The organism is Mycobacterium sp. PSTR-4-N (genome assembly GCF_022348085.1).
Taxonomy (GTDB): domain Bacteria; phylum Actinomycetota; class Actinomycetes; order Mycobacteriales; family Mycobacteriaceae; genus Mycobacterium.
Genome location: NZ_JAKRFN010000006.1, coordinates 1 through 57,671, shown reverse-complemented (window position 1 = coordinate 57,671; position 57,671 = coordinate 1). Strand labels below are relative to the sequence as shown.

52 protein-coding genes and 1 tRNA gene (1 of these 53 running past the window's edge) are annotated in these 57,671 nt (G+C 70.0%); 33 read left to right on the top strand and 20 right to left on the bottom strand.

Going from position 1 to position 57,671, the window contains the following annotated elements; genetic code table 11:
* The 3 genes in view from MHN84_RS10685 to marP are tightly spaced (each overlapping or abutting the next) and all read left to right on the top strand, a layout consistent with a single transcriptional unit that may run on beyond the window.
* Window positions 1-491 carry the 3' portion of a TlpA disulfide reductase family protein gene (locus tag MHN84_RS10685; protein WP_241204621.1) on the top strand. The gene continues 163 nt to the left of window position 1, outside the view, so only the last 491 of its 654 coding nucleotides appear in the window; its start codon lies beyond the left edge, outside the window; the stop codon is at window positions 489-491.
* Window positions 488-1,270: a CoA pyrophosphatase gene (locus tag MHN84_RS10680; protein WP_241204620.1), complete on the top strand. Its 783-nt coding sequence runs from the start codon at window positions 488-490 to the stop codon at window positions 1,268-1,270. Before MHN84_RS10685 ends, MHN84_RS10680 begins: the two co-directional genes overlap by 4 nt.
* Window positions 1,267-2,457 (top strand): acid resistance serine protease MarP, encoded by a 1,191-nt coding sequence (gene marP, locus MHN84_RS10675; protein WP_241204619.1) that lies wholly within the window; start codon window positions 1,267-1,269, stop codon window positions 2,455-2,457. The genes MHN84_RS10680 and marP overlap by 4 nt, the downstream gene beginning before the upstream one ends.
* Here the strand turns inward: marP and MHN84_RS10670 are convergent, their stop codons facing one another.
* Window positions 2,458-3,417: an alpha/beta fold hydrolase gene (locus MHN84_RS10670; RefSeq protein WP_241204618.1), complete on the bottom strand. Its 960-nt coding sequence runs from the start codon at window positions 3,415-3,417 to the stop codon at window positions 2,458-2,460.
* Window positions 3,417-3,926 (bottom strand): phage holin family protein, encoded by a 510-nt coding sequence (locus MHN84_RS10665; RefSeq protein WP_241204617.1) that lies wholly within the window; start codon window positions 3,924-3,926, stop codon window positions 3,417-3,419. Before MHN84_RS10665 ends, MHN84_RS10670 begins: the two co-directional genes overlap by 1 nt.
* A 203-nt stretch (window positions 3,927-4,129) precedes the next feature.
* Between MHN84_RS10665 and MHN84_RS10660 the strand changes: the two genes are divergently transcribed.
* Entirely contained in the window at window positions 4,130-4,789 is a 660-nt protein-coding gene (locus tag MHN84_RS10660; RefSeq protein WP_374238358.1) for a S1 family peptidase, read from the top strand.
* A gap of 17 nt (window positions 4,790-4,806) precedes the next feature.
* On the opposite strand, the gene MHN84_RS10655 is transcribed toward MHN84_RS10660, so the two are convergent.
* Complete coding sequence (locus MHN84_RS10655; protein ID WP_241204616.1) at window positions 4,807-5,067, bottom strand: lipopolysaccharide assembly LapA domain-containing protein; 261 nt, start codon at window positions 5,065-5,067, stop codon at window positions 4,807-4,809.
* Between the two features lie 106 nt (window positions 5,068-5,173).
* Window positions 5,174-7,135 (bottom strand): acetate--CoA ligase, encoded by a 1,962-nt coding sequence (gene acs, locus MHN84_RS10650; RefSeq protein WP_241204615.1) that lies wholly within the window; start codon window positions 7,133-7,135, stop codon window positions 5,174-5,176.
* Between the two features lie 137 nt (window positions 7,136-7,272).
* Here acs and MHN84_RS10645 point away from each other — a divergent pair, with 137 nt between their 5' ends.
* Window positions 7,273-8,043 carry an oxidoreductase gene (locus MHN84_RS10645; protein WP_241204614.1) on the top strand — a complete coding sequence of 257 codons (771 nt, stop codon included), beginning with the start codon at window positions 7,273-7,275 and terminating at the stop codon, window positions 8,041-8,043.
* 425 nt (window positions 8,044-8,468) lie between these two features.
* Here the strand turns inward: MHN84_RS10645 and MHN84_RS10640 are convergent, their stop codons facing one another.
* A complete protein-coding gene (locus tag MHN84_RS10640; protein ID WP_241204847.1) occupies window positions 8,469-9,257 on the bottom strand; it encodes an HAD-IB family hydrolase in 789 nt (262 codons plus the stop codon).
* 496 nt (window positions 9,258-9,753) lie between these two features.
* Between MHN84_RS10640 and ssd the strand changes: the two genes are divergently transcribed.
* The 8 genes from ssd to MHN84_RS10600 are packed head-to-tail and all read left to right on the top strand — an operon-like array spanning window position 9,754 to window position 15,520.
* A complete protein-coding gene (gene ssd, locus MHN84_RS10635; protein WP_241204613.1) occupies window positions 9,754-10,842 on the top strand; it encodes a septum site-determining protein Ssd in 1,089 nt (362 codons plus the stop codon).
* A complete protein-coding gene (locus MHN84_RS10630; RefSeq protein ID WP_241204612.1) occupies window positions 10,839-12,014 on the top strand; it encodes a TadA family conjugal transfer-associated ATPase in 1,176 nt (391 codons plus the stop codon). The genes ssd and MHN84_RS10630 overlap by 4 nt, the downstream gene beginning before the upstream one ends.
* Window positions 12,011-12,790 carry a type II secretion system F family protein gene (locus MHN84_RS10625; protein ID WP_241204611.1) on the top strand — a complete coding sequence of 260 codons (780 nt, stop codon included), beginning with the start codon at window positions 12,011-12,013 and terminating at the stop codon, window positions 12,788-12,790. Before MHN84_RS10630 ends, MHN84_RS10625 begins: the two co-directional genes overlap by 4 nt.
* On the top strand, window positions 12,787-13,359 hold the full coding sequence (locus MHN84_RS10620; protein ID WP_241204610.1) for a type II secretion system F family protein: 573 nt from the start codon (window positions 12,787-12,789) through the stop codon (window positions 13,357-13,359). The genes MHN84_RS10625 and MHN84_RS10620 overlap by 4 nt, the downstream gene beginning before the upstream one ends.
* A 21-nt stretch (window positions 13,360-13,380) precedes the next feature.
* Window positions 13,381-13,584, top strand: coding sequence for a DUF4244 domain-containing protein (locus tag MHN84_RS10615; protein WP_241204609.1), 204 nt, complete (start codon window positions 13,381-13,383; stop codon window positions 13,582-13,584).
* Window positions 13,585-13,601: 17 nt separating this feature from the next.
* The gene (locus MHN84_RS10610) at window positions 13,602-13,904 is read left to right on the top strand and encodes a TadE family type IV pilus minor pilin (RefSeq protein ID WP_241204608.1); all 303 of its coding nucleotides are present in this window, start codon (window positions 13,602-13,604) and stop codon (window positions 13,902-13,904) included.
* The gene (locus tag MHN84_RS10605) at window positions 13,873-14,262 is read left to right on the top strand and encodes an Rv3654c family TadE-like protein (protein WP_241204607.1); all 390 of its coding nucleotides are present in this window, start codon (window positions 13,873-13,875) and stop codon (window positions 14,260-14,262) included. The genes MHN84_RS10610 and MHN84_RS10605 overlap by 32 nt, the downstream gene beginning before the upstream one ends.
* A gap of 19 nt (window positions 14,263-14,281) precedes the next feature.
* The gene (locus MHN84_RS10600) at window positions 14,282-15,520 is read left to right on the top strand and encodes a serine/threonine-protein kinase (protein WP_241204606.1); all 1,239 of its coding nucleotides are present in this window, start codon (window positions 14,282-14,284) and stop codon (window positions 15,518-15,520) included.
* Window positions 15,521-15,537: 17 nt separating this feature from the next.
* Here MHN84_RS10600 and MHN84_RS10595 read toward each other — a convergent pair whose 3' ends face one another.
* Together MHN84_RS10595 and MHN84_RS10590 are read right to left on the bottom strand one after the other, a co-directional pair.
* The gene (locus MHN84_RS10595; protein WP_241204605.1) at window positions 15,538-16,572 is read right to left on the bottom strand and encodes a PAS domain-containing protein; all 1,035 of its coding nucleotides are present in this window, start codon (window positions 16,570-16,572) and stop codon (window positions 15,538-15,540) included.
* A gap of 192 nt (window positions 16,573-16,764) precedes the next feature.
* Window positions 16,765-19,104, bottom strand: a complete 2,340-nt coding sequence (locus MHN84_RS10590; protein WP_241204846.1) for a DEAD/DEAH box helicase — start codon at window positions 19,102-19,104, stop codon at window positions 16,765-16,767.
* Window positions 19,105-19,406: 302 nt separating this feature from the next.
* Here MHN84_RS10590 and MHN84_RS10585 point away from each other — a divergent pair, with 302 nt between their 5' ends.
* The 3 genes from MHN84_RS10585 to topA all read left to right on the top strand — a co-directional run bounded on the left by MHN84_RS10585 (window position 19,407) and on the right by topA (window position 23,307).
* Entirely contained in the window at window positions 19,407-19,610 is a 204-nt protein-coding gene (locus tag MHN84_RS10585) for a cold-shock protein (protein ID WP_006243848.1), read from the top strand.
* A 137-nt stretch (window positions 19,611-19,747) separates the two neighbouring features.
* The gene (locus MHN84_RS10580; RefSeq protein WP_241204604.1) at window positions 19,748-20,341 is read left to right on the top strand and encodes a hypothetical protein; all 594 of its coding nucleotides are present in this window, start codon (window positions 19,748-19,750) and stop codon (window positions 20,339-20,341) included.
* Window positions 20,342-20,496: 155 nt separating this feature from the next.
* On the top strand, window positions 20,497-23,307 hold the full coding sequence (topA, locus tag MHN84_RS10575) for a type I DNA topoisomerase (protein WP_241204603.1): 2,811 nt from the start codon (window positions 20,497-20,499) through the stop codon (window positions 23,305-23,307).
* A gap of 123 nt (window positions 23,308-23,430) precedes the next feature.
* On the opposite strand, the gene MHN84_RS10570 is transcribed toward topA, so the two are convergent.
* Window positions 23,431-25,068 (bottom strand): adenylate/guanylate cyclase domain-containing protein, encoded by a 1,638-nt coding sequence (locus MHN84_RS10570; RefSeq protein ID WP_241204602.1) that lies wholly within the window; start codon window positions 25,066-25,068, stop codon window positions 23,431-23,433.
* A 49-nt stretch (window positions 25,069-25,117) separates the two neighbouring features.
* Here MHN84_RS10570 and MHN84_RS10565 point away from each other — a divergent pair, with 49 nt between their 5' ends.
* Both MHN84_RS10565 and MHN84_RS10560 read left to right on the top strand, forming a co-directional pair.
* Window positions 25,118-26,329: a DNA polymerase III subunit delta' gene (locus MHN84_RS10565; protein WP_241204601.1), complete on the top strand. Its 1,212-nt coding sequence runs from the start codon at window positions 25,118-25,120 to the stop codon at window positions 26,327-26,329.
* Between the two features lie 61 nt (window positions 26,330-26,390).
* Window positions 26,391-26,466, top strand: a tRNA-Thr gene (locus tag MHN84_RS10560).
* Between the two features lie 36 nt (window positions 26,467-26,502).
* Here MHN84_RS10560 and MHN84_RS10555 read toward each other — a convergent pair.
* The gene (locus tag MHN84_RS10555; protein ID WP_241204845.1) at window positions 26,503-27,156 is read right to left on the bottom strand and encodes a GntR family transcriptional regulator; all 654 of its coding nucleotides are present in this window, start codon (window positions 27,154-27,156) and stop codon (window positions 26,503-26,505) included.
* Between the two features lie 69 nt (window positions 27,157-27,225).
* Here MHN84_RS10555 and MHN84_RS10550 point away from each other — a divergent pair, with 69 nt between their 5' ends.
* The 3 genes from MHN84_RS10550 to MHN84_RS10540 are packed head-to-tail and all read left to right on the top strand — an operon-like array spanning window position 27,226 to window position 30,187.
* A complete protein-coding gene (locus tag MHN84_RS10550; RefSeq protein WP_308192931.1) occupies window positions 27,226-28,056 on the top strand; it encodes an aldolase/citrate lyase family protein in 831 nt (276 codons plus the stop codon).
* A complete protein-coding gene (locus MHN84_RS10545) occupies window positions 28,053-29,393 on the top strand; it encodes an MFS transporter (protein WP_241204599.1) in 1,341 nt (446 codons plus the stop codon). The genes MHN84_RS10550 and MHN84_RS10545 overlap by 4 nt, the downstream gene beginning before the upstream one ends.
* Complete coding sequence (locus MHN84_RS10540) at window positions 29,390-30,187, top strand: carbon-nitrogen hydrolase family protein (RefSeq protein WP_241204598.1); 798 nt, start codon at window positions 29,390-29,392, stop codon at window positions 30,185-30,187. The genes MHN84_RS10545 and MHN84_RS10540 overlap by 4 nt, the downstream gene beginning before the upstream one ends.
* A 3-nt stretch (window positions 30,188-30,190) precedes the next feature.
* Here the strand turns inward: MHN84_RS10540 and MHN84_RS10535 are convergent, their stop codons facing one another.
* Complete coding sequence (locus MHN84_RS10535; protein ID WP_241204597.1) at window positions 30,191-32,032, bottom strand: hypothetical protein; 1,842 nt, start codon at window positions 32,030-32,032, stop codon at window positions 30,191-30,193.
* On the opposite strand from MHN84_RS10535, the gene MHN84_RS10530 reads away from it, so the two are divergent.
* The gene (locus MHN84_RS10530; protein WP_241204596.1) at window positions 31,998-32,936 is read left to right on the top strand and encodes an NAD-dependent epimerase/dehydratase family protein; all 939 of its coding nucleotides are present in this window, start codon (window positions 31,998-32,000) and stop codon (window positions 32,934-32,936) included. The two genes, MHN84_RS10535 and MHN84_RS10530, sit on opposite strands and share 35 nt — an antisense overlap.
* Before the next feature lie 3 nt (window positions 32,937-32,939).
* Here the strand turns inward: MHN84_RS10530 and MHN84_RS10525 are convergent, their stop codons facing one another.
* From MHN84_RS10525 to MHN84_RS10505, 5 genes are read right to left on the bottom strand one after another with little or no spacing between them, the layout of a single operon-like run.
* Window positions 32,940-33,275, bottom strand: a complete 336-nt coding sequence (locus tag MHN84_RS10525) for a DUF2304 domain-containing protein (protein ID WP_241204595.1) — start codon at window positions 33,273-33,275, stop codon at window positions 32,940-32,942.
* Window positions 33,272-33,994, bottom strand: coding sequence for a glycosyltransferase family 2 protein (locus MHN84_RS10520; RefSeq protein ID WP_241204844.1), 723 nt, complete (start codon window positions 33,992-33,994; stop codon window positions 33,272-33,274). The genes MHN84_RS10525 and MHN84_RS10520 overlap by 4 nt, the downstream gene beginning before the upstream one ends.
* Before the next feature lie 19 nt (window positions 33,995-34,013).
* A complete protein-coding gene (locus MHN84_RS10515; protein ID WP_241204594.1) occupies window positions 34,014-35,255 on the bottom strand; it encodes a hypothetical protein in 1,242 nt (413 codons plus the stop codon).
* Complete coding sequence (locus MHN84_RS10510) at window positions 35,252-36,592, bottom strand: M1 family metallopeptidase (RefSeq protein WP_241204593.1); 1,341 nt, start codon at window positions 36,590-36,592, stop codon at window positions 35,252-35,254. Before MHN84_RS10510 ends, MHN84_RS10515 begins: the two co-directional genes overlap by 4 nt.
* On the bottom strand, window positions 36,589-40,518 hold the full coding sequence (locus tag MHN84_RS10505; protein ID WP_241204592.1) for a Pls/PosA family non-ribosomal peptide synthetase: 3,930 nt from the start codon (window positions 40,516-40,518) through the stop codon (window positions 36,589-36,591). The genes MHN84_RS10510 and MHN84_RS10505 overlap by 4 nt, the downstream gene beginning before the upstream one ends.
* A 226-nt stretch (window positions 40,519-40,744) precedes the next feature.
* On the opposite strand from MHN84_RS10505, the gene MHN84_RS10500 reads away from it, so the two are divergent.
* On the top strand, window positions 40,745-41,782 hold the full coding sequence (locus MHN84_RS10500; RefSeq protein WP_241204591.1) for a TerC family protein: 1,038 nt from the start codon (window positions 40,745-40,747) through the stop codon (window positions 41,780-41,782).
* Between the two features lie 64 nt (window positions 41,783-41,846).
* Window positions 41,847-42,242 carry a hypothetical protein gene (locus tag MHN84_RS10495; protein WP_241204590.1) on the top strand — a complete coding sequence of 132 codons (396 nt, stop codon included), beginning with the start codon at window positions 41,847-41,849 and terminating at the stop codon, window positions 42,240-42,242.
* On the opposite strand, the gene MHN84_RS10490 is transcribed toward MHN84_RS10495, so the two are convergent.
* The 3 genes from MHN84_RS10490 to MHN84_RS10480 form a co-directional block, all read right to left on the bottom strand.
* On the bottom strand, window positions 42,224-43,387 hold the full coding sequence (locus MHN84_RS10490) for a beta-lactamase family protein (protein WP_241204589.1): 1,164 nt from the start codon (window positions 43,385-43,387) through the stop codon (window positions 42,224-42,226). The genes MHN84_RS10495 and MHN84_RS10490 overlap by 19 nt on opposite strands.
* A 27-nt stretch (window positions 43,388-43,414) precedes the next feature.
* The gene (locus MHN84_RS10485) at window positions 43,415-43,936 is read right to left on the bottom strand and encodes a 2-oxo-4-hydroxy-4-carboxy-5-ureidoimidazoline decarboxylase (protein WP_241204588.1); all 522 of its coding nucleotides are present in this window, start codon (window positions 43,934-43,936) and stop codon (window positions 43,415-43,417) included.
* 133 nt (window positions 43,937-44,069) lie between these two features.
* Window positions 44,070-44,555 (bottom strand): inorganic diphosphatase, encoded by a 486-nt coding sequence (locus MHN84_RS10480; protein WP_241204587.1) that lies wholly within the window; start codon window positions 44,553-44,555, stop codon window positions 44,070-44,072.
* A 112-nt stretch (window positions 44,556-44,667) separates the two neighbouring features.
* Here MHN84_RS10480 and dacB point away from each other — a divergent pair, with 112 nt between their 5' ends.
* The 5 genes from dacB to MHN84_RS10455 all read left to right on the top strand — a co-directional run bounded on the left by dacB (window position 44,668) and on the right by MHN84_RS10455 (window position 50,913).
* A complete protein-coding gene (dacB, locus tag MHN84_RS10475; RefSeq protein ID WP_241204586.1) occupies window positions 44,668-46,041 on the top strand; it encodes a D-alanyl-D-alanine carboxypeptidase/D-alanyl-D-alanine-endopeptidase in 1,374 nt (457 codons plus the stop codon).
* Window positions 46,038-47,081, top strand: a complete 1,044-nt coding sequence (locus MHN84_RS10470; protein ID WP_241204843.1) for a zinc-dependent metalloprotease — start codon at window positions 46,038-46,040, stop codon at window positions 47,079-47,081. Before dacB ends, MHN84_RS10470 begins: the two co-directional genes overlap by 4 nt.
* Window positions 47,060-48,013 (top strand): tRNA lysidine(34) synthetase TilS, encoded by a 954-nt coding sequence (gene tilS / locus MHN84_RS10465; protein WP_241204585.1) that lies wholly within the window; start codon window positions 47,060-47,062, stop codon window positions 48,011-48,013. Before MHN84_RS10470 ends, tilS begins: the two co-directional genes overlap by 22 nt.
* 19 nt (window positions 48,014-48,032) lie before the next feature.
* Window positions 48,033-48,608, top strand: coding sequence for a hypoxanthine phosphoribosyltransferase (gene hpt, locus MHN84_RS10460; RefSeq protein ID WP_241204584.1), 576 nt, complete (start codon window positions 48,033-48,035; stop codon window positions 48,606-48,608).
* Window positions 48,609-48,693: 85 nt separating this feature from the next.
* Window positions 48,694-50,913, top strand: coding sequence for a molybdopterin-dependent oxidoreductase (locus MHN84_RS10455; protein ID WP_241204583.1), 2,220 nt, complete (start codon window positions 48,694-48,696; stop codon window positions 50,911-50,913).
* Here MHN84_RS10455 and MHN84_RS10450 read toward each other — a convergent pair.
* Entirely contained in the window at window positions 50,906-51,643 is a 738-nt protein-coding gene (locus tag MHN84_RS10450) for an SIMPL domain-containing protein (protein ID WP_241204582.1), read from the bottom strand. The two genes, MHN84_RS10455 and MHN84_RS10450, sit on opposite strands and share 8 nt — an antisense overlap.
* 38 nt (window positions 51,644-51,681) lie before the next feature.
* On the bottom strand, window positions 51,682-53,004 hold the full coding sequence (locus tag MHN84_RS10445) for a PE-PPE domain-containing protein (protein ID WP_241204581.1): 1,323 nt from the start codon (window positions 53,002-53,004) through the stop codon (window positions 51,682-51,684).
* Between the two features lie 506 nt (window positions 53,005-53,510).
* Here MHN84_RS10445 and ftsH point away from each other — a divergent pair.
* From ftsH to folB, 4 genes are all read left to right on the top strand, one after another.
* The gene (gene ftsH / locus MHN84_RS10440) at window positions 53,511-55,841 is read left to right on the top strand and encodes an ATP-dependent zinc metalloprotease FtsH (RefSeq protein WP_241204580.1); all 2,331 of its coding nucleotides are present in this window, start codon (window positions 53,511-53,513) and stop codon (window positions 55,839-55,841) included.
* A 14-nt stretch (window positions 55,842-55,855) separates the two neighbouring features.
* A complete protein-coding gene (gene folE, locus MHN84_RS10435; protein WP_241204579.1) occupies window positions 55,856-56,464 on the top strand; it encodes a GTP cyclohydrolase I FolE in 609 nt (202 codons plus the stop codon).
* A 41-nt stretch (window positions 56,465-56,505) separates the two neighbouring features.
* Window positions 56,506-57,327, top strand: coding sequence for a dihydropteroate synthase (gene folP, locus MHN84_RS10430; RefSeq protein ID WP_241204842.1), 822 nt, complete (start codon window positions 56,506-56,508; stop codon window positions 57,325-57,327).
* On the top strand, window positions 57,320-57,671 hold a 352-nt coding region (gene folB / locus MHN84_RS10425), incomplete at its 3' end, for a dihydroneopterin aldolase (RefSeq protein WP_241204578.1). The genes folP and folB, both read left to right, overlap by 8 nt.

Below are 57,671 nucleotides of genomic sequence, written 5' to 3'. Positions count from 1 at the left end.
CGCTGGCGGCGCCGCGCGCGCGGGCCGCTCTCGCGCCCTGTCCCACCTCGGGCGCCGGGGCGGGACCGGAGGTGTTGCGCGGCATCGTCGTCGAATGCGCCGGTGACGGCACTCCGGTCGAGGTGGCCCGCGCCGTCGCGGGCCGGCCGACCGTGCTCAACCTGTGGGCGTACTGGTGCGGGCCGTGCGCCGACGAGCTACCGGCGATGGCGGAATACCAGCGCCGGGTCGGGTCGTCGGTGCAGGTGCTCACCGTCCATCAGGACGAGAACGAGACCGCGGGGTTGCTGCGGCTCGCCGAGCTCGGGGTGCACCTGCCGACGCTGCAGGACGGGCGGCGCCGGATCGCCGCTGCGCTGCAGGTTCCCAATGTCATGCCGGCGACGGTGGTCCTCCGCGGAGACGGTAGCGTGGCGCAGATCCTGCCTCGGTCGTTTGCCACCGCCGACGAGATCGCCGCCGCAGTGGACCCGACGATTGGAGTGAGGTGAGCTGGGAGATCGTCGACGGTGAGCTGACACCCGACGCCGCACCGCCCTGGCTGTCCCCGCTCGTCACGGACCCGGCCGCGATCAAGGACGCCTACCGGCAACGGGTGCCCGCCGGAGTCCTCGCGGCGCTGACCGCGGCGAACGCCACCGCAGCCGTCACCGGCGCCCGCCGCGACGCCGCCGTGCTGGTGTTGTTCTCCGGACCCGACCACGGCACCCCGGGTGAGCTGCCGCCCGACGCGGACCTGCTGGTCACCGTGCGAGCCTCGACGCTGCGCCACCACGCCGGCCAGGCCGCATTTCCCGGCGGCGCCGCCGACCCCGGCGACCGCAGCCCGGTGCACACCGCGCTGCGCGAAGCCACCGAGGAGACAGGGCTGGCGGCCTCCCGGCTGCAGACCCTGGCCACCCTGGACACGATGTTCATCCCGCCGTCGGGTTTCCAGGTGGTGCCGGTGCTCGCGTACTCCGCCGACCCCGGGCCGGTCGCGGTCGTCGACCCGTCCGAGACCGCCGTCGTCGCCCGGGTCCCGGTGCGCGCGTTCGTCAACCCGGACAACCGGCTCATGGTGTATCGCAAGGAGAACACCCGCCGTTCGGCCGGCCCGGCGTTCCTGCTCAACCAGATGCTGGTGTGGGGATTCACCGGTCACGTCATCGCCGCGATGCTCGATGTCGCCGGCTGGACGCAGCCCTGGGACGCCGACGCCGTCCACGAACTCGGCGATGCAATGGCGCGCCTGGAGGCCGCGGGCAGCTACGGTGAGGTCCAACGATGACATCGTCACAGTGGCTGGACATAGCCGTACTCGCCGTAGCGCTGATCGCCGCCATCTCGGGCTGGCGATCCGGCGCGCCCGGTTCTGTGCTCGCCCTGGTGGGCGTGGTGCTCGGCGCGGTCGCCGGCGTGCTGCTGGCCCCGCACGTGGTCGATCACATCGACGGGCCGCGCACCAAACTGTTCACGACGTTGTTCCTCATCCTCGCGCTGGTCGTGATCGGTGAGATCGCCGGCGTGGTGCTGGGCCGCGCGGTCCGCGGCGCGATCCGCAATCCCACGCTGCGCGTGGTGGACTCGGTGATCGGCGTGGCCGTGCAACTGGTCCTCGTGCTGACCGCCGCGTGGCTGCTCGGCACCGCGCTGGCCTCCTCGCCGCAGCCCAACCTCGCCGCCGCCGTGCAGGGCTCGCGGGTGATCGCCGAGGTCGATTCCGTCGCGCCGAACTGGTTGCGCTCGGTACCCGGCCGGCTGTCCGGGCTGTGGGACACCTCGGGGTTGCACGACGTCCTCAAGGATTTCGGTCCGACGCCGGTCGCTGCGGTCGACGCGCCGGACGCCTCGCTGGCCAACTCCGCGGTCGTCGGCACGACGCGGTCCAGTGTGGTCAAGGTGCGTGGCGTCGCCACCGGATGCCAGAAGGTGCTCGAGGGCAGCGGATTCGTCGTCGCACCCAACCGGGTGATGTCGAATGCCCACGTCGTCGCCGGATCGGAGAGCGTCACCGTCGACGTCGACGGCAAGGAGTACCCCGCCACGGTCGTCAGTTACGACCCCGACGCCGACATCTCGATTCTCGACGTGCCCGACCTGCCGTCCGCGCCACTGCAGTTCGTCGACACCGAGGCGCCCGCCGGCACCGACGGCATCGTGATGGGCTATCCCGGTGGTGGCGACTTCACCGCGACGCCCGCGCGGGTGCGCGAGGTGATCGAACTCAACGGGCCCGACATCTACCGGAAAACCACCGTGACGCGCGAGGTGTACACGATCCGCGGCACCGTGAAGCAGGGCAACTCGGGCGGCCCGATGATCAACCGGTCGGGCAAGGTGCTCGGCGTGGTGTTCGGCGCGGCCGTCGACGACGTCGACACCGGGTTCGTGCTGACCGCCCAGGAGGTGGCCCGGCAGATGGCCCGGGTCGGCAACGTCGCCCCGGTTGCGACGGGCGCCTGCATCAGCGGTTGATCAGCCGTACACCTGCCGAAGGAACCGCTCGAGCTGCGCGTTCACCGCTGCGGGCGCCTCTTCGTGCGCGAAATGCCCCGCGCCGTCGACAGATACGTAACGGCCGTGCGGCGCGAAGTTCTGTGTCCGGTACACCGGGTCGGCGAGCACATACGGATCGGTGTCGCCACGCAGATGCAGCACCGGCACGGCGATCGGCCGCTTCATCGAGCGCATGAACCGTCGACCCTCGCTGCGCAGCTGGCTGCGTACCGCCCACCGCTGATACTCCAGCGCCGAATGCGCGGCCGACGGAATCTGGATGGCCCGCCGCAACAGCGGCATGGTCTCGGCGAAGTCGTCGCCGGCCTGCCACCGCGCGCTGGACCGGGCACGCACGATGCGCTCGAGTTCGACACCGTCGTGCCGGGTCAGGACGCGTTCCGGCCACATCGGCAGTTGATAGCGCAGCATCGACGGCAGCAGCGCCCGCCCCTGATCGCGGCGGCGCACCGTCGAGGCCCGCAGCGCCGCCGGGTGCGGTGAGCTGACCACCGCTATCGCGTGCACCACGCGCGGATGCAGCACCGCCGTGGCCCAGCAGACCAGTCCGCCGTCGGCGTGGCCCACCAGCGTCGCGGTGTTGTGGCCCAGCGCGCGCACCAGACCCGCGGTGTCCCCGGCGAGTGTCCAGCCGTCGTATCCGCGCGGAGGTTTGTCGCTGCCGCCGTAGCCGCGGAGATCGACCGCCACCACCCGCGCTCCCGACAGGCCCCGCAATTGATGCCGCCAGGACCACCAGAACGAGCCGAAGCCGTGCAGCAGGATGACCAGGGGCCGGTCGGTCAGTGGCCGGGACTGGTCATCGGCACCCGCCTCCCGTTCGGCCTCGACGACGTGGAAGCGGATGCCGTTGGCGTGCACGTCGAGATGACGCCACGGTCCGCCGATGCGAACGACCGACGGATCGGGTGCGGCCATTACCAGCCGGAGGGGTCTGCCGCCGCAGGCTGCTTGCCGTTCGTGCCTGTGGTGACGGCCTTCTTGTCGGCGCCGCCGCCGAAGGCCTCGGGGATCTCCTTGACCGATTCGATGGTCTTGCGGGGACCGCGGATGCGCCGCACCTTCAGGAAGCCGACCAGTGCCAACACCGCGGTCACCACGACCATGATCCCGAAAACGATCAGGAACGCCGCCCAGCGCCACAACCACGTGTCGAGCAGCTCGGCGACGAAGAAGAAGAAAAAGAACGTGGAGTAGAACAGCACCACCAGCGCCAGGATGAAGAAGACGCTGCCCGTCAGGCCCTTCTTGACGTCGCGGGTGATCTCGGCCTTGGCGAGTTCGACCTCGGCGCGCACCAGTGTCGACACCTGGGCGGTCGCCTCCTTGACCAGATCGCCGATCGACGGGTCCGGCTTCGGCGCGTGCGGATCCACCAGCGGTATGGATGTCACCGTCGCCGGTGCGCCGTTACTGCGATCGCTCACAAGAGCTTCCTTCCCCGCATGTGATCTGGTCGCGGCTTATGTTGCCACGTGGCGTGAAACGAAACGATTCCGCGGTGCCGTTAGACTGCCTTGATTCCTTCTATGGCGGGTCGGGCCGTAGTCATCGGCATGTCGATTGGGTGTGAGCTGTGAAGACGAACGACCAGCCAGGACTTCTTTCTGCGATCTTCGCGGTGCTGACGCTGCTCGGTGCGGGTCTGATCGGCGTCACCGGTGTCGCACATGCGGCAGCTCCGGTCACCCTCGGCGGAGGTTCCGGTCTGGTCGTCAACGGCGACACGCTGTGCACGCTGACCGCGATCGGCACCGACCGCAGCGGCAATCTCATCGGTTTCACCTCCGCGCACTGCGGCGGGCCCGGCGCAGTCGTCGCCAGTGAGACCGAGCAGGATTCGGGCATCGTCGGGACCATGGTGGCCGGCAACGACGTGCTGGACTACGCGGTGATCAAGTTCGACCCGGCCAAGGTGCGTCCGGTCAACGAGGTCAACGGGTTCCGCATCGACGGCATCGGACCCGACCCCACGTTCGGCGAGGTGGCGTGCAAGCTGGGGCGGACCACCGGCTATTCGTGCGGTGTGACGTGGGGACCCGGACAGCAGCCCGGCACGATCGTCAACCAGGTGTGCGGACAGCCCGGCGACTCCGGCGCGCCCGTCACCGTCGGCAACAAGCTCGTCGGCATGATCCACGGCGCGTTCTCCGAAGACCTGCCCACCTGCGTGGTCAAGTTCATCCCGCTGCACACGCCTGCGGTGACGATGTCGATCAACACGCAGCTGGCCGACATCACGGCCAAGAACAGGCCGGGCAGCGGGTTCGTACCCGTCGGCCCGGCCTGACGTCACGTCCGGCGTGCTCAGCGCACCGCGCGGCGCAGCCGAATCGCTGCGCTGACGATCAGCGCGATCACCGCGCCGACACCCGCCGCGCCGAGCAGCGCGACACCCTGGGCGAGGTCGAAGTTCCAGCCGACGAAGTTGATCGTGGTGTGCACCGTGTTCTGCAGTACGAAGACCGCCAGCGCGACGACGAGCAGAAACGCGACGGTCAGCGAGAACTTCGCCGCGAAACCGGAACGACGGGCGGGGGTGTGGTCCGTGGTGCGGTGAGTGGTCATGGTCGATCCCTCTTTTCTGTGATCCGTTGTGTCACAGATAGAGACGGAAACCATGGGCACAACCGAACGTCGCGCGGACGTGACGCTGCACACCCGCGCGACGGGTTTACTTGCTGGCCCTGATCGCTTCGAAGACGCTGGGGTCGACCAGTGTGGAGGTGTCGCCGAGTTCACGGCCTTCGGCGACGTCGCGCAGGAGCCGGCGCATGATCTTGCCGCTGCGCGTCTTCGGGAGTTCGGGTACGACGTGGATCTCCCGCGGTTTGGCGATGGGGGAGATCTCCCGGGCGACCTCGGCACGCAACTCGTCGACCATGGACTCCTCTCCGCCGTGGGCGCTGGACTTCAGGATGACGAACGCGCAGATCGCCTGGCCGGTGTGCTCGTCGGACGCGCCGACGACCGCGGCCTCGGCCACCCCGGAGTGCCCGACGAGCGCCGACTCCACCTCGGCGGTGGAGATGCGGTGCCCGGAGATGTTCATGACGTCGTCGATGCGGCCCAGGACCCAGATCTCGCCGTCCTTGCCGTACCGGGCGCCGTCACCGGCGAAGTACCAGCCCTGCTCGGCGAAGCGCGACCAATAGGTCTCCTTGAACCGCTCCGGGTCCCCCCAGATGCCGCGCAGCATCGACGGCCACGGCTTGTCGAGCACCAGGTAGCCGCTGGCCTGCTCGCCGTGATCGGTGCCCGGCGCGAGCTCGTTGCCGTCGTCGTCGACGATCTTGGCCGAGATGCCCGGCAGTGCGCGCATCGCCGAGCCCGGCTTGCATTCCGTGACACCGGGCAGCGGGGAGATCATGATCGCGCCTGTCTCGGTCTGCCACCAGGTGTCCACGATCGGCGTCTTGTCCGCACCGAACGCCATCCGGTACCAGCGCCACGCCTCGGGGTTGATCGGCTCACCGACCGAGCCCAGCAGTCGTAGGCTCGACAGGTCGTGCTCGGCGGGGATCTGGCGACCCCACTTCATGAACGTGCGCACCAGCGTCGGGGCGGTGTAGTAGATGGTGACGCCGTACTTCTCGATGGTCTCGAAGTGGCGATGCTCGTTCGGCGACGCCGGCGTGCCCTCGTAGACCACCTGGGTGACGCCGTTGGACAGCGGCCCGTACACGATGTAGGTGTGGCCGGTCACCCAGCCGATGTCGGCGGTGCACCAGTAGACGTCGGTCTCGGGCTTGATGTCGAAGACGTTGAAATGGGTGTACGACGCCTGGGTCAGGTAGCCGCCCGAGGTGTGCATGATGCCTTTGGGCTTGCCGGTGGTGCCGGAGGTGTAGAGCAGGAACAGCGGATGCTCGGAGTCGAACGCTTCGGGGGTGTGGTCGGTGGAAGCCTTCGGCACCACCTCGTCCCACCACAGGTCACGTCCGTCGGTCCACGGGACGTCGATCCCGGTGCGGCGCACCACCAGCACGTGTTCGACCGGGCTCTGGTCGCCGAGGCCGTCGATGGCTTCGTCGACCCCGTCCTTGAGCGACACGGCCTGCCCGCGCCGGTATTGACCGTCGGTGGTGATGACGATCTTTGCTTGGGCGTCGTCGATGCGGGCTTTGAGCGCGCTGGCGGAGAATCCGGCGAACACGACCGAGTGCATGGCGCCGAGGCGGGCACACGCCAGCATCGCGATGATGGCCTCGGGCACCATCGGCATGTAGATCGCCACCCGGTCACCCGCGGCGAGGCCGAGCTCGGTAAGGGCGTTGGCCGCTTGGCACACTTCGTCTTTGAGCTCGGCGTAGGTGATGGAGCGGGAATGACCGACCGGTTCGCCCTCCCAGTGGATCGCGACGCGGTCGCCGTTGCCGGCCTCGACATGGCGGTCCACGCAGTTGTAGGCCACGTTGAGCGTGCCGCCGACGAACCACTTCGCGACCGGGGGCTCCGACCAGTCCAGGACCTCGCCGAACGGCGTCTCCCACGCCAGCCGCTGGGCCTGGGTGGCCCAGAACCCCAGCCGGTCCGCCTCGGCCTCCTCGTAGAGCGCCTCGGTCGCATTGGCCTGAGCGCTGAACTCGGGTGCGGGCGGGTACGAAGCCTGAACGTCAGCATGCGTCTCGGTCATGACTGTGAGGGTAGTCACCCAACGTTGCATCGACGTTGGCAACTCACAACCGCCGCTGCGGGCGGCGCCCGACGGGCGACGAACGTCGCAACCGGCGCGCCGATCGGTCGGCCGGAGATGGATTAGCGTGTGCGGGCGTGACCGATCCGCTTGCCCCGCTGACCACTCTGCCCGGCGTCGCCGAGGCGGGGGAGGAGGCGCGCGAGGCCCTGGGCCGGGCGCACCGGCACCGGACGAATCTGCGCGGCTGGCCCGGCACGGCCGCCGAGGCAGCACTGCGCGCGGCCCGCGCGTCGTCGGTGCTCGACGGTGGTCCGTTGCAGTTCTCGGCTGAGGGCACGGGCAGCGAGGACAGTGACCGCGACAGCGACAGGGACCCGGTGCTCGCCGGTGCGTTACGCGTTGCGGAGGCACTCGAAGGCGGTCAGGGCGCCCTCATCGGAGTGTGGCGGCGAGCTCCACTGCAGGCCATCGCGCGGTTGCATTCGTTGGCCGCAGCCGACCTCGTCGACGCAGATTCTCTCGGCCGTCCACGCACGAACCCCGACATCGGCCGCCGCCTGGAACTGCTCGCCGACCTCGCGACCGGCGGAACTCGGGTGCCCGCGACGGTCCTCGCTGCGGTGGCCCACGGGGAACTGCTGACGCTGGCACCCTTCGGCAGCGCCGACGGCGTGGTGGCGCGCGGGGTGTCCCGGCTGATCACGATCGCCAGCGGGCTGGATCCCCACGGTCTCGGGGTGCCGGAGATGCACTGGATGCGCCGATCGGGCGACTACACCGCGGCGGCACGGGGTTTCGCCTCTGGCACCCCGACCGGACTGGCGGCATGGCTGGTGCTCAGCAACGAGGCGCTGCATGCGGGTGCCCGCGAGGCATTGTCGATCGCGGCCTCAGCCTCGTCCTGAGATCTGCTCAGCAAAGCAAAAGCGGGCGGCGTTCCGAAGTAATTCGAAAAGTACTTCGGCGCGCCGCCCGCCAGCACGAGTCGCTGGTTACCATGCGTGCGTTGTGGGTTGCGTGGGTGGCCTCGGCGCTGCGCGATCCGTTACGGCTGCGACCCCACCCAAAGGATCGTCGTGGCCGTCCGGTCTTCGCACTTACGCAGGCCCGCAACACTTTTGCCTGTTCCGCGGCATGTGCGCCGCGTGGGTTCCGGGACTCGTGCTGGGGAGCCGAGGTCGGGAGATCGAGCCTTCTCTTCCGGCTCGACCTTGGCCTCGCCCGGCTTCCGTGGTTCCTTTGTACTACGTGACTGCGGTCACATCAAGGCCCAAATGCGTCGGTTTCCCGATTCGTTACGCGGACCGTTCAGCTACGTATAGGAGGCAGATCAGAAGGCGAACCGACGCAACAGTGTGTAGGTCAGGGCTCCTGCCGCGAGCGCACTGACGCCGACGGCCGCCGTGGTCGCCACCGCCGCTCCGGACGGCGCAGGCAGCCGGTCGCGCAGCGACACCGGATTGGTGAACGACCGGATCGGCCAGTCGTGGGCGGCGGCCTCCTTGCGCAGCGCACGATCGGGGTTGACGACGGTCGGGTGTCCGACCGTCGTCAGCATCGGGAGGTCGGTGATGGAGTCGGAGTAGGCGTAGCAGTGCTCGAGCGCGTACCCCTCGCGAGCGGCCAACGCGCGGATCGCCTCCGCCTTGCCCTCTCCGTAGCAGTAGAACGCGATGTCACCGGTGTAGCGGCCGTCTTCGACGACCATCCGGGTCGCCATCGCGTGTGTTGCGCCCAGGGCCCGTGCGATGGGACCGACGATCTCCTCGCCCGAGGCGGAGACGACGACCACGTCGCGACCGCACAGTTTGTGGTCGGAGATCAACTCCGCAGCTTCGGCGAACACCAGCGGGTCGACGATGTCGTGCAGCGCCTCACCGACCACCGACTTGACCTGCTCGACGTCCCAGCCGGCGCACATCGTCGTGATGTGGGCGCGCATCCGGTCCATCTGATCGTGATCGGCGCCGGACATGGTGAACAAGAATTGCGCATAGGCGGATTTGAGGACCGTTCGCCGGTTCATTAGCCCTTGGCTGAAGAACGGTTTGCTGAAAGCCAAAGTGCTGGATTTCGCGATGACGGTTTTGTCGAGATCGAAGAACGCCGCGGTCCGCACGGGGTGCTCGCCGGACGGCGTCCCGGAGGCCGCTTCGGCACCCGTCGCCGGGTCGGAGGGGTTCACGCTGTCAGCATAAGACGCGCTCGCGTGACAAATAGCGGCAGATCGTACAAATTGGCAGTTCACGACACGTGGCTGCGTCTGCAGCGATTTCAAGATCTGCGTCGACTTCTCTCCGGCGCGGTCTTGCGCCAGTCCGCTCGCGCGTGTGTATAGTGGGCATCACTCGGCTTATGCCGGGTGTGCATCAGCCCGACCCCCCGGGGCTGATACACGACGACCTCCGCCTCCTCCCCCCCTGGCGGGGGTCGTCCCTTTTCTGGACCAATTCGCAATGCGGATAGTTCACGGTCCACCCCAATAGTTGCGGAACGTCATTTTCGGCGACCGCGCAAGTCTCCAGATGCGCGGACCTGTGGACAGGTCCGCGGTCATCCACAGGACGCCGCGGCGCCCTGGCGGCGGGCATCGGACGCCGCGCAGTCTGAGCTACGTGACCGCTGCCGCCGTTCTGATCGTCGTCTCCGATCCCGTCCTGCGCGGGCTGATCGACCGCGTGGTCGCCGCGTCCGGTGTGCACGCCGTCCGCAGCGCCGATGCCGCGGACCGACGCGCGTGGTCCGGTGCGGCGGCCGTTCTGCTCGACACCGCGGCGGCTCGCGCGTGCGTCGACGGCGCTCTTCCCCGGCGGGCGGGCGTGGCGTTGATCTGCACGTCTGGCCCCGACGCGACCCACTGGGAGGCTGCCGTCGCGGTCGGCGCCCACCACGTCCTCGCGCTGCCCGCCCAGGAGGCCGACCTCATGGCGGTGCTGACCGAAGCTGCCGACGGTTCACCTGACGGCGGGCGCCGAGGTTCGGTGGTCGCGGTGATGTCAGGTCGCGGTGGGGGTGGTGCGTCCGTGTTCTCGGTGGCGTTGGCCCGGACGGCCGGCGAGGCTCTGCTCATCGACGCAGACCCGTGGGGCGGCGGTCTCGATCTGGTCCTGGGCAGTGAAACCGTGCCGGGTTTGCGGTGGCCGGACCTGACGCTGGCCGGCGGGCGCCTGGCCTACTCGGCTCTGCGCGCTGCGCTGCCCCGGTCCCACGGCGTCGCGATCCTGGCGGGCAGCCGAGTGCTGGCCGGCGAACGACCCGCTGCGGAGCTCGACCCGCGAGCGCTGGGCGCGGTGGTCGACGCCGGCAGCCGGGCGGCCGTGACAGTGGTCTCCGATGTCGCCCGCCGCCCCTGCGCGGCCACCGACACAGCCGTGACCGCAGCAGATCTCGTGGTGTTGGTCACACCCGCCGACGTACGGTCCTGCGCAGCCGCGGCCGCAACGGCGCAGTGGGTGCTCGCCAGCAACCCCAACACCGGGCTGCTCGTGCGCGGCCCGTCCCCCGGCGGACTGCGGCCCATCGATGTCGCGCGCATCGTCGGACTGCCGCTGCTGGCGACCATGCGTCCGCAACCGGGTGTGGATCAGCAACTCGAGCGCGGTGGTGTGCGGATGCGGGGGAGTTCGCCGCTGGCCGTCGCCGCTCGCACCGTGCTGGCCGTGCTGCAGACCCAGGGCGACTCAGCGAGAGGCGTCGCTGCGTGAACGCGCCTCTGCTCGATCGGGTCCGCGAGCGTCTCGCCGCCGACGGTGCAGCGCTGCGGCCGAGTGTCGTGGCCGCAGCGATCCGCGCCGAGTCGGGAGGCGTGCTCGGGGACACCGAGGTGCTCTCCAGCCTGCGTGAACTGCAGACCGAACTCGTCGGAGCGGGCATCCTCGAGCCGCTGCTCACCGCGCCCGGCACCACCGACGTGCTCGTCACGGCGCCGGACGCGGTGTGGGTCGACGACGGGACGGGTTTGCGACGCAGTGGTGTGAGGTTCGCTGACGACGCCGCGGTGCGGCGCCTCGCGCAGCGGCTCGCGCTGGCGGCGGGCCGGCGCCTCGACGACGCCCAACCGTGGGTCGATGGCCACCTCACCGACCTGGGGAGATCGGCGGGGGCTCCGATGAGTGTGCGGCTGCACGCCATGTTGTCGCCGATCGCCGCGGGCGGCACCTGTCTGTCCCTGCGCGTGCTGCGCCCCGCCACCCAGGACCTGGATGCGCTGGCAGCCACCGGCACCATTCCCGCCGAGGCGGCTGCGTTGTTGCGTGGCATCATCGCGGCCCGGCTCGCCTTCGTGGTGTCGGGCGGCACGGGTAGTGGCAAGACGACGATGCTGGCCGCGCTGCTCGGTGCAGTGCCCGCCGACGAACGGATCCTCTGCGTCGAGGACGCCGCGGAGCTGGCACCGCCTCATCCGCACCTGGTCTCGCTGGTCGCCCGCGCAGCCAATGTGGAGGGCGTCGGCGAAGTCACCGTGCGCGACCTGGTTCGGCAGGCGCTGCGGATGCGGCCCGACCGCATCGTCGTCGGCGAGGTACGCGGCGCCGAGGTGGTGGACCTGCTCACCGCGCTGAACACCGGTCATGACGGCGGCGCGGGCACGGTGCACGCGAACAGCCCGGCAGAGATCCCCGCTCGATTCGAGGCGCTCGCCGCCCTCGGCGGGCTGGACCGCGCGGCGCTGCACAGTCAGCTCGGCGCCGCGATCCAGGTGGTCGTGCACATGTCACGGACCAGGACGGGCCAGCGCCGGGTCACCGAAATCGGGGTGCTCGAGCGCGAGCGCGACGGCGCGGTGACGGTGGTGCCGGGCTGGGATGCCGACACCGGGCAGCGAGAGGGCGCGGACACGCTGCGGCGTCTCATCGAGCGTAGGACTGGGTCGTGACAGTGGCAGTAGTCGCGTTGGCGCTGGCGCTGCTGGCGTGGGCACCGACGACACGGGCGCCTGCCCGGCCGACGGCGGCCCGGCCGCGTCGGCGGCCGCCGACGCTGCTGGTCGCCCTTCTCGCCGGCACGGTGTCGGCCTGCATTCTTCCGCTGACCCTGGTGCTTGCGGCCGCGACGATGGTGACGGTGGTGGCGGTGCGCCATCGGTGCCGTGCCAGGCGGCGCGTGGGCATCGACGAGGCGAACGCGCTGCACGGTGCGCTCGAAGTCCTGGTCTCCGAACTGCGGGTCGGGGCGCATCCCGTCGCCGCGATCGACACCGCTGCCCGGGAGATCGCGGGGCCCGTCGGCACGTCGTTCGCCGCCGTCGCGGCCCGTGCGGTTCTCGGTGCCGACGTTGTGGCCGGACTGCGGGCAGAGTCGCACCGCTCACTGGTGCCGGGGCACTGGGAACGGTTGGCGGTGTGCTGGCAGCTCGCTGCGCGGCACGGACTCGCGATCGCATCACTGATGCAGGCCGCGCAGCGCGACCTGGCTGAACGCGAACGCTTCCGGTCCCGAGTGGACGCGGGGATGGCGGGCGCGCGCACCACGGGCACGCTGCTGGCCGGGTTACCGGTGCTGGGCGTGCTGCTCGGGTGCGCGATCGGTGCCGATCCGCTGGGTTTCCTGATGTCCGGCGGCATCGGTGGGTGGCTGATGTGTATCGGCACTGCGCTCATCGGGGCCGGTCTGCTGTGGTCGGACCGCATCACGGCCTCGGTGCTGATATGACGTCGGCCGCGCTGTTCCTCGCGCTCGCAGTGCTCACGCTCCCGCAGGTGTCCACGGCGCGAAGGGCGACAGGCCGGCACGCGCCGTCGCAGATGAGGCCACCGGCGCCGGCGGACGGGCCGCTCGCGGTGGCGGCAGCGCTGGACGCGTTCGCGGCGTGCCTGCGCGCGGGGATGGCGGTGTCGAGTGCGGCGGCAGCGGTCGCCGAGGCGGCGCCGTCCCGGCTGGCGGCTGTCTTGCGGCGTGGCGCCGATCTGCTGGCGCTGGGCGCGGATGCCGGCCGGGCCTGGGCGGACCCGGCAGACGAAGCCGACATGCATGTGCGCGCCTATCTGCGGCTGGCGCGCCGATCGGCGGCATCGGGCGCCGCGCTGGCGCAGGGCGTCGAGGATCTCGCGACCACGCTGCGAGCCGAGGCCGCTGATGCTGCCGGAGCCCGAGCCGAGCGCGCCGCCGTCCTGATCGCAGGCCCGCTGGGGCTCTGCTACCTGCCGGCGTTCATCTGCCTGGGCATCGTGCCGGTCATCGCGGGGCTGGCCGGAGATGTCCTGCGCTCAGGAATGTTGTGACAACCAACGAGGAGGATCTGCATGCTCAATCAACGAGTCGCTGCACTGCGGGCGCGTCTGCTGCTGTTCGCGGTGGCCGACGACGGAATGTCCACCGTCGAGTACGCGATCGGCACCATCGCTGCCGCGGCCTTCGGCGCGATCCTGTACACGGTCGTGACGGGGGATTCGATCGTCGGTGCGCTGACCAACATCATCACGCGCGCCCTGAACACGAACATCTAGATGCCGGTTTCGCGACCGTGGAGGCGGCGTTCGCCATCCTCACGCTCGCGGCGATCCTGGCGGTCTGCCTGGCCGGGCTCACCGCGATCACCATGCAGGTGCGGTGTGTCGATGCCGCCAGGGAAGCCGCCCGCCTCGCCGCTCGCGGTGACGAGAACGCCGCCACCGCGACCGCCCGCCAGATCGCGCCGCCGCACGCCGGCATCGAACTGCGGCGCGACGGCGGGTTCGCGGTCGCGACCGTCACATCGCGGGCGGCGCTGCTGCCGGGCGTCGCGATCACCGCCCGTGCCGTCTCGGCGCTGGAGCCGGGCGTCTGACGACACGGGCGCGGCCACCGTCCTCGCGGCGTTCCTCATCACCGCCGTGGTGGCCGTCGCGTCGGGCGCTGCCGTGCTCGGCTCGGTCGTGATCGCCCGGCATCGCGCGGCCGCGGCGGCGGATCTCGCCGCGTTGAGTGCTGCGGCCGCACTGCCCGGCGGCAGAGAGGCGGCGTGCACGACGGCGGCTTCCGTGGCACGGGCGATGGCCTCTACGGTGACCGGGTGCGAGGTCGACGGGCTGGACGTGCTGGTGACCGCCGAGGTGGTGCCGGCGATCGGCGCGGCTCTGGTCGGCGCGGCAACAGCGGCCGCCCGCGCGGGCCCGCTCGAAGCGGCAGGGTTTACGTGGCCGTAAGCCTGGATACGCACCCGTCATGACCGGCCGCGAACTGCTCGCCGGCCGCTACGAACTGCGCGGCCTGCTCGGTCGCGGCGGGATGGCCGAGGTCCGCGACGGCTGGGACACCCGGCTGTGCCGGCCGGTGGCCGTCAAGGTGCTGCATCCGCACATGGCCGACGATCCCGAGCTGCGCCGTCGATTCGAGGTCGAGGCGAAGGCGGCGGCAGCCCTCGAGCATCCCAACGTGGTCGCCGTCCACGATTTCGGCGAGCATGACGGAGCGCCGTTCATCGTGATGGAGCGGCTCCCCGGCCGCACGCTGCACGACATGATGGGCGCGGGTCCGATGGCTCCCCACCAGGTTCGCGCCATCCTCGACGACGTCCTCGCCGGCCTGAACGTTGCTCACGCCGCCGGCGTGCTGCACCGCGACGTCAAACCGGGCAACGTCCTGGTCTCGTCGTCCGGAGATCGGATGAAGGTCGCCGACTTCGGCATCGCCAAGACCGGCGGCGGCGCCGAAACCAAGACGGGCCAGATCATCGGGACCCTGTGCTACATGAGCCCGGAGCGGGTCACCGGAGCTCCCGCGTCGGTCGCCGACGACCTCTACGCCGTCGCCGTCATCGGATACGAGGCGCTGGTCGGGCACCGCGCCTTCCCGCACGACAACCCGGTCGCCCTGGCCCGCGCGATCATCGACACACCGCCGCCTCCGCTGAGCCAGATGCGCACCGACATCGATCCCGCGCTGGCGGCCGTGATCACCCGCGGGATGGCCCGCGATCCCGCTCACCGCTTCGGCGGCGCGGACCACATGCGCGCCGCACTGGCCGGTGACCCCGCTGCTCTGGCCGCTCCACGACCCGTCGCCGCCGCGCCGCGACCCGCCACGCGGGTGATGGCGACCCCGCTACCACCGACCGCGGGGTACCCGCCGCCCCCGCCGGTGCGCGCGACCCGAGGGCGGCGGAATCCGCGCCGCGTCATCCTCGCGGGGGCCGCCATCGCCGCCGCGTTCGTCGTCTCGGCGCTGGCGCTCGCACTCGATCCCTTCAGCTCGTCACCCTCGCCGGCGTCGGTCACCACCAGCACCAGCGTGACCCCGCCGCCCACCCCGCCTCCCACCGAGCCGAGCAGTGCGACCCCGGTGACGTCGGCACCACCGCCGGCCGTGGCACCGGCCCCGGCCCCCGAACCGCGGGGAGGCGGACCGGGGCCCGGCCACGGCAACGGCAACGGCCACGGAAACGGCAAGAAGGACAAGCCCTAGCCCGGCACCTGAGCGATTCAGCGCTCCTCGAGCCGGGCCTCGGAGAGTTCGTCGTCGGTCGGAAGACGCAATTCGGCGAGTCCAGCGATCACCCCGTCGTGCAACTCGATGCGGTGAACCGTCACGTGCACCGGCGTCCAGCCGCCGTCGCGGGCGATCACCCGCAGCACGCCCGACACCGACCCCTCCCCGAAACCCGCGGCCATCTCGGCGACCGCGGGGCGATCGTGCGGGTGAATGGCCTGCTCGCTCGACATCCCGGCCCGCCAGTCGAAGAACGGTGCCGGATCGTCGAGCCATTTGACGAGCATCCAGTGAGCGGGATCGACCAGCGCCCGGTGGATGCCCGGCCTGGCCAGGCTGGCCAGGATCCGCTCGGCCAGGGAGGCCTCGCTGTCAGGCTTGCCCTCGTGCACGCTGCGCCAGGTCATCGCTCGGCACACCAACCGCGGCGCCCCGTCGTCATCGCCGTCGTCGTCGACCTCCTCGAGCGAGCGCGCCACGAAGCCGATGGTGATCTGCTCCCCGCGGTGATCGGTGACCTCCCACGTCGTACAGATCGTCACACCGGGCCGCGGCTTGATCAGCATGCTGATCACCTCCGCCTCGCGCGGATTCAGATCGCGACGAGGGAGGTCGTCGGCGAACGCGCGGCCCTGCGTCGGTTGCGTCGCCGGATCCCATCCGCCGATCTTGAGGGATTCGACCGTGTCGGTGGCGGTGCCGTTGGTGAGGTCCCACAGCAGGCAACCCACCTCCGGGCGTGGTGGCGGGTCCTCATGGGCCGCACCGATCCACATCTGCACCCCGTGGATGCGGCCGTCCGACATTGCGACCACCTCGGTGCGGATCACGCAGTCGTTCTTCGGGGTGATGCTGCTCAACCCGGTCCGGCCGCGCACCGTCTCACTGATCGCGGTCTGGATCGCCATCAGGTGAGGGTTGCGCCGAAGCAGAGACGAGATCGGGATCAAGTTCTTGGTGTGGGCCCCCTGAGCGACCACGGTCGGTTCGCTCCCCAGCGTCTCCACGAGCATCCAGTCGTGGCTCATGACGTGATCCTACCGAGCCGTCTGCTGCGAGATCCGCATCCAGACCCCCCTCGGGAATGTCGATATGCCCAGTGAAGAGCAAATTTGTCTTGCCTCGGTGCACCTCCCCCGGTAGGTTCCCAGCTACTGGGGCGGGTACGGATTCCGTCGTCGGGTCCGCGGCGATCGTCGAGGGGTCGGTCGCTCCGCCCGTCAGCGGGCATCGACGCGCGACACTGCGGCGAGCACCAGACGCAACACCCGGACCGCACCGTCCTTGTCGAGTGGATCGTTGCCGTTGCCGCATTTCGGCGACTGCACGCACGACGGACACCCCGCCGGGCACTCGCACGACTCGATCGCCGAGGCCGTGGCCGCCCACCACCGCGTGATCGCGCCGAATCCCCGAGCCGCGAAGCCGGCGCCGCCGGGATAGCCGTCGTAGACGAAGATCGTCGGTAGCCCGTCCACCGGGCCGACGGCGGTGGACACGCCGCCGATGTCCCCCCGGTCGCAGCTGGCGATCAGCGGGAGCAGCCCGATGGCAGCGTGTTCGGCCGCATGCAGCGACCCGGGGGTGCGCAAGGGGTCGATTCCGCTGTCGGACAGTGCTTCCGGGGTGATGGTGCACATCACCGCCATGGTCTCCAGCGTGCGCGTGGGCATGTCGAGTTCGCAGAAGTCGATGACCTCGCCGTCGAGGCGCCGCCGCAGATATCCGGTGACGGTGTTGCTCACGCACACGGGCACCAGGCCGATCGTCACGGGACCGTACGTCGCGCGGTCACCCGGGCCGGTGACCGTGATGTCGGTGACTTCCCGGGCGAAGGTGGTGTACCCGGGGTCCTCGGCGTGCACGAAAGCGATACCGTCCTCGAAGTCCAGCGAATCCACCACGTAGCTCTCGCCTTGGTGGAGGTAGACCGCGCCAGGGTGCACCGAAGCGGCGGCCTGTCCGGCACCGGTGCTGCCCAGCATCCGGCCGGTACCCGCTTCGAGGATCGCGACCTGACCGCCGATCGATCCCCGGATGTCCACGGCCGGATGGGGATCGAGCCCGGGGGCGGGGAAATAGCCGCTGGGCCGGCGACGCAACAGACCGTCGTCGACCAGAGTGCCCGCCACCGCCTCGGCGTCCCACATCCGCACCTCGGCGTCGGTCAGCGGCAATTCGGTGGCCGCGCACAGCAGTTGGGGGCCCAGCACATAGGGGTTGGCCGGATCGATCACGACCCGCTCGATCGGCTTGTCCAGCAGCGCAGCCGGATGATGCACCAGATACGTGTCCAGGGGGTCGTCGCGTGCGATGAGTACCACCAGCGCTCCCTGACCGCGCCGGCCCGCCCGCCCGGCTTGCTGCCAGAACGACGCGACCGTACCCGGAAAGCCCGCCAGGACAACGGCGTCGAGCCCGGCGATGTCGACGCCGAGTTCGAGCGCGTTCGTCGTCGCCATGCCACGCAGCCGTCCGTCGGCGAGCGCGCGCTCCAGCTCGCGGCGATCCTCGGCCAGGTACCCCGCCCGGTACGACGCGACCTGCTCGGCCAATTCCGGTGTCGTCTCGGCCAACCGGGTTCTGGCCCCGAGGGCCGTCAGCTCTGCTCCGCGTCGGGAGCGCACGAACGTCAGAGTCCGTGCGCCCTCGGTGATCAGGTCGGCCATCACGCGTGACGCCTCCGCACCGGCCGAGCGGCGCACCGGCGCACCGTTCTCTCCGACGAGATCGGTGAGCAGGGCCGGCTCCCACAGCGCCACCGTGCGCGCGCCCTGCGGTGAGCCGTCCTCGGTGACCTCGATGACGGTCTGCCCGATCAGCTCGGCCGCGGTGATAGCGGGCTCGGCGGTCGTGGCACTGGCGAAGATCACCGTCGGCATCTGCCCGTCGGGGGAGTAGCGCGCGCACAGACGGAGCAGCCGACGCAGCACCATCGCCACGTTGGAGCCGAAAATGCCTCGGTAGTAATGGCATTCGTCGACGACCACGAACTTCAGGTGGCGCAGGAAGACCGCCCAGCGGGCATGGTTGCGCAACATCGACAGGTGGATCATGTCGGGGTTGGAGAAGATCCAGCGGGAACGCTCGCGGGCGAATCGCCGGACATCGGCCGAGGTGTCGCCGTCGTAGGACGTCGGGGCGACGTCATCGAGTCCGGCCGCAGCGGTCAACGACGCGACGGCGCGCAACTGATCGTGTCCGAGGGCCTTGGTGGGCGAGAGGTACAGCGTCCGTGAGCGCGGGTTGTCCTTCAGCTCCGTCAGTATGGGCAGCTGATAGGCCAGCGATTTGCCCGACGCGGTGCCAGTGCTGAGGACGACGTGGCGGCCCGCATGGGCATGCTCGGCGGCGGTGAGCTGATGTGACCACAGGCTGCTGATCCCGTGATCGACGAACGCCCGCACCACATCTGAGGGCGCCCAGGACGGCCAGTGCCGGCTGTGCGCGGGGCGAGGCGGGAGGTCGGCGACATGACGCAACGGATGCTCGTCCGGCGCGGTGCCGTCGACCGCGCAGGCGAGCAGCGCGCGGCCGAATCCCTGCGCCGGATCGGGCACCTCGGAGCCTCTCACCCATCCCCTACATCGTGTCGTATGTGAATTGTGGACTACATGATGCTGTGCAAGAGCTTGTCGGACTGTCGCGGCAGCGCTGTTCATGGTTGACTTACCGCGGTCGCAGCTTCTGTGTTCGTGTATACGCACTCGCAGGAACAACGTTGCGATCGCGGTTCCTGCGAGGGTTGTAGGTCGGGTCGAGTTCCGAGCACTCCACGAAGGTATGGCGGTCGGAACGGGCCCGGTCTGCCGAAAGACGGCGGGCCGCACCCGGTGAAACACAGAGAAGGAAATTACGAAAGATGCCACAGGGAACTGTGAAGTGGTTCAACGCGGAGAAGGGCTTCGGCTTCATCGCCCCCGAGGACGGCTCCGCTGACGTTTTTGTCCACTACACGGAGATCCAGGGTTCCGGCTTCCGCACCCTGGAAGAGAATCAGAAGGTCGAGTTCGAGGTCGGCCAGAGCCCCAAGGGGCCGCAGGCCACCGGCGTTCGCGCCGTCTGAGTCACCTTAAGACCTGGCACCCCCGCGTCACCGCCCGCCGGCGGCGCGGGGGTGTTTTCGCATCAGGTCATCACCGCGGCGCCGCGTCCCCGCCGGCATCCGCGGTGATGCTGCCTGGCTGGCCTACTGTCATCTGTGTGAGCCAGCTGTCCTTCTTCTCGGCTGAGTCGGTGCCACCGGCCATCGCCGACCTGACGGGGATGCTGGCCGGACCGGGTCAGGCCGTACTGGTCGCCGGCGCGCAGGGGCAGGCCGCGCGCCTGTCGGTGGTCGTGGACCGGCCGTGGCGCGCCGAGGCGCTGGCCGAGATGATCGCCGACGCGGGCCTGTCGCCCGAGATCTCCCGCACCGACGAGAACACGCCTCTGGTCCGGACCGCGGTCGATGCCCGGTTGACTCCGATCGCGCTGGAGTGGACGCGCGGTGCGGTCAAGACGGTGCCGCCGCAATGGCTGCCCGGGCCGCGCGAGCTGCGCGCGTGGACGCTGGCAGCGGGTACTCCGGAAGCCGATGACCGTTATCTGCTCGGGTTGGATCCGCACGCGCCGGACACGCATTCGGTGCTCGCGTCGGCGATGATGCGGGTCGGGATTGCGCCGACGCTGATCGGGACCCGGGGTTCGCGGCCGGCGCTGCGGATCAGCGGCCGACGCCGGCTGTCGCGCCTGGTAGAGAACGTGGGGGAACCTCCGGAGGACGCCCAGGCGTTGGCGTCATGGCCACGGATCTGACGGCCGGCGGACGCTCGTCCGGCGGGGAGCCGGTTTGCGTCGGCACGCGCAGGGTGCGAAATTGATCGGTGCCGGGGCCGGGTGGCGCAGCGATGTGTGAGCCTGCCGGCGGTACAGAGAAGAAGTAGTAGGAGTCGAGATAGTGAACGGGATAGGTGGCTGACGGAGACCGCGACCGCGGTGGAAACGGCAGAGTTAGGCGGCTCGTCATTGTCGAGTCGCCCACCAAGGCGCGCAAAATCGCCGGCTATCTCGGGTCGAACTACATCGTCGAGTCGTCCCGTGGACACATCCGCGACCTGCCGCGCAACGCCGCGGACGTCCCGGCGAAGTACAAGTCGGAGCCGTGGGCCCGGCTCGGGGTGAACGTCGACGAGAACTTCGAGCCGCTCTACATCATCAGCCCGGAGAAGAAGAGCACGGTCGCCGAGCTGAAAGACCTGCTCAAAGGCGTCGACGAGCTCTATCTCGCCACGGACGGTGATCGCGAAGGCGAGGCCATCGCCTGGCACCTGCTGGAGACCCTGAAGCCGCGCATCCCGGTCAAGCGCATGGTGTTCCACGAGATCACCGAGCCGGCGATCCGCGCCGCCGCGGAAGATCCACGCGACCTGGACAACGCGCTGGTCGACGCCCAGGAGACCCGCCGCATCCTCGACCGCCTCTACGGCTACGAGGTCAGCCCCGTGCTGTGGAAGAAGGTCGCCCCCAAGCTCTCGGCCGGCCGGGTGCAGTCCGTCGCGACCCGCATCATCGTGCAGCGCGAGCGCGAGCGCATGGCGTTCCGCAGCGCCGGCTACTGGGATGTCTCCGCCGAGCTCGACGCCAGCGTCTCCGACGCGAACGCCACGCCTCCGACGTTCACCGCCAAGCTCAACACCGTCAACGGAAGGCGCGTGGCGACCGGCCGCGATTTCGACTCCCTCGGTGGGCTGAAGAAGCCCGACGAGGTGCTCGTTCTCGACGAATCCGCCGCGAATGCGCTGGCCGGCGGCTTGCGCGGGGCCCAGCTGCAGGTGTCCTCGGTCGAGCAGAAGCCCTACACCCGCCGCCCCTACCCACCGTTCATGACCTCGACGCTGCAGCAGGAGGCCGGCCGCAAGCTGCGGTTCTCCTCCGAGCGCACGATGAGCATCGCCCAGCGGCTGTACGAGAACGGCTACATCACCTACATGCGTACCGACTCGACCACGCTGTCGCAGTCGGCCATCAACGCGGCCCGCACGCAGGCCCAGCAGCTCTACGGCGAGGAGTACGTACATCCGTCGCCGCGCCAGTACACCCGCAAGGTGAAGAACGCCCAGGAAGCGCACGAGGCCATCCGGCCCGCCGGCGACGTGTTCGCCACGCCGGGGCAGCTGCACGCCGCGCTGGACACCGACGAGTTCCGGCTCTACGAGCTGATCTGGCAGCGCACCGTGGCTTCCCAGATGGCCGATGCGCGCGGCACCACGCTGAGCCTGCGGATCGCGGGGCAGGCCTCCGGCGGCGAACAGGTCGTCTTCAACGCCAGCGGCCGCACGATCACGTTCCCGGGCTTCCTCAAGGCCTACGTGGAGAGCCTCGACGAGCAGGCCGGCGGTGAGGCCGACGACGCCGAGAGCCGGCTGCCGAACCTGACCCAGGGCCAGCGCGTCGACGCCAAGGACCTGACCGCCGACGGGCACACGACCAGCCCGCCGGCCCGCTACACCGAGGCGTCGCTGATCAAGGCGCTCGAAGACCTCGGCATCGGCCGGCCGTCGACGTACAGCTCGATCATCAAGACCATCCAGGACCGCGGCTACGTGCACAAAAAGGGCAGCGCGCTGGTGCCGTCGTGGGTGGCGTTCGCCGTCATCGGCCTGCTCGAGCAGCATTTCGCGCGGCTGGTCGACTACGACTTCACCGCGGCGATGGAGGACGAGCTCGACGAGATCGCGGCGGGTAACGAGCGAAGGACCAACTGGCTCAGCAACTTTTACTTCGGCGGCGAGCACGGCGTGGACGGCTCGATCGCGCGCGCCGGCGGTCTGAAGAAGCTGGTGGGCGGCAACCTCGAGGACATCGACGCGCGACTCGTCAACTCCATCAAGCTGTTCGACGACGCCGAGGGTCGCGCGGTCAACGTCCGAGTCGGCCGCAACGGCCCGTACCTCGAGCGCATGGTGGACGATCCGGACAACCCGGGGGAGCTCAAGCCGCAGCGCGCCAACCTCAACGACGATCTCACCCCGGACGAGCTGACTCTCGAGCTGGCCGAAAAGCTTTTCGCCACACCGCAAGAGGGCCGATCACTGGGAATCGACCCCGAGACGGGCCACGAGATCGTGGCCAAGGACGGCCGGTACGGGCCGTACGTCACCGAGGTGCTGCCGGAACCACCCGACGATCCGGACGCCGGGTCGACGGCGAAGAAGGGCAAGAAGCCGACGGGTCCGAAGCCGCGCACCGGATCGTTGTTGCGCTCCATGGATCTGGAGACGGTGACGCTCCAGGACGCCTTGAAGCTGCTGTCGCTGCCGCGGGTGGTGGGCGTCGATCCGGCGACCGGTGATGAGATCACCGCGCAGAACGGCCGCTACGGCCCGTATCTGAAGAAGGGCACCGACTCTCGGTCGCTGGCCACCGAGGAGCAGATGTTCGACATCACCCTCGACGAGGCGTTGAAGATCTATTCCGAGCCGAAGCGCCGCGGCCGTCAGGGCGCGGCGACGCCGCCGCTGCGTGAACTGGGCAACGACGCGGCATCGGGCAAACCGATGGTGATCAAGGACGGCCGCTTCGGCCCCTACGTCACCGACGGCGAAACCAACGCCAGCCTGCGCAAGGGCGACGACGTCATGTCGATCACCGACGAGCGGGCATCGGAGTTGTTGGCCGACAGGCGCGCTCGCGGACCGGTCAAGAAGAAGGCAGCCAAGAAGGCGCCCGCGAAGAAGGCAGCCAAGAAGGCGCCGGCCAAGAAGGCCGCGAAGAAAGCCTGACGACGATCAAGCGGCGAGGGACGAGCCGCGATGAGAAGTCGGGCAATAAGAGAAAGCCTGACGACGATCAAGCGGCGAGGGACGAGCCGCGATGAGAAGTCGGGCAATAAGAGAAGGCCTGAGTCAGCGCGAGGACTTCGACACGTCGCCGGTGACCTCCACCTCGGGCGGGCTGACCAGCCCCACCGGCCGGGCCAGCTGCGTCGGGGCGGTACGGCCGCGCAGGTTCACCGTCTCACCGACGTCCCAGCACAGGGCCTCGGAGTCCAGGGCCTCGCTGACCGCGATGGCCGACGCCAGCACGTGCCCTTTCTCCAGCTTCGCCAGCTCGGTCAGGCGCGCCGCCTCGTTGACGGGGTCGCCGATCACGGTGTACTCGAAGCGGGCCTGCGCACCGATGTGGCCGGCGATCGCCCGCCCGGCGGACACCCCGATGCCGAACTCGGTCTCGCCCAGCACTTCGATGAGCTCGTCGTGGAGCTCGCGGGAGGCCGCCAACGCGGCTCCGGACGCGTCGGGGTGTTCGATGGGTGCACCGAAGATCGCCAGCGCGGCGTCGCCCTGGAACTTGTTGACGAACCCGCCGTGCCGGTTGACGGTGTCGACGACGACGCGGAAGAAGTCGTTGAGCAGGCTGACCACGTCGGCGGCCGGGATGGTGGCCGCGAGGTGCGTCGAGCCGACCAGGTCGACGAACAGCACAGCGACGTCGCGTTCCTGCCCGCCCAACTCGGTACCCCGCTCGAGCGCCCGGCGGGCCACGTCCTCGCCGACGTAGCGGCCGAACAGATCCCGCAGCCGCTGCCGTTCGGCCAGATCGCGGACCATGTCGTTGAACCCGGCCTGCAGCAGGCCCAACTCGCTGGCGTCGTAGATCTGCATGTGGGCGTTGTAGTTGCCGCGCTGCACCTCGCCCAGCGCCCAGCGCAGCTGACGTAGCGGGTCGGCGATCGACATGGCCACCAGCACGGTGCTGGACAGCCCGATGACCAGCGCGACGATCGCCAGCAGCAGGATCGTCGTGATCACCCGGTCCGCAGGTGCGGTGAGGATCTCGAATTTGCTCGCGACCAGGGCGAGCAGGATGGCCACCAGCGGCACTCCGGTGGACAGCACCCACGTCAGGACCTGCCGCAGGATGACGCCGGGGGCGTGGAACTTCTCCGGCACCCCGCCCCGCAGCGCCGCCACCGCGACGGGCCGCAGCACGCGTTCGGACTGCAGGTAGCCGATGATCGCGGTCGCGGTGGCGCCCAGACCGGTGGCCACGGCGACGACGGGAGCGGACTTGCTGGCCACCGGCCAGCTGGCCACGATGAACACCACCGAGCCGAGCAGCCAGTTGGTCGCGCTGATCACCGAGCGGTAGAACGGCATCCGCAGCGCCCGCATGCGGGCGACCTCGGTGTCGGCGGGGTCGCGGTCGCCGAGCAGCATGTCGCGGCGCTGCCAGCGCATCACCGGGATCAGCATGCGCAGCGTCAGGTAGGACGCCACGGTGAACGACACGAACAGATAACCCAGGAAGATCGCCAGGTTGGAGGTGGGCAGGTCCTGCAGCTGGATGCGGTCCTCGGGCGGGAGCCCGAATCGCAGGAAGCCGAGCACCAGAAGGGCGCCGATGATGTCGGCCTGCAGCATGCCGAGGGTGAACACCGGCCAGGGGGTGCGCGCGACCCAGCGGACGAATGCGCTGATTCGCCCCACCTCGATCGCTTCGGCAGCCACGCAATCACCGTATCGGGCGGAGCTGACGGGCACGGGGCCTCTGGGACGGACGTGTCGGTTCGCAGCACTACTGTTATCGGCGATGACTGGTGTTTTTTCGCGTCTGGTGGGCCAAGACGCTGTGGAGGCGGAGCTGACGGCCGCCGCCCGGGCCGCGCGCGGTGATTCCGCTCACAACGGCGCAGGCGAGGTGGGCACGATGACCCATGCCTGGCTGATCACCGGCCCGCCGGGGTCCGGCCGGTCGGTGGCTGCGCTGTGTTTCGCGGCGGCACTGCAATGCACCTCCGCCGGCGTTCCGGGCTGCGGGGAGTGCCGCGCGTGCAGCACCACGATCGCAGGCACCCATGCCGATGTACGCAGGATCATCCCGGAGGGGCTGTCCATCGGCGTGGACGCGATGCGCACGATCGTGCAGATAGCGTCCCGGCGGCCGGGGACCGGCCGGTGGCAGATCGTCGTCATCGAAGATGCCGACCGGCTGACCGAGGGCGCCGCCAACGCCCTGCTCAAGGTGGTGGAGGAGCCGCCGCCGTCGACGGTGTTCCTGCTGTGCGCGCCGTCGGTGGACCCGGAGGACATCGCGATCACGCTGCGCTCCCGGTGCCGGCACATCGCGCTGGTCACCCCGGGGGTCGACGCGATCGCGAAGGTGCTGGTGGAGCGCGACGGGCTGCCGGAGGCCGAGGCGGCCTGGGCGGCGTCGGTGAGCGGCGGGCACGTCGGCCGGGCCCGCCGGCTGGCGACGGACGAGCAGGCCCGGGAGCGGCGCCGACGGGCACTGGGTCTCGCGCGGGAAGCGGCGACCCCGTCGCGGGCGTACGCCGCGGCCGAGGAGTTGGTGCTCACCGCCGAGGCGGAGGCCAAGGCGCTGACCGTGGACCGCAATGAGGAAGAGGTCGAGGAGTTGCGCACCGCACTGGGCGCGGGCGGCACCGGGAAAGGCACCGCGGGCACGATGCGCGGCGCGGCCGGCGCACTCAAGGATCTGGAGAAGCGGCAAAAGTCCCGCCAGACCCGCGCGTCGCGGGACGCTCTGGATCGGGCGCTGATCGATCTCGCCACGTACTTCCGGGACGCGCTGCTGATCGCCTCGGGCGCCTCGGACATCGCGCCCAATCACCCCGACATGGCGGAGAAGGTGGCCGCGATGGCGGCGCACGCGTCTCCCTCGGCGCTGCTGCGCTGCATCGAGGCGGTGCTGGAGTGCCGGGAGGCGCTGGCGGTCAACGTCAAGCCGAAATTCGCCGTCGACGCCATGGTGGGCACCGTCGGGCAGGCACTACGGGGCTGACCCGGTGTAGGTGAATTGGGTGCACGCCATGCCCTGCCGTAGACTCGTCCCGCCCGACCAGGCCGCCTTAGCTCAGTCGGTAGAGCGATTCACTCGTAATGAATAGGTCGGGGGTTCGATTCCCCCAGGCGGCTCCACATGTCCCCGTCTTCGGACGGCCCGGCCCGAGATCCTCAGTCCAATGCTGCCAGGATCTCCGGAATGGGTCGCAGGTGTTCGTTGAGCAGGGTGGTGATCAGCTCGGTGTCGTTGTCGGCCAGCGCCGCAACGATGGCGCGGTGCTGAGCGTCGATGTCGGGGACGCGCTGCGGACGAATCTGCAACGCGCGCACGGCGACCCGCTCTTGGCGTGACCGCAGGGCGTCGTAGAGTTCGACCAACACCGAGTTGCCGTGCGCGTCGACGATCGCGCGGTGGAACTCTCGATCCAGCTTGGCGACGGTGAACCAGTCCCGCTCGCGACCGGCGTCCTCCATGGCCGTCGCCAGTGCCGGCAGCTTCACCGGGGCGCCGCCGCCGGCGGCGCAGAGCGCACGTGCGGCGTGGCCTTCGATGAGCCGCCGGGATGCATAGACCTCTTCGAGCTCGCGGGTGGTGACGCTGCGGACCTGCGCGCCGCGCCGGGGCAGCAGGTCGATGAAGCGTTCGGAGTTGAGCCGGTGGAACGCTTCTCGCACAGGGGTGCGGGAGGTGCCTACGGATTCGGAGATCCACGCCTCGTCGAGGAAACGTCCGGCGGGCAGGGTGCCGCGGATGATCTGGTCGCGGACCCATTCGTAGGCGCGATCACGCGCGGACTGGTTCGAGCTGGGCTCGCTGACTGTCATCGACACCGAAAACCTCCTCGTAATCGTCCACTCTAATGGACACACGTTGTATATCTGTGTATACAACAGATGTACGAAACGCTGTCGACCGCCGCGGCGGCTGTCAAGAGGAGGCCCTTTCCCATGCTTCAAACGACGCGACCAAACCGCCGTTATGCCGTGTGGTTGTCCGGTCCCAATACCGCCGCGGCGGAAATCGCCAGGCAGGTGGGGTACGGGGCGGCGGTGCTCGACATCGAGCACGGCACGTTCGACCTCGCCGCCCTCGAACGGTTCATTCCGCTTTGCAAGGCGATCGGCCTCGAAGTGATCGCCAAGGTTCTCGGCCCGGAACGCGGCCCGATCCAACAGGCACTCGACTTCGGTGCGGACGTGGTCGCGATCCCCCACATCGAGAACGCGGACCATGCCCGGGCGATCACCGCGTTCGCCAAATTTCCGCCCCTGGGCGACCGCAGTTTCGCCGGCGGCCGTACGTCAACATACGGTGGGTTCACCGACGACTGGGTACGTGAGCAGGACTCACGCACCCGGTGCTACCCAATGATCGAGGACGCGGGAGCCATCGAGCAGATCGCCGACATCCTGGCACTGGACACCGTCGACGGCGTCTTCATCGGCCCGTCGGATCTCTCGCTGCGTCGCGGCCGAGGCGCCTACACCCGCGACGACGGTGACTTCGCCGACCTGACCGCCGTGGCGGCAGCCGCGAATGCGGCGGGCAAGCCGTGGCTGCTGCCGGCATGGTCGTCGGCCGAGAAGCAGTTCGCCGTCGAGCGCGGCGCCGACCAGTTGGTGCTGACCATGGAACACGGTGCGCTGCTGGCCGGCTTCACGGCCGCGCACGCCGAGGTGACCGACCTCGACCGGATGCCGAGCCTGAGCGGGACGGCGCGATGACCGAGATCCGGGAAACGACTTCTGCGACCGCCGCTCCGTCCGGCATCGGCCGCACTCGCTGGTACATCGGCGGCCTGCTCGGCGCCGGGATGTTCGTCAACTACATCGACCGGGTCAACCTGTCGGTCGCGACTCCCGCGATCATGGCCGACTTCGACATCTCGGCCGCGCAGATGGGAGTCGTCGCGTCGGCGTTCCTCTGGACGTACGCGATGCTGCAGATGCCCATCGGCTCGATCATCGACCGAATCGGCGTGCCCTGGGTGAATCGTGTCGGTGTCTTCCTCTGGGCGCTGGCATCGTTTCTCTCCGCGGCCGCCGGCGGTCTGGGCCTGCTCATCGTGGCGCGGCTTCTGCTCGGCGTCGGTGAGGCGCCTGCGGTGCCGGCCGGCTGGAAGGCGATCGGCCAGTGGTTCCCGAAGCAAGAAAGGGGCACGGCCACAGCAATTTTCGATGGCTGCGCGAAGCTCTCCAACGTCGTCGGCATCCCGATCATGGCCCTCCTAGTCTCGACATGGAGCTGGCACGCGGCGTTTTTGTTCACCGGTGTCCTCAGCGTCGTGTACCTGATCGCGTGGTGGCTGCTGTATCGCTCACCGGCTGTCGCGGTCGCCGAGGGGAAGATGTCAGCGGCGGAGTTGGAGCACCTGCGTGCAGGTGAGGCCGAGGACGAGAACGCCGCAGGCGCCGGCTCGCTGCGCGGCGTCGGGCACCTGCTGCGGCACCGCAAGACCTGGGGGCTGGCCCTGGGATATGCGTCCTACACCTACGCCTACTACGTGCTGCTGACCTGGCTGCCGGGCTACCTCGAAAAGGAATTCGGGGTGAACCTGCTGAAAGGCGGGATCTACAGCATGATTCCGTGGTTGGTCGCCGTCATCGCGCAGTTCCTGATCGCGGGAGTGCTGATGGACCGGTGGACGCGGCGGACGGGTGACATCACCAGGGTGCGGCGGATCGTGCTGGTGACGAGCATGCTGGCCTCGCTGGCCGTCACCGGCGCGGCCTATGCCGACACGATCGAGGTCGCGGTGGCCTTCCTGTCGATCGGGGCCGCCGGTCTGGCGGTCTCGGTTCCCGCGGGGTCGAGCATCGTGTCCCTGATAGCGCCGCACGGGTACACCGGATCGCTGGCGGGAATCGTCAACTTCGTCGCCAACCTGATCGGCATCTCGGCGCCTATCGTCACGGGTATGGTCGTCGACCGCACCGGTTCGTTCGCCGGCGCCTTCATCGCCACCGGGGTGATCCTCGTCGGTGGGATTTTCTGTTACACCGTGGTTCTCGGGCGCATGGACCGCATGTCCGCGCCCGAGGAGGCAAGGAGTGAGACATGACGACGGTTGCCGTTGCGCAGTTCGCGCCTGGTGAGGACAAGGACGCCAACCTCGAGGTGATCAGCGGCTACGTGACCGAGGCCGCGAGGCAGGGCGCGGAACTCGTGGTGTTCCCCGAGTACTCGATGTTCACCGCACCGGCCATGGACGAGCGGTTCCTCGCCTCGGCCGAATCGCTGGACGGTCCCTTCGTCTCGGCGCTGCGGGAGCTGGCCCGGCGTGCGGCGGTGACGGTCGTCGCCGGCATGAACGAGACCACCGACAGTGCCGAGCAGATCCACAACACGCTGCTGGCCATCGACAACGACGGCAAGGTCACCGCCACCTACCGCAAGGTGCACCTCTACGACGCCTTCGGCTACGCCGAATCCCGTGTCGTGCGGGCCGGAAGCATCGACATCCCGGAGACGTTCACCGTCGGCGCGCTCACCTTCGGCATGCAGACCTGCTACGACCTCCGGTTCCCCGAAGTGACCCGGCGCCTGGTCGACGCCGGCGCCGACGCCGTGCTGACCCCCGCGGAGTGGGTGCCGGGCCCGCTGAAGGAGAACCACTGGACCACGCTGGTGCGGGCGCGGGCCATCGAGAACACCGTCTACGTCGCCGCGGCCGACCAGTGCGGCACGCATGGCGCCGGCAACAGCATGATCGTCGACCCGATGGGTGTCGTGCTGGCCTCGCTCGGCGAGGAGGCCGGCGTGGTGTCGGCACAGCTGACTGCCGACCGCATCGAGCGGGTGCGCGAGAAGAACCCGGCGTTGAGGTTGCGCCGCTTCAGCGTGGTCGAACGCTGAGGGTCAGCGCGGGGCGAGGAAGCCGACGGGGCCGGAGGCCACGCACACCGACAAGGCGGCGGTGTTGGCGCGCACGGTGATCGCGTCGCCGGCACCGGGCAGCCGGACGAACACCCGGTTCAGCCCGGGCCGCACCGGCACCTTGACCTCGTCTCCCTCGCTGAGCCGCACCAGGATCGAACCATCGGAATTGGCAAGGTAATTGAGCTCCACCGTCCAGTCCGCGGGTAGCAGCGGTCCGTCGAGCGGCATGCGGGCGGGGAAGTCGGGCTGCACCAGGTAGCCGCAGCGGGGGTCGGGGCCGGGCCGGATGCTGCGCACCCAGGTGACGAGCGCGTCGACGATCCGTCCCGACGAATCGAGCATTCTCGGATCTGTTGTCGCCGAGCTGAATTCGGGACGGTCCGGCAGCAGTGCGAACATGTGCGAGGCCAGGTTCTCCGGCCACGCCACCCGCTGCAGCACCAGCGGATCGACCTCCTGGTCCAACATCGGTGCGCTCGAGGCGGCCCGGGCCGCCGCCAGTCCGGCACGGGCATTGACCAGATACCCGCGGGTCGGATTGTCGCGCCAGCTGGTCAGGAACGTCGACGTCGAGTACAGGCTGCCGGCCATGAAAAGCAGTGCGCCGCAGGCGACGAGAGGACGCGACCACCGGGGGGAGTCATGCCGCGCCGGTGCCAGGACCCCGATCGCGGCGAGCAGCGTCAGCACCACCACCAGGTCGGGCAGATAGCGCAGCGTCTGCGCGAGTTCGAGCGCGGTGAACCGAGACGATCGCATCAGATAGATGGGAACCTGGCAGGCCACCGCGTAACCCAGGGCAACCGCCCACACCGGGCCCAGCCTGCGGCGACGGCGCACGGTCAGCACCGCCACCGTCGCGAGCGCCACCCACCCGAGCACCATGACGGCCACCGGCGGGGTGGCCCACGGCGAGGCCGGCGCCCAGCGTTGCCATTCCCACGGCCCGCCGACCAGTCCCGGCACGATGCCGTGGGTCACCGACCGCCACAGCAGATCCCAGGTCATCGCCAGGTCGAAGCTCCACCGCTGCTGGTCGACCACCGCGATGTACACCCCGACCCACGCCACGGTCAGCGCCAGGCAGGCCAGCCACAGGTGTCGGCCGCGGCGCCACACCTGCGGGACAGTCGCTTCGGCGGTCACGTGTCCGTACACCGCGGTGATCGCGAACGCCGCGAACGGGATGATCGCCGCCTTCTCGAAGAACAGCAGCCCGCCGAAGAACACCGCTGTCCCGGTGACCGCGTAGCGGACGGCGCCCGTCCGCACCAGCTGGATCGCATCGGCGCACACCCACGCCAGCGCCGCGACCATCGGCAGCGAATTCAGCCCGGCCGCCCACCACGCGAAACTGGGCACCGCCAACGGGGTGAACAGCGCGAACGTCAACGGAACCAGCAGCGCCGGCCGCCATCCGAGGATCACGTGCAGTGCGCGCAGCAGCGCCACCGACGCCACCAGCGCCAGCACCAGCAGGCTGATGGCCGGGCCGATCCAGTTCAGCGGCGCGACCCGGGTGATCAGACCGGCCACCAGGAACGCACCCGGCATGACGTGCCCGTCGTGGTCGTCGAACAGGTAGCCCGGCGACAGCAGCGGCTGGGTGCCGGCGCGGCCCACGAGGATCAGATCGTCCCAGTAGAAGTAGCCGCCGAACGCGAGCACCGCCCGCACGGCCAGGTGCAGCGCGATGACGGCGACGGCGGCGCGCGCGACCCATCTCATGTCGCCTGCGACTGTACGGATGCGCGGAAACCGCGGACGCCGCCGGTATGGTGACCCGATGCGCACACTGGTCACCGGGGCGGCGGGTTTCATCGGATCGACACTGGTCGACAGGTTGTTGGCCGAAGGGCACTCGGTGGTCGGACTCGACGATCTGAGCTCGGGCCGCAGTGAGAACCTTGGCCCGGCCGAGCGGCACGACACCTTCGACTTCGTCAAGGCCGACATCGTCGACGCCGACCTGGTGGCACTGCTGGCCGACGTCAAGCCGGAGGTCGTCTTCCACCTGGCCGCCCAGATCTCGGTGAGCCGCTCGGTCACCGAGCCGGTGTTCGATTCCAGTGTCAACGTCGTCGGGACGGTGCGCCTCGCCGAGGCGGCCCGGCTGGCCGGCGTCCGCAAGATCGTGCACACCTCATCGGGTGGGTCGGTCTACGGCGCCACGCCCCGCTATCCCACCGACGAGAACAACCCTCTCGACCCCGCATCGCCCTATGCGGCCAGCAAGGTCTGCGGTGAGGTGTACTTCGGCATGTTCCGCAACCTCTACGGCCTGGACTGCAGCCACATCGCGCCCGCCAACGTGTACGGGCCGCGCCAGGATCCGCACGGCGAGGCCGGCGTCGTCGCGATCTTCTCCCGAGCGTTGCTCGCCGGGCGGCCGACCAAGATCTTCGGGGACGGCACCGACACGCGCGACTACGTGTTCGTCGACGACGTCGTCGACGCGTTCGTGCGCGCCTCGGGGGAGGCCGGCAGCGGGCAGCGGTTCAACATCGGCACCGGTGTGGAGACCTCCACGCGGCAGCTGCACACCGAGATCGCGCGCGCCGCGGGAGCATCCGACGAGCCCGAGTTCCTCCCGCCGCGGCTGGGCGACGTGCGCCGGTCCTGCCTGGACAACGGCCGCGCGGGCGCGGTGCTCGGCTGGCAGCCGCAGGTTCGGCTGCGCGACGGGGTCGCCCGTACCGTGGACTACTTCCGTGAGGAGATCTGACCCTCACCGGGGTTCGCGTGCGTTCTGCAGCGCGACCGCGCGGGCGAGCCGGGTGTACTTGGCCTCGATGTCCTTGAAGCGCATGTAGGTCGACAGCGTCGTGAAGGCGAACGCGATGATCAGCACGTACTCCAGCAGATCGGTGCCGCGGTCCACGCCGAGCCAGTTGGCGACGACGGTGGTGTCGTCGGGGCGCAGGATCGCGTAGATGCCGGCGATCACGAACAGCACGTAGCCGACCTTCACCCACGCCTTCGAGCGGGCGCTGGAGCGCGAGCGCAACAGGTAGACCAGCAGCGCGAGCACCGACGCGATCAGCAGAACCTGAATCCAGTTCACCGGGTCGTCCTCCTGCGCAGCAGGCCGTCGAACACGATGTTGACCCCGTTGAGCAACGGTTGGCCCTTGGCCTTCGAGTAGTCCGTGTAGCGGATGTCGACGGGGACCTCGGCCACCCGCCATCCTTTTTCGTCGGCCAGCGCGATGAATTCGCCGGCGTGCCCCATGCCGCTGATCGTCAGGTCGAGATCGTCGGCGACGCGCCGGTTGAACACCCGCAGCCCGTTGTGGGCGTCGGTCAGCCCCAGCCTGCGGTTGCGGCGGCTCAGGGTGGCCACCGCCTTCAGGATCATGCGCTTGAGCAGCGGGGTCTGCGTCGGGCCGCCGGTGAAGCGGCTGCCCAGGACCAGGTCGGCGTCACCGGCGCGCAGGTGGTCGATCATCGCGACGACGTCGTCGACCCGGTGCTGCCCGTCCGCGTCGAACGTCGCGAACAGCGCGGCTCCGGGCCGGGCGCGGGCGTATTCGACGCCGGTCTGGATGGCCGCGCCCTGACCGAGATTGACCGGGTGGGTGACGACGTGGGCGCCGGCGCGCAACGCGAGGTCCCCGGTGCCGTCGGTACTGCCGTCGTCGACGCAGACCACGTTGGCGAACACCGCGAGCACGTCACCGATGACCTGCTCGATCACGGTCGCTTCACGGTAGGCGGGGATCACGATCCACACGTCGCGGGAGCGCTGGTCCGTGCCGTTCGAAGAGGGGTCCGAGGTGACGATGGGCAACAAAGTACACCGCCTACCGTGGCGGAACCTTGGCAAGTGCGACCAGGTGCACGGCGATGCCCAGCAGCGGGCCGCACAGCAGCGCCACCACGGTCCGTACCTCGAGTTCCAGCGGCAGCGCCAGCAGCGTCGCGGCGGCGACGGTCGCCGACATCCAGCCGACGGCGTAGGCGCGGTGCAGCGCGGCGGCGACGGCGGCGGCGCCGGTCAGCGTCAGCAACGCGATCATCACCGCCGCCGCGGTGAGCCAGCCCAGCAGCACTCCGTCGGCCACGTACTCGGGGCCGAACGCCTCGCGCAGCAGCCACGGCCCGAAAACGGCCGCAGCGGTCACCCCGACGGCGCCCAGCACCAGCACGACGACGGCCGGAATGATCAACGCCCGCAGGCGATGTGCGCGCTGATCCACGAAGTGGGCGATCAGATTGCCCTGCATTGCGGTCAACGGCACCAGCAGCGGCGCGCGCGTCAAGGTGACGGCGAGGATGACCACGCCGCCGGCGGCACCGAGATCGCCGGAGGTGGCCTTCAGCAGCACCGGAAAGCCCATCACGAGCACCGCACTGGCCCCTGCCGCGGCGATCGAGTGGCCGGCCCCCCGCAGGAACGTCGCTGTGGTGCCCGGGGTGTAGAGCCGTGCCGCGGCGCGGGTCACCGGGGAGGTGAGCAGCATCAGCAGCCAGCCCACCGCGCCCGCCACCGTCGCCCACAGGTAGCCGCCCAGCCCCCAGCCGAGGACGAAGCTGCCCGCGGCGACCGCGACGCGCAGCAGGGCGTCGGCGACCATCAGCGCGCCGTACTCGGACCAGTGGTCGAGCCCGGCCAACAGGCCCAGCAGCGTGGTGTGGATGCAGAACCCGGCCAGCCCCGCGGCCAGCAGCGCGACGCTGAGCAGTGTCGCGTCGGCGAACACGTGTCCGGCCCACAGCGGTGCGGTGATCGCGATCGCGGCCGCGGAGCCCAGTCCCACCCCGATGCCGATCCGCACCGGACGGGTGCGCTCCCCGCCAGGGGCGACCGCGGTTGCCTGCCTGACCTCCCGGGTGGTTTCCTGCAGCAGCCCGAACGCGGCGCCGCTGGCGAGGCCGAACGCGCCCCAGAACACCCCGAAGACCGAGAATCCGGCGGGCTCGAGATCTCGGGCGGCCAGATAGAGGACGGCGTATCCGCACAGCGCGGACACCGCGGTCGCGGCCCCGACACGCACCATGCTGCCGCGCGTGACGGCGCCCGGGCCGACGGTCGCGTCGGTCACTGGTCCAGGGGCGGAACGTCGGTCGCGTATAGCCACGCCTCCCACAGGGGGCGCAAGGAGTCGTCACTGTAGCGGGCGGCCAGTCCGATGAAGTCGTCGGTGACCACGCTGGCGTGCCGGTACCGCGTCGTCCAGTCCTTGAGGAGGGCGAAGAAACTCTTGTCGCCCAGCCTGTTTCGCAGCGTGTGCAGGGTGAGCGCGCCGCGTTTGTAGACGCGGTCGTCGAACATGTCGCGGGGTCCGGGGTCGGCGAGGACGAGATCCTGGGAAGAGTGGGTCAGCCGGTGGTGGTAGTGCCGGGCCCAGTCGTCGGCGCTGCGCTGCCCGCAATGTTCGGACCACAACCATTCGGCGTAGCAGGCGAAGCCCTCGTGCAGCCAGATGTGGCGCCACCGCTGCACGGTGACCGAATTGCCGAACCACTGGTGGGCGAGCTCATGGGCGATCAACCGTTCGGCACCGCGCTGCCCGTCGCAGTGGTTGGCGCCGAAGATCGAGATGCCTTGTGCCTCCAGCGGGATCTCGAGGTCGTCGTCGGTGATCACCACCGTGTAGCCGGTGTCGAGCGGGTAGGGGCCGAAGAGCTTGGTGAACAGCTTCATCATCTGGCCCTGCCGGCCGAAGTCGTGGGCCACCTCGTCGCGCAGCCGCTCGGGAGCGACGGCGTGGATCGCCGTGCCGTTCTTGGCGATGCGGTGCCGTTCGTAGACCCCGATCTGCAGGGTGATCAGGTACGTCGACGTGGGTTCGGCCTGCTCGTAGGTCCACGTGGTCATCGCGGCCCGCACCCGCTTGTGGAGCAGCTTCCCGTTGGCCAACGCGAAATACGGGCTCTCCGTGCTGATCTGGATGCCGTAGCTGGCCTTGGCGGCGGGATGGTCGTCGCACGGAAACCACGACGACGCCCCGTTGGGCTGACCCGCCACCAGGGCGCCCTCGGTGAGTTCTTCGAAACCGACCTCGCCCCACAGCGTTCGGACCGGGCGAGGGGTGCCGCCGTAGCGCACGACGATCGTCATCGCCGCGCCGGCGGGCAGCCGGTCGGTCAGGCTGATGTGCAGCTTGCTGTTCGAGGTGCGGAAGTTGTTCGGCCGCTTGCCGTTCACCGTCACCTTCGACACCGACAGCGCCGCGGACAGATCCAGCGTGAAGGTCTGCAGTTCGGCGAGCGTGACCGCGGTGATCGTGGCGGTCCCGGCGAGCCGGTTGATCGCGACCTTGTACTCGAGGTCGAGCTCGTAGCGCGACACCCGGTAGCCGAAGTTGCCGGTGCCGGGCAGGTAGGGGTCGATGACCGGCGGCGTTCCCTTTTTGGCGACCTGTTTGCGTGCCCTCACGCGGCCGCCGACTTCTTCGCCTTGCCGCCGTCGTCCGCGCGTTTCTTGCGCGGCGGCAGCCACGGCGCGATCGGGTTGCCCTGCCAGCGGGTCGACGGCGGGACCTCGTCACCGCGCACGACCAGCGACGCCGGACCGACGGTGGCACCGGCGCCCAGCCGCGCGGCGGGCAACGCCACGCAGTGCGGGCCGAGCGTCGCACCGGCGTCCAGCACCACGGTGTCCATCCGCATGATGCGGTCGTGGAACAGGTGCGTCTGCACCACGCAGCCGCGGTTCACCGTCGCGCCGTCGCCGAGGGTCACCAGATCGGCCTCGGGCAGCCAGTACGTCTCACACCACACTCCGCGTCCGATCGTCGCGCCCAGTGCGCGCAGCCATACGTTCATCACCGGTGTACCCGAGGCGGCCCGGGCGAACCACGGCGCCGCGACGGTCTCGACGAAGGTGTCCGAGACCTCGTTGCGCCAGACGAACGACGACCACAGTGGATGTTCGATCGCGGTGATGCGGCCCACCAGAAGCCATTTCGCCGCGACGGCGATCCCACCGGCCGCTGCGCCGGCGACCAGCAGCACCAGGCCGGTCAGCAGCGCGGCACCCAGCCACCCGACTGCCAGCACCAGCGATTGCCCGGCCAGCAGCACCCCGAGGCCGATCGCGAACGTGACGACGACGGGCACGAACCGGAACATCTCGACCACCGCGCGCAGCACGCGCAACCGCGGCGACGGATGGAAGGTGCGCAGCGCGTCCGCCGCGGTCGGCTTGCGGCGCAGCCGCATCGGCGGACTGCCCAGCCACGACGAACCGGCCTTCGCCTTGTGCGGAGTCGCCGACAGCACCGCGACCAGACCGTCGTCGGGCACGCGCCGGCCGGGCTGGGTGATGCCGGAGTTGCCCAGGAACGCGCGCTTGCCGACGGTGGCGCGGGCCACGTGGATCCAGCCGCCCCCCAACTCGTAGGAGGCGACCATCGTGTCGTCGGCGAGGAACGCGCCGTCCTCGACGACGGTGAACTTCGGGATCAGCAGCGCGGTCGAGATCTCGGTGCCCCTGCCGATCTTCGCGCCGAGCAGGCGCAGCCACCACGGTGTCGCCAGCCCGGCGTAGATCGGGAACAGGTAGGTGCGCGCGCCGTCCATCAGCCGTTCGGTCGCCCACAGCTGCCACCCCGACCGGCTGCGCACCGGGTGGTAGCCCTCGTGCAGGCCGACGGCGAGCAGGCGCACCCCTATCACTGTCAGCGCGGCGTAGACGAGCATCGCCGCTGCGGTGGCCGGCACCGTCCACGCCAGCACGGGCAGCAGCGCATCGCGCAGGGTCGCGGTGCCGCGGACGGCCCAGCCGATCACGGCGAGCCCGGCGGCCAGCGCCGCGAGTGGCAGCGCGCCGAGCAGCATCGAGGTCACGCCGTACACCGCCACCCACACCGGAGCGCGTGGCGGCCGGTGATCGGGCCACGGATGCTTGGCCTTGCCGGACTTCACCGCCGGCGAGCCCTTCCAGTACTGCCCGTTCTTGACCTTGCCTACGACACCGGATCCCGGTGCCACATCGGCGTTCTTGCCGACGACCGCGCCGGGCAGCAGTGCGGTGCGCGCGCCGATGGTGGAGTCGTTGCCGATGGTGATGGGCCCGACGTGGAACAGATCGCCGTCGATCCAGTGCCCGGTCAGGTCCACCTCCGGCTCGATCGAGCAGCGGTGCCCGATCCGCAGCATTCCGGTGACCGGCGGCGCGGAATGCAGGTCGACCCCGCTGCCCACCGAGTTGCCCAGCGCGCGTGCGTAATACACCAGCCAAGGTGCGCCGGCCATGTTCTCCGCGCCGCTGGCGTCGGCGAGCCGCTCGGCCAGCCAGATCCGCAGGTGCACCGATCCGCCGCGCCGGTAGGTGCCCGGTTGCAGCGTGCCGACGAGGATGCGTGCGCCGAGCACCGCGATGCCCATCCGCCCGGGCGGTGAGACGAACAGCAGTAAGCCGGCGAGAATCCACCACCAGCTGACGGGCCGCGCCCACGGCACCAGGTCGATCGCGGCGGCGAGGTTGTTGGCGACGGCCAGCCACACCACCCACTGCATACCGGTGAGCGTGGCCAACGGCACCGTCAGCGCCACCTGGACAGCCTGGGTCAGCCGCGACACGGGACGCACGGTCCGGGTCTCGACAGCCGGCGGCGGCTCCAGCTCGTCGAGATACCCGGCGAGCGAGCCCAGCCGGGGATGGTCGTAGAGGTCGGCGACGGTCACCTGCGGGTAACGCTGCCGCAGCACCGCGATCAACTGGGCGGCCGACAGCGAGCCGCCGCCGAGGGCGAAGAAGTCGGCGCTCGGACCGTCGATCGGGGCGGCGAGCACGTCGCGCCACAGTCCGGCCAGCCAGCCGAGCGTGCCGCCGAGATCTGCCGCGGTTTCGTCGGGATCGTTGCCGCCCCCGGTCACCGGCCAGGGCAACGCGGCGCGATCCACCTTGCCCGACGTGCGGGTGGGGAGTTCGTCGACGACCACCAGTCGCGGCACCAACGCCGCGGGCAGCGACTCGGCCAGCCGCGCGCGGGCGGACGCCAGGTCGAACGCGCCGCCGGGGGCGGCGACCACGTAGCCGACCAGCAGCGGGGTGCCGCTCGCGGTGCGGCGCACGGCCGCCGCGCCACCGCTGACGCCGGGCAGGTGCACCAGCGCGGTGTCGACCTCGCCGAGCTCGATGCGGCGGCCGCCGACCTTGACCTGGTCGTCGGCCCGGCCCATGAAGTAGAGCCCGTCGGCTTCGAGCCGCACCAGGTCGCCGCTGCGGTAGGCGCGGCTCCACGCCAGCGTCGGGGCCGCGGCGTACTTCTCGGCGTCCTTGTCGGGGTCGAGGTAGCGCGCCAGCCCGACGCCGCCGATCACCAGCTCGCCGACCTCCCCGATGCCGACCGGATTGCCTGCGGCGTCGACGACGGCCAGGTCCCAGCCCGGCAGCGGCAACCCGATGCTGACAGGCCCGGTCCCGGTCAACTGAGCGGCACACGCCACCACCGTCGCTTCGGTGGGACCGTAGGTGTTCCACACCTCCCGGCCCTCGACCGCCAGGCGCGCGGCCAGCTCCGGCGGACACGCCTCGCCGCCGAAGATCAGCAGCCGCACCGCCTCGAGCGCCTCGGCCGGCCACAGCGAGGCCAGCGTCGGGACCGTGGACACCACGGTGATGTCACGCGACACCAGCCACGGACCCAGGTCCATGCCGCTGCGCACCAGCGAGCGCGGCGCGGGCACCAGGCACGCGCCGTGCCGCCAGGCCAGCCACATCTCCTCGCACGACGCGTCGAACGCCACCGACAGTCCGGCCAGCACCCGGTCACCCGGGCCCAGCGGGTTGTCCTGCAGGAACATCTGCGCTTCGGCGTCGACGAACGCCGCGGCGTTGCGGTGGGTGACCGCGACGCCCTTGGGCGTGCCGGTGGAACCCGAGGTGAAGATGATCCACGCGTCGTCGCGGCTCAGTGGTGCCGTCGCGCGCCAGCCGCGGGATGCGCCGGGGCCCCGGATCAGGCCGCGCTCGGTGATCACTCCCACGACGTCGGCCTCGGTGAACACCAGTTCGGCCCGCTCCGGCGGATCGTCGGCGTCGACGGGCACATACGCCGCACCCGCGGCGAGGGTGGCCAGGATCGCGACGTAGAGCGCATAGCTGCCCGACGGCATCCGGATGCCGATCCGGTCGCCGCGGCCGATGCCGCGCGCCGCCAGCCACGCCACGCTGTCCTCGACGTCGGCGATCAGTTCGGAGTAGGTGAGCTGCACGGTGCCGTCGTCCAGGGCGGTCGCGTCCGGGTGGCGACGCGCGGTGTCGTAGAGGATGTCGATCAGCGTGCGCGCCGCCGGTGCCTGCGCCGACAGCAGGTACTGCGGCGGGATCGCCGAGGTTGGATCCGGTGCTGTCACGGGTACAAAGTACTCACTGCGGATGGCCGCTTCTCGCCGTCGGGCGGCCGCTGATTCGCGTGTCGACGGCGCGCCTGGCAGAATCGCCCGCTTGGAGGGGAGTATTCCTTCGCCACAGTGTCGTCATCACGTCGCCCGCATCCGGGGGACCGGTGCTGCGGGCCGGATGCCGGAAGCGGTGGCGGTGGAAGAGACCTCCGGCGTTGGAACGACGACCGGAGGTTAGATGAACGTCAGTGCTCTCGAGTGGGGGATCACGCTCAGCGTGACCATCGCGATCCTGCTCTTCGATGTGGTTGTGATCGGGCGCCGTCCGCACGAGCCGTCCAAGCGGGAAACCGGCACCGCGCTGGGTATCTATGTCGGACTCGCGATCGCGTTCGGCGTGTGGATCTGGTTCTTCCACGGCAGCCAGTACGGTGTCGAGTTCTTCGCCGGCTGGCTCACCGAGTACAGCCTGTCGGTGGACAACCTGTTCATCTTCTTGATCATCATGGCCAGCTTCAAGGTGCCGCGGATCTATCAGCAGCAGGCCCTGCTCGTGGGCATCATCCTGGCGCTGATCTTCCGCGGCATCTTCATTGCCCTCGGCGCCGTCGCGATCGAGCAGTTCTCCTGGGTCTTCTACCTGTTCGGCGCCTTCCTGGTGTACACCGCGATCAAGCTGGTGCGTGACACCGACCACGACGACGACGGTGAGAACGGTGTGGTGCGCTTCGCGCAGAAGCGCTTGAAGTTCACCGACACCTGGGACGGCCTGAAGCTGTGGGTGAAGGAGAACGGCTCCGGACGGTTGATGACGCCGATGTTCCTGGTGATCATCGCGCTCGGTACCACCGACCTGTTGTTCGCGCTGGACTCGATTCCCGCGATCTACGGCCTGACCCGCGAGCCGTACCTGGTGTTCGCCGCCAACGTGTTCGCGCTGATGGGCTTGCGGCAGCTGTACTTCCTGCTCGGCGATCTGCTCAAGCGGCTGGTCTACCTGTCGCAGGGGTTGGCGTTCATCCTGGGCTTCATCGGGGTGAAGCTGCTGCTGCATGCGCTGCACGAGAACGAGGTGCCGTTCATCAACGGTGGCGAGCCCGTGAAGGTGCCGGAGATCCCGACGTTGGCCAGCCTGGGCGTCATCGTCGTCACGCTGCTGATCACGACCGCGGCGAGCCTGTACAAGACGCGAGTGCACGACGTCCGGAAGAACGGCGAGGCGGCCTCCGAGACCGCAGAGGAGAGCACCGACCCCGCGAGGGACACCACCCGCTAGGCGGTTGCGCTCGCGCTGATCTCAACGGGGGCGCGAGTGTGCGAGTGCGGTTACCGTGCCGGGTGTGCGGATTTTTGTCAGCGACGACGCCGGGGTGCGGGAACTGACCGACAGCGAGCAACCCGTCATCCGGGTGTCGGCTCCTGACCTGCAGCGCGCCCGTCAGGTGCGCTCACGGATCCGGTCTGGTCCGGGGAACGCGGCGGTGATTCTGGACGTCACGGTCGCGGTCGCGCGTGACTTCCGGGCCGCCCGTGCGGCCTTCGGCGACCAGTCGGCCGACACGATCCGCTACGCGGGCACCGTCGCCGGGTTGGCAGGTCTGCTCGCCGACATCTCATCGGCCGGGGTCGCCGACGGGGTCACGCTGATCGGCGCGTCGGGCGGCCAGGATCTCGAACGCATCGGTCGGGACGCACTGGCCGAGTTGGCCGCGCGCAATCAGCCTCGGGCGTCCTGAAGCGCTTCGTCGATCAGCCGGGAATAGCGCAACGCGCGGGCTGAGCCCGTCGTCCCCGCGCCCATCTTGTTCATCACGTAGGCGAAGGTGGCCCGCCGGTCGAGGTCCATCACGACCAGCGACCCACCCCAGCCGCCCCACCAGCAGACCCGGCCGGCGCGGACGGCGGGCACGCTCTCAGGCGACGGCAGGCCGAAACCGATCCCGAAGCGGAGGGGAATGCCGAGCACCAGGTCGGTGCCGTGCGACTGCTCGATGAAGATCGTGTCGATGGTGGCGGGGGACAGCACCTTCGTGCCGTCGACGGTGCCGCCCAGCGATATCGCGCGCAGCGCGCGGACCAACCCGCGGGCGTTGCCGTGGCCGTTGGCGCCGCCGATGTCGGCCCGCCGCCACGGTGTGGTCTCGGCGACCGCGACACCGTAGGCGCCGGGCGGGAACGCCGCGAACGTCTTGACCGCCGGGTGGTCGGGGGCGAGCCGGTCCAGGGCGCGGTCGCGCGGCGGGGGAGCGACCAGTTCGGCGATGCGCGGCTCGTCGCCGGCCTGCGCGCCGATCTGGACGTCAGCGTCCAGACGGACGGAAACGTGCTCTCGGACGAAGTCTTTGAGCGTGCTGCCGGTGACGCGACGGACCAGCTCACCGATCAGGTGCCCGTAGTTCATCGCGTGGTAGCCCGACGCGGTGCCCGGTTCCCACCACGGGGTCTGATTCGCCAGGTGGGCGGTGGCGCGCTCCCAGTCGTAGATGTGCTCGACCTCGAACGGCACCTGCCAGCCCGACACACCCGAGGTGTGGGCGAGCAGGTGGCGCACCTCGATGCCGGCCTTGCCGTTGGCCCCGAATTCCGGCCAGTACCTCGCGACCGGCGCGAACGGGTCGAGGTGGCCCGCGTCGACCAGCAGCAGCGCGGCCAGCGCGGTCAGCGTCTTGGTGCACGACCAGAAGTTGACGATCGTATCCTGCTGCCAGGCAACGGTTTTCGCGCGATCGGCGTAGCCGCCCCACAGGTCGGCGACGAGTTCGCCGTCGACGTCGACCGTCAGCGACGCGCCGAGCTCCTCACCCGCGGAGATCTCCTCGGCCAGAGCGGCGGCGAGGCGGTCGAAGCGGGGTTCCCAGTGACCGTGCACCGCGCCATGCATGGAGGCGAGCCTAGAGCCACCCCGCGGTCACCAGTTGTCGTAACCGCCCTCCGGGCCCAGCATGCGTTCCAGCCGGGTGCGGTTGATCTTGGCCAGTTCGTTGCGCACGATCTTGCGCTCGGTCTCGTGATCGTTGAGCAGGCGGTCGGCCATGGTGGCCAGCACGGTGTCGGCGCTGTAGCCGTTGACGTACATCACGAAGCCGAAACCGAAATGCTCGAGGTAGGTCTTCGAGGCGTCGGCCAGTCGCGCCATCATCTCGGGGCGTGCGTCTTTGACGGCGCACTGTTCGGCTGCCGACTTCTCGCTGCCGGGCCGCCGACCCACGTCCGGGTAGGCCTGCAGGATCGAGTCGATCGAGTCCTCACCGAGCGCGAACAGCAGCCCGTCGGCGCAGCGGAACAGCTGGTCGTGGGAGGTGAAGGGGCGTTGCCGGGCCAGGTCGGCGGCCAGCGGCACGCTGAAGCAACATTCGTAGACGGCGTGCACGGCGCGGCGCATCGGCAGCGCGTTGAACGCCTCCAGTCCGATCCCCTGATGCAGCAACACACCGTCATGATCGGACGCGGAAACGGCGCGGACGTAACGCCGTGTTACGGGCAGGTCAAATCCGCGAACAGACGCAATCTCGAGTGTTCTTGCGGCGTGTCCGCTCGAGTTCGCGTCTGTTCGCGGGGAAAAACTAGTGGCCCTCGGTCGTGAACCGCTCGATCGAGCGGTTCACCTCGGCCTCGGCTTCCTCGCGGCCCACCCAGTCCGCGGCGTGCACGAACTTGCCCGGCTCCAGGTCCTTGTAGTGCACGAAGAAGTGCTTGATCGCGTCGAGCTCGAACTCCGACACGTCGCCGATGTCCTGGATGTGGTCCCACCGCGGGTCGGCGAGCACGCACAGCACCTTGTCGTCGCCGCCCTTCTCGTCGGTCATGCGGAACATGCCGACGGGGCGGGCCTCGACGATGCACCCGGGGAACACCGGCTCGGGCAGCAGCACCAGCGCATCCAGCGGATCGCCGTCCTCGCCGAGGGTGTCCTCGATGTAGCCGTAGTCGGTCGGATAGCCGAACGCGGTGAACAGGTAGCGGTCCAGCTTCACCTTGCCGCTGTCGTGATCGACCTCGTACTTGTTGCGTGAACCCTTCGGGATCTCGATGAGAACGTCGAACTGCACCGGGGAGGCTCCTTCGCATGACGGGCGATCAACAGGCCGGAACCACCTTAGTGCGGAGCGATACCCTGCACTACGGGGGTGGCTTTCCGACTCATCGAGCGACAGGGGAACTATGCGGCCGACTCGATGGCGAAGGTCCACCTATGTGTTGGTCGGCCTCGCCGTGGTGGTCGTGGTGGCGGGGCTCGTCGCCACGGCCGCACTGATCGCCGGCCGGCACACCTCCGACGCGGTGGCCGTCAAGGCCGCGCCGGCGCCCGCGACCGCTGATCCCGGCGTCGTTCCGGTGCCCGAGACCGCCGATATGCCGACACCCGCCGGGCTCGCCGCGGCGCTGCGTGTCGTGGTGGCCGATCCGAACCTGGGGCAGTTCACCGGGCGCATCACCGACGCGATGACCGGTGACGAGCTGTGGGCGCAGAGCCCGCGCGTGCCGATGCAGCCCGCGTCGGTCAACAAGCTGCTCACCACCGCCGCGGCGCTGCTGACCCTCGATCGCGAGGCCCGGTTGACGACGCGGGTGGTGGCCACCTCGCCCGGGACCGTGGTGCTCGTCGGGGGCGGCGATCCGACGCTGTCGGCCGCGCCGCGGGGCACCGACACGTGGTATCGCGACGCCGCGCGGATCGTCGACCTCGCCGACCAGGTCCGCCGCAGCGGGGTGACCGCGCGCAGCGTCGCGGTCGACGTCAGCGCCTACAGCGGCCCGACGATGGCGCCCGGGTGGGATCCGCTGGACATCGACGGCGGCGACATCGCCCCGATGGAAGCGGTCATGCTCGACGGTGGCCGCACCCAGCCCGTGACTGTGAATTCGGCACGCTCGCGCACCCCCGCACTCGACGCCGGTCGCGCGCTGGCCGTCGCGCTCGGCGTCGATCCGCAGACGGTGACCGTGCTGCCGTCGGCCGCCCGTGGCCGCGAGATCGCCTCGGTCCAGTCGCCGCCGCTGATCCAGCGGTTGCGCGACATGATGAACGCCTCGGACAACGTGATGGCCGAGTCGACGGGCCGGGAGGTCGCCGCGGAAACGGGCCGGCCGCGGAGTTTCACCGGCGCGGTCAGCGCCGTGCTCGCCGCGCTCGACGACGCCGGGATCGACACCAGTGGGGCGCGGTTGCTGGACTCCAGCGGGCTGTCGGTCGACGACCGGCTTACCGCCGAGACACTCGACGAGGTCGTGGGGGCGGCGGCCGGTGACGACCACCCCCGGCTGCGTCCGCTGCTGGACCTGCTGCCGATCGCCGGCGGCAGCGGCACGCTGTCCAACCGCTACCTCGACACCCCGCCCGGCCGCGATGCCGCCGGGTATCTGCGCGCCAAGACCGGTTCGCTGACCGCCACCAATTCCCTGGCCGGCATCGTGACCGATTCCAACGGGCGGGTGTTGACGTTCGCGCTGCTGTCCAACCGGGCCGGCCCCAGCGGGCGCACCGCGCTCGACGCGTTCGCCGCAACGCTGCGATCGTGCGGGTGCCGCTCATGAGCCAGACCTTCTCCGTCGGCAGCGCGGTGGACTGGAACCTGGCCGCGTCGTTCGGTGGCAAGCTGGCCCGTCCCGAGCCGCCGGCCACCGACTACACGCGCCGACAGGTGATTGCGCAGCTGGCGGATGCGGCGCGCGCCGCAGAGGTGCCGGTGCGCGAGGTGACCGGTCTGGCCGAGGGCGCGGACATCCCGGAAGCCCGAATCGTCGACCGGCCGCAGTGGATCCGCGCGGCCGCCGGGTCCATGCGGGCGATGACCGGCGGCAGCGACGGCGTCAAGCCCCGCGCGATCAGCGGGCGGATCGCCGGCGTGCAGACGGGCGCGGTGCTGGCGTTCGTGTCGTCGGGGATTCTGGGGCAATACGATCCGTTCGCCCCGAACGGCGGGGAGCTGCTGCTGGTGTATCCGAACGTCATCGCGGTGGAGCGCCAGCTGCACGTACAGCCGGCCGACTTCCGCATGTGGGTCTGCCTGCACGAGGTCACCCACCGCGTGCAGTTCCGCGCCAACCCGTGGCTGGCCGGCCACATGTCCGATGCGCTCGGCGTGCTGACCTCCGACACCGGCGAGGACGTGACCCAGGTGATCGGGCGGCTGGCCGACTTCGTCCGGCAACGGCGTTCCGGTGAGTCGGCAGAAGCGAATTCGGCCGGCATCCTGGGTCTGGTGCGGGCCGTGCAGTCCGAGGCCCAACGTGAGGCGCTGGATCGGCTGCTGGTGTTGGGCACGTTGCTCGAAGGTCACGCCGATCACGTGATGGACGCCGTGGGGCCTGCGGTGGTGCCGTCGGTGGCCACCATCCGCCGCCGGTTCGACCAGCGCAGGCATCGGCGCCAGCCGCCGGTGCAGCGGCTGCTGCGGGCGCTGCTCGGCATCGACGCGAAGATGGACCAGTACACGCGCGGCAAGGCGTTCGTCGACGCCGTGGTGTCGACGGTGGGCATGGCGCGGTTCAACACGATCTGGACCGGCCCGCACACCCTGCCGCTGCCCGACGAGATCGACGAGCCGCAGCGATGGATCGACCGGGTGCTGTAGCGCAGCTGCGCGCGGCGCTGCGCCGGTTCTCCGCCGAGTACGGGCTGGACCGGCCCTGGTGCGTCGCGCTGTCCGGCGGGCCCGACTCGCTGGCACTGACCGCGGCGGCCGCAGAGCTCCGGCCGACGACGGCGTTGATCGTCGACCACGGGCTCCAGGCGGGCTCCGACACCGTCGCCGCGACGGCACGTGACCAGGCGCTGAACCTGGGTTGCGTTGCTGCGCAGGTGCTTTCGGTCTCGGTCGGCGCCGACGGCGGGCCGGAGGCTGCGGCGCGCACCGCGCGGTACGCGGCGCTGGAGCAGGCCAGCGCGGGGATGCCGGTGCTGTTGGGGCACACGCTCGACGATCAGGCGGAGACGGTGCTGCTGGGCCTGGGCCGCGGCTCGGGTGCCCGCTCGATCGCCGGGATGGTGGCCTACGACGCACCGTGGTGCCGGCCGCTGCTGGGGGTGCGGCGCAGCGTCACCGAGGCCGCGTGTGCCGAGTTGGCGCTGACGCCGTGGCGGGATCCCCACAACGACGACCGTCGCTTCACCCGGGTGCGGCTGCGCCGCGAGGTGCTGCCGTTGCTCGAGGACGTGCTGGCCGGTGGCGTGGCCGAGGCGCTGGCCCGCACCGCCACCGCGCTACGCGAGGACTGCGACGCGCTCGACGCGCTCGCCGCCGGCATCGCCGTAGAAACCGATCTGCCGATCGCGACGGTGACGGCGCTACCGGCCGCGCTGCGCCGCCGGGTGATCCGGCGCTGGCTGCTCGACGGCGGTGCCGCCGGCCTGACCGACGCGCAGATCCGCGCCGTCGATGCCCTGGTCACGGCCTGGCGCGGGCAGGGCGGAGTCGCGGTCCCGAGCGCGATGACACGGCGTCGGCTGTTCGCGGGCCGGCGTGGTGAGGTGCTGACGCTCTACCGCGAGCCGGTCGCCGAGTGAGCACCGCTACGCTCTAGGCGTGCCTGCGCATGGCGAGTTGTATCCCGGGGACATCAAGTCGGTGTTGCTGTCGGAGGAGCAGATCCGCGCCAAGACCGCGGAACTCGCCGATCTGATCGCCGCCGATTACCCGACGCCGGGGGAGGGGCAGCAGGACCTGCTGCTGATCACGGTGCTCAAGGGTGCGGTCATGTTCGTCACCGACCTGGCCCGGGCGATCCCGCTGCCCACGCAATTGGAGTTCATGGCGGTCAGCTCGTACGGCTCGTCGACGTCGTCGTCGGGTGTGGTGCGCATCCTCAAGGACCTCGACCGCGACATCAACGACCGCGATGTGCTGATCGTCGAGGACATCGTCGACTCCGGCCTGACGCTGTCGTGGCTGCTGCGTAACCTGGCCACCCGGCGGCCGCGTTCGCTGCGGGTGTGTACGCTGCTGCGCAAGCCCGATGCGGTGCGCGCCGACGTCGACATCGAATACATCGGCTTCGACATCCCCAACGAGTTCGTGGTCGGCTACGGCCTCGACTACGCCGAGCGCTACCGCGATCTGCCGTTCATCGGCACGCTCGACCCGAAGGTCTACACGGACTGACCCCACCCCCGCCCAAACCGACGTTCGGGCGGGAAAGCGCGAGAAGTTCTCGCCATTTCGTCGATGTGGACGCAGGATCGAAGCCATGACCGACACCGCGCTGCGCATCTGCCCGTTCTGCGAGGCCACCTGCGGCCTGACGCTGACCATCGACGAGGGCCGCGTCATCGGCGCCCGGGGTGATCGCGACGACGTGTTCAGCCACGGATTCATCTGCCCGAAAGGTGCCAGCTTCGCCGAGCTCGACAACGATCCCGATCGGTTGCGGGCGCCGCTGGTTCGTCGCGACGGCGTGCTCACCGAGGCCTCGTGGGAGGAGGCGTTCGCCACGGCCGCCGACGGTCTGAGCGCGGTGATCCGCGAGAACGGCGGCGCCTCCGTCGGGCTGTATCTCGGAAACCCCAACGCGCACACGGTCGCCGGCGCACTGTATCCGCCGCTGCTCATCCGCGGCCTTGGCACCCGGCAGGTGTTCTCGGCGAGCACGTTGGACCAGATGCCCAAGCACGTGTCGCTGGGCCTGATGTTCGGCAGCCCGGTCGCGTTCACGGTGCCCGACCTCGACCGCACCGACTATCTCGTGATCATCGGGGCCAACCCCCTGGTGTCCAACGGCAGCGTGACCACCGCACCCGACTTCGGCGGCAAGATGCGCGACATCCGCAAGCGGGGCGGCCGCATCGTCGTCATCGACCCGGCCCGCACCCGCACCGCCGAACTCGCCGATCGCCACCTCGCGCCGCGCCCCGGCACCGACGCGGCGCTGCTGTTCGCGGTGGTGCACGTGCTGTTCGACGAGGACCTGGTGACTCTCGGGGAAGTCGGAGACCACGTCGCCGGACTCGATGACGTGCGGGCGGCCGCACGGGACTTCGCCCCCGACGCCGTCGCCGAGTACTGCGGCGTAGACGCCGACGAGATCCGCACGCTGGCACGCGAACTCGCCGCGGCGCCCAGCGCGGCCGTCTACGGCCGGATCGGCACATCGACCGTCGAGTTCGGCACCCTCGGCAGCTGGCTCGTCGACGTCGTCAACGTCCTCACCGGCAATCTGGACCGGCCCGGCGGCGCGATGTTCCCCTGCTCGGCGGTGGCGCCGGCGCCGCGCGGGCACCGGCCCGGCAAGGGGTTCCGCACCGGTCGCTGGCACAGCCGGGTGTCGGGCCGTCCCGAGGTGCTCTCCGAACTGCCCACCCCTGTCCTCGCCGAGGAGATCGAGACGCCGGGCGACGGTCAGATCCGCGCGATGATCACGGTCGCGGGTAACCCGGTGCTGTCCGCCCCCGACGGCGACCGGCTCGACAAAGCACTGGAGCGCGTCACGTTCATGGTCAGCGTCGACCCCTACCTGAACGAGACGACCCGCCACGCCGACGTCATCCTGCCCCCACCCCCGCCGTCGCGCGCCCCGCACTTCGACGTCGCGCTCAACGCTCTCGCGATCCGGAACAACGCCCGCTACTCACCGCCGGTGCTGCCGCTCGACGGCCGGCCCAGCGAGGCCGAGATCCTGTCGCGGCTCGCGCTGGTAGTGTACGGCCTGGGCCAGGACGCCGACCCGGCGCTGGTCGATGAGCAGGTCATCGCCACCACCCTGGCCAAGGAGACCGCGGATCCCGATTCGCCGGTCGCCGGCCGCGCGGTCGACGAGCTGACCGCGATGCTGCCCCAAGGCCCCGGCTATGAGCGCCGGCTCGACATGATGCTGCGCCTGGGCGCCTACGGCGACGCGTTCGGCGCTCGCCCGGACGGCCTCACGCTGCAGCGGCTCAGGGACGCACCGCACGGTGTCGATCTGGGCCCGCTGCAGCCGCGGCTGCTCGACGTGCTGCGTACGCCGTCAGGTCGGGTCGAGCTTGCGCCGCCCGCCCTGATCGAGGACGCGGCCCGGCTGCGCGAGGCGATGGCGCGTCCCGCCCAGGGCTTCGTGCTGATCGGGCGCAGGCACCTGCGCAGCAACAACAGCTGGATGCACAACCTGCCCGCACTCGCGGGCGGCACCAACCGCTGCACGCTGCGGATGCACCCCGACGACGCCGCCGACCTCGGCGTCACCGACACCGCCGTGGTCAAGGGTGCCGGCGGCGAGCTGGTGGTGCCCGTCGAGCTCACCGACGGCATCCGCCGCGGCGTGCTGTCGCTGCCGCACGGGTGGGGGCACGACCGCCCGGGTACCGGACAGCAGCTGGCCGCCGGTCAGCCGGGCGTCAACGTCAACCAGCTCAACGACGGGTCGCTGCTCGATCCGCTCTCGGGCACCGCGGTGCTCAACGGGCTCCCCGTCACCGTCGGGCCTTCTAGCTGAGCTGCCACACGACCGTCACCGAGAAGCCGACGGTCTGCTGACCCGGCTCCAGCGGCACCGCGGCTTCCATCGCACGCGGCATCGCAGGCATCGGCACCGGCGGGGTGGGCGCGGCCGACTCGGAGATCGAGATGACGTCCCCGAGGTCGAGCCCCGACAGCTGCGCGTACTGATTGGCGCGGTCCTTGGCGTCGTTGAACGCGCGGGCGCGGGCGTCACGGACCAGCTGTGAGTCGTCGTCGATGGAGTAGTTGATCGAGTTGATGCGCGCGGCGTTACCGCCGGTGCTGACGATCAGACCGATCGCGTCCGATGCCTTGGCCAGATCGCGGATCGTGACGGTGATCGAGTTGGTGGCGCGGTACGCGGAGATCGTGGTGCTGTCGCTGCCGTACTGCGGCTGCAGATCCGCTGCGGTGGTGGCGATGTCCTTGCGGTCGATCCCGGCGCCGACCAGTGCGTCGATGACGGCCTGCTGGCGCTCGTTGGTCTGGCTCATCGCGCCGGTGGCGTCCGCGGCCTGGAACTCCATGGATGCGTTGACCGTCAACGTGTCCGGGGTGCCTTTGACCTGACCTTCGCCGACGACGGTGACCTGCCGGGCGTCGGTGCCGGGCGACGCGGCCGGTCCGGACTGCGTGTCGCAGGCGGCCGCCGAAGCCGCGACGACGCCGGCGGCGGCGACGGTCAGAGCGATCCGGGTGACGGGTCTGCGGGCTGTGTGCGACATGGCTGGCACAGTAACGCGCCGAGCTCGGCATCGGTGCGTCACTCGGCGCGGTGGCGTCCCCAACCCTTGTGGGTCTTCTTCGCGGGCTTGGGCGTGCTCGCCGCGGCGCTGTCGCTGGCAGGCGGGGCGGTGACGGACGGCGTGTCGTCGGTGCTCTGCGTGCTGTCGTCGTCGGACCGGCGCGGTGTCCGCGCGGGGGAGTCATCCGAAACATTATCGGCGACAGCGCGTTTGGCGAACAGCGTGCGACGAGCGGGTGCGGCTCGCTCGGTGTCGTCGGTGGTCGATGACTCGGCCGCGAGGACCGTCTTCTCGGGTTCCGGTGCGACGACCGGCGCAGGCTGCGGCGCGTCCAGATACGGCCGGTCGTAGGCCTTTTCGATGATGTCGGTGAGCGGGCCGTTCAATTTCGCGGCCAGCTCGTCGAACCCCAGGGCGCGCAACGGTTTCAGCAGCGGTAGCTCCGTCGTCGGGACGAACACGTAGGTGGTGTTGCCCTCGGTCCACACCACGTTGGCCGGATCGTCGAGGTCCACCCCGCGGTAGTCCAGGTGCATCGGGGAGAGCATGCCTGCCGCGACGTTGGCCAGCGCCAACAGGTTCAGCGGCCGGTCCGGAAAGTCGGCCATCGGGTCGTACTGCCGGACCACGTCGATGACGTGATAGTCGGTGGGCTCGATCGGTGGCATGAGACCGCCGTGGGCCCGCCGCGGATTGCCGATAAGGACGAAGGACACCTCGTCGGGCGAGGGCGCGCCGGCCACCCCGGAGTGCTGGGCCATCCACTCCTCGGCCACGCCGGCGCCGTTGCTGAAGCCCAGCACGACGGTCGGGCCGTCGCCGATGGCCTGCGACGGCGACGCCGTCAGTTGCGAGAGCTGCCGGTCCAGGGCGCGTACCCCGTTACCCGTCGCGAACGGAACATAGTCCAGCCGGGAACACGTGGCGGTGGCGCACAGCGACCCCTGCAGGGCGGTGTCCAGAGACCACACCGGCCACAGCGGGCTGATCGTCACCACGGAGCTCGCCGGGGGCGGGTCTACGGCGGCAGCGGATGACGGGGGCGCCATGCCCAGAGACAACACCGCGCTCGCCGCGACGACCGGCGGGACCACGTACCGCGCCGACAGCTGCGGAAGGCCGAGTGACGGCCGGACCGCCGGTTCGGGCTCGCGCAGTGACTCGCCGAGGTCGTCGAGGACGGCGACGAGGAGACCGTCGCGGTCGCCGAAGTGGCCGTAGAGCACGTCCGTGCTGACGCCTGCCGCCTCGGCGACGTCGGCCATGCTGGCCGCAGGCCCGAGGTCGGCGAACGTGTGACGCGCCGAGGTGACCAGGGCGGCGCGGTCAGACCGGCCCACAGACACACGGCGTCGCTTTGCTGTGAAGTTCACGTCAATTTCCCCCCGGTGGCATGCCGCCCCAACCCGCAGCAAACATACCCGCCGGTGGTGGATATCACACCTCAAACCACGAGGAACTCGAACAACAATCGGCTCAGCTCATCCGGCCGCTCCACGGTCAGCCAATGCCCTGCCCACTCGACCTCGACCTCCCGACACGGTCCGCTCACCACTTCGCTGGAGCGGTGTCGCGGAATGCAGGCCAGCTCCGGTTACCCGGCCTCGGCCACCTGCAGCGTCACCACGTTGGTGTGGACTCGCCGTGTGCGCGCGGCGTCGAGTGTGAGTCTGGATCGCGAGTCCGGCGCAGATTCCGATCTGTGTGCACACCAGCGGCGGGAACTCCAGAGGCTGCCGAACGTTGGTCTAGCGGTAGCCTTGAGGTTTCCAGCTGGCGTTCTTGGAAGGATTTTGGCCGGGGTTCTTTCACCCTGGCCGCACACATCGATGAACCGGACCAACGCATGAACCGTAAAAATGTGATCCGCACGCTCACGGTGATCGCCGTGGTCCTGTTGCTGGGGTGGTCCTTCTTCTACTTCAGTGACGACACCCGCGGATACAAGCCCGTCGACACCTCGGTCGCGATGTCGCAGATCACCAGCGGCAACGTCACCAGCGCGCAGATCGACGACCGTGAGCAGCAGCTGCGGCTGGAGCTCAAAGACGGCAACGGGGACACCGAGAACAGCGACAAGATCATCACCAAGTACCCGACCGGGTACGGCGTGACGCTGTTCGAGGCGCTGCAGGGCAAGAACGTCAAGACGAACACGGTGGTCAATCAGTCCAGCGTGCTGGGCTCGCTGCTGATCTACATGCTGCCGCTGCTGCTGCTGGTCGGCCTGTTCGTGCTGTTCTCCCGCATGCAGACAGGCGGCCGGATGGGCTTCGGCTTCGGCAAATCGCGGGCCAAGCAGCTGTCCAAGGACATGCCCAAGACCACGTTCGCCGACGTCGCGGGCGTCGACGAGGCGGTCGAGGAGCTCTACGAGATCAAGGACTTCCTTCAGAACCCGAGCCGCTACCAGGCGCTCGGCGCCAAGATCCCCAAGGGCGTGCTGCTCTACGGCCCGCCCGGCACCGGCAAGACGCTGCTGGCCCGCGCCGTGGCCGGGGAGGCCGGGGTGCCGTTCTTCACGATCTCGGGCTCTGACTTCGTCGAGATGTTCGTCGGCGTCGGCGCCTCCCGCGTGCGCGACCTCTTCGAGCAGGCCAAGCAGAACAGCCCGTGCATCATCTTCGTCGACGAGATCGACGCGGTCGGCCGCCAGCGCGGCGCCGGCCTCGGCGGCGGTCACGACGAACGCGAGCAGACGCTGAACCAGCTGCTCGTCGAGATGGACGGCTTCGGCGACCGCCAGGGCGTCATCCTGATCGCCGCCACCAACCGGCCCGACATCCTCGATCCCGCGCTGCTGCGGCCGGGCCGCTTCGACCGCCAGATCCCGGTCTCCAGCCCCGATCTCGCCGGCCGTCGCGCCGTGCTGAAGGTGCACTCGCAGGGCAAGCCGATCGCCCCCGACGCCGACCTCGAGGGTCTGGCCAAGCGCACCGTCGGCATGTCCGGCGCCGACCTGGCCAACGTCATCAACGAGGCCGCGCTGCTGACCGCGCGCGAGAACGGCACCGTCATCACCGGCCCGGCGCTCGAAGAGGCGGTGGACCGCGTGGTCGGCGGGCCGCGCCGCAAGAGCCGGCTGATCAGCGAGCACGAGAAGAAGATCACCGCCTACCACGAGGGCGGGCACACGCTGGCCGCCTGGGCGATGCCCGACATCGAGCCCATCTACAAGGTGACGATCCTGGCCCGCGGGCGCACCGGTGGTCACGCGATGGCCGTGCCGGAGGACGACAAGGGATTGATGACGCGCTCGGAGATGATCGCGCGCCTGGTGTTCGCGATGGGCGGGCGCGCCGCCGAGGAGCTCGTGTTCCGGGAGCCGACCACCGGCGCGTCCTCGGACATCGACCAGGCCACCAAGATCGCCCGCGCGATGGTCACCGAGTACGGCATGAGCTCCAAGCTGGGCGCGGTGCGCTACGGCACCGAGCACGGCGACCCGTTCCTCGGCCGCACGATGGGCAACCAGGCCGACTACAGCCACGAGGTCGCCCAGATCATCGACGACGAGATCCGCAAGCTCATCGAGGCCGCGCACACCGAGGCCTGGGAGATCCTCACCGAGTACCGCGACGTCCTCGACGTGCTGGCCGGTGAGCTGCTGGAGAAGGAGACGCTGCACCGCAAGGAGCTGGAGCAGATCTTCGGTGACGTGAAGAAGCGCCCGCGGTTGACGATGTTCGACGACTTCGGTGGCCGGGTGCCGTCGGACAAGCCGCCGATCAAGACCCCGGGCGAGCTCGCCATCGAACGGGGCGAGCCGTGGCCCAAGCCGGTACCGGAGCCCGCGTTCAAGACCGCGATCGCCCAGGCGTCCAAGGCTGCCGCCGAGGCGGCGCACCGCAACGGCGGGAATGGGACCAACGGCGCGCATGGTGCGCAGGGCGGCCAGACCCAGCCCGACTACGGCGCCCCGGCCGGGTGGCATGCCCCCGGCTGGCCGCCCCCGCCGCAGCAGCAGGGCGGTGCTCCGCAGCAGCATCCGCAGCCTGGCTACTGGTATCCGCCGTCGAGATATCAGGGTGCACCGGCTCATCCCCAGCCGCCGTACTATCCGCCCTACCAGCAGCCGTATCCGCAGCCCGCACCGCCGGAACAGGACGGTGGTCAGGGCGGCCACGACAACGGCCGCGGTGAGAACGGGCGCGGCACCCCGCCGGGCAACGGGTAACGGAGGAGACCTCGATGACGCGGTCGCAGGAAATTTCGGCCACGCTCACCACCCGGGAATTCGATCAGGCTCGTGCGGAGGCCGCTGTGCGCGAGCTCCTGCTCGCCGTCGGTGAGGATCCCGACCGGCACGGCCTGATCGACACCCCGGCGCGCGTGGCACGGGCCTACCGGGAGATGTTCGCGGGCCTCTACACCGATCCCGACGACGTCCTCAACACCACGTTCGACGAGCAGCACGACGAGCTCGTGCTGGTCAAGGACATCCCGATGTACTCGACGTGCGAGCACCACCTGGTGTCCTTCCACGGCGTCGCGCACGTCGGCTACATCCCGGGCAAGGACGGCCGCGTGACGGGCCTGTCGAAGCTGGCCCGCGTCGTCGATCTCTACGCCAAGCGGCCGCAGGTGCAGGAGCGGCTCACCTGCCAGGTGGCCGACGCGCTGATGCGCAAACTGGATCCGCGCGGGGCGATCGTGGTGATCGAAGCCGAGCACCTGTGCATGGCGATGCGTGGCATCCGCAAGCCCGGGGCCCGCACCACCACGTCGGCGGTGCGCGGGGTGTTCAAGACCAACACGGCCTCCCGCGCCGAAGCTCTGGACCTGATCCTGCGGAAGTGATCATCGCCGACCTGTCGTCCACTGCGGCGCCCGTGGCCGTCATGGGCGTCGTCAACGTCACCGACGACTCGTTCTCCGACGGCGGCTTGTTCCTGGACCGGGATCGCGCCGTCGCGCACGGGGTCGAGCTGGTGGCACACGGCGCGGCGATCATCGATGTCGGCGGCGAATCCACCCGGCCCGGCGCAACGCGCATCGACCCCGCGGTGGAGACCGCCCGCATCCTTCCGGTCATCGCCGAACTCGCCGCCCGCGGCATCACGGTCAGCGTCGACACCATGCACGCCGGGGTGGCCCGCGCGGCGTTGGAGCACGGGGCCCGCATCGTCAACGACGTCTCGGGCGGCAGGGCGGATCCGGACATGGTGCGCGTGATCGCCGACGCGGGCGTGCCGTGGGTGCTGATGCACTGGCGCTCGGTCGACAGCGCGCGGCCGCACGACCCCCCGGTCTACGGCGACGTCGTGGCCGAGGTGCGCGACGAGTTGATGGCCTGCGTCGACGCCGCCGTCGCGGCCGGCGTGGATCCCGGGCGGCTGATCCTTGATCCCGGGCTCGGTTTCGCGAAGACCGCGCACCACAACTGGGCGTTGCTGGCCGCGCTGCCGGAGTTCGTCGCCACCGGTATCCCGATCCTCGTCGGCGCGTCGCGCAAACGATTCCTCGGCACATTGCTGGCCGGCGCCGACGGGACCCCGCGACCGCCCGGAGGACGGGAGACGGCGACGGCGGCGATCTCGGCGCTGGCGGCCTGGCATGGGGCGTGGGGGGTGCGGGTGCACGACGTGCGCGCCTCAGTGGATGCGCTTGCGGTGGTGTCGGCCTGGCGCAACGCGGGTGAGGAGGCCCAGCCGAATGGCTGACCGGATCGAGTTGCGCGGCCTGCGGGTGCGCGGCAATCACGGGGTGTTCGACCACGAGCGCCGCGACGGGCAGGACTTCGTCGTCGACATCACGGTGTGGATCGACCTGGCCGCCGCTGCCGCGAGCGACGATCTCGCCGACACCCTGGACTACGGAGCGCTCGCCCAGCGCGCCGCCGACATCGTCGCCGGCCCGCCGCGGCAGCTGATCGAGACCGTGGCCGGTGAGATCGCCGACGACGTCATGGCCGACGAGCGCGTGCACGCCGTCGAAGTGGTCGTGCACAAGCCGGCCGCCCCGATCCCGCTGGACTTCGCCGACGTCGCGGTGGTCGCCCGAGATC

Bases quoted from the DNA above. Each gene is read 5' to 3' on its own strand.
- MHN84_RS10470 (WP_241204843.1), top strand. From the start codon at position 46,038: ATGAGCCAGACCTTCTCCGTCGGCAGCGCGGTGGACTGGAACCTGGCC.
- MHN84_RS10535 (WP_241204597.1), bottom strand. From the start codon at position 32,032: ATGAAACCCGCCGCCCCGGTGACCAGTGTGCGCATCGGGTCACCATAC.
- MHN84_RS10490 (WP_241204589.1), bottom strand. From the start codon at position 43,387: ATGCATGGCGCGGTGCACGGTCACTGGGAACCCCGCTTCGACCGCCTC.
- marP (WP_241204619.1), top strand. From the start codon at position 1,267: ATGACATCGTCACAGTGGCTGGACATAGCCGTACTCGCCGTAGCGCTG.
- MHN84_RS10455 (WP_241204583.1), top strand. From the start codon at position 48,694: ATGACCGACACCGCGCTGCGCATCTGCCCGTTCTGCGAGGCCACCTGC.
- MHN84_RS10550 (WP_308192931.1), top strand. From the start codon at position 27,226: ATGTACGAAACGCTGTCGACCGCCGCGGCGGCTGTCAAGAGGAGGCCC.
- MHN84_RS10670 (WP_241204618.1), bottom strand. From the start codon at position 3,417: ATGGCCGCACCCGATCCGTCGGTCGTTCGCATCGGCGGACCGTGGCGT.
- MHN84_RS10600 (WP_241204606.1), top strand. From the start codon at position 14,282: ATGACCGGCCGCGAACTGCTCGCCGGCCGCTACGAACTGCGCGGCCTG.
- dacB (WP_241204586.1), top strand. From the start codon at position 44,668: ATGCGGCCGACTCGATGGCGAAGGTCCACCTATGTGTTGGTCGGCCTC.
- MHN84_RS10450 (WP_241204582.1), bottom strand. From the start codon at position 51,643: ATGTCGCACACAGCCCGCAGACCCGTCACCCGGATCGCTCTGACCGTC.
- MHN84_RS10655 (WP_241204616.1), bottom strand. From the start codon at position 5,067: ATGACCACTCACCGCACCACGGACCACACCCCCGCCCGTCGTTCCGGT.
- ftsH (WP_241204580.1), top strand. From the start codon at position 53,511: ATGAACCGTAAAAATGTGATCCGCACGCTCACGGTGATCGCCGTGGTC.
- MHN84_RS10530 (WP_241204596.1), top strand. From the start codon at position 31,998: ATGCGCACACTGGTCACCGGGGCGGCGGGTTTCATCGGATCGACACTG.
- acs (WP_241204615.1), bottom strand. From the start codon at position 7,135: ATGACCGAGACGCATGCTGACGTTCAGGCTTCGTACCCGCCCGCACCC.
- MHN84_RS10615 (WP_241204609.1), top strand. From the start codon at position 13,381: ATGCTCAATCAACGAGTCGCTGCACTGCGGGCGCGTCTGCTGCTGTTC.
- MHN84_RS10565 (WP_241204601.1), top strand. From the start codon at position 25,118: ATGACTGGTGTTTTTTCGCGTCTGGTGGGCCAAGACGCTGTGGAGGCG.
- MHN84_RS10585 (WP_006243848.1), top strand. From the start codon at position 19,407: ATGCCACAGGGAACTGTGAAGTGGTTCAACGCGGAGAAGGGCTTCGGC.
- MHN84_RS10555 (WP_241204845.1), bottom strand. From the start codon at position 27,156: ATGACAGTCAGCGAGCCCAGCTCGAACCAGTCCGCGCGTGATCGCGCC.
- folP (WP_241204842.1), top strand. From the start codon at position 56,506: ATGGGCGTCGTCAACGTCACCGACGACTCGTTCTCCGACGGCGGCTTG.
- MHN84_RS10540 (WP_241204598.1), top strand. From the start codon at position 29,390: ATGACGACGGTTGCCGTTGCGCAGTTCGCGCCTGGTGAGGACAAGGAC.
- MHN84_RS10500 (WP_241204591.1), top strand. From the start codon at position 40,745: ATGAACGTCAGTGCTCTCGAGTGGGGGATCACGCTCAGCGTGACCATC.
- MHN84_RS10620 (WP_241204610.1), top strand. From the start codon at position 12,787: ATGACGTCGGCCGCGCTGTTCCTCGCGCTCGCAGTGCTCACGCTCCCG.
- tilS (WP_241204585.1), top strand. From the start codon at position 47,060: ATGGATCGACCGGGTGCTGTAGCGCAGCTGCGCGCGGCGCTGCGCCGG.
- folE (WP_241204579.1), top strand. From the start codon at position 55,856: ATGACGCGGTCGCAGGAAATTTCGGCCACGCTCACCACCCGGGAATTC.
- MHN84_RS10595 (WP_241204605.1), bottom strand. From the start codon at position 16,572: ATGAGCCACGACTGGATGCTCGTGGAGACGCTGGGGAGCGAACCGACC.
- MHN84_RS10545 (WP_241204599.1), top strand. From the start codon at position 28,053: ATGACCGAGATCCGGGAAACGACTTCTGCGACCGCCGCTCCGTCCGGC.